This window comes from Pseudomonas sp. 5Vm1k (genome assembly GCF_056161485.1).
The window spans coordinates 1-46662 of record NZ_JBSPCZ010000032.1 but is presented as its reverse complement, the minus strand read 5'-3'; the positions used below and the strand labels follow the sequence as shown (position 1 = coordinate 46662).

The 46662-nt window shown below is 61.7% G+C and carries 35 protein-coding genes and 3 pseudogenes; 17 read left to right on the top strand and 21 right to left on the bottom strand.

The window, feature by feature from the left end; translation table 11 throughout:
• Positions 1–100: 100 nt before the first annotated feature.
• The 3 genes from hemB to ACWIKB_RS32620 all read right to left on the bottom strand — a co-directional run bounded on the left by hemB (position 101) and on the right by ACWIKB_RS32620 (position 2996).
• A complete protein-coding gene (gene hemB, locus ACWIKB_RS32630) occupies positions 101–1075 on the bottom strand; it encodes a porphobilinogen synthase (protein WP_475271533.1) in 975 nt (324 codons plus the stop codon).
• Between the two features lie 355 nt (positions 1076–1430).
• A complete protein-coding gene (locus ACWIKB_RS32625; protein ID WP_475271532.1) occupies positions 1431–2273 on the bottom strand; it encodes a PhzF family phenazine biosynthesis protein in 843 nt (280 codons plus the stop codon).
• A gap of 24 nt (positions 2274–2297) precedes the next feature.
• On the bottom strand, positions 2298–2996 hold the full coding sequence (locus ACWIKB_RS32620) for a glutathione binding-like protein (RefSeq protein WP_475271531.1): 699 nt from the start codon (positions 2994–2996) through the stop codon (positions 2298–2300).
• A gap of 393 nt (positions 2997–3389) precedes the next feature.
• On the opposite strand from ACWIKB_RS32620, the gene ACWIKB_RS32615 reads away from it, so the two are divergent.
• Both ACWIKB_RS32615 and ACWIKB_RS32610 read left to right on the top strand, forming a co-directional pair.
• The gene (locus tag ACWIKB_RS32615) at positions 3390–4064 is read left to right on the top strand and encodes a histidine phosphatase family protein (protein ID WP_475271530.1); all 675 of its coding nucleotides are present in this window, start codon (positions 3390–3392) and stop codon (positions 4062–4064) included.
• Positions 4065–4156: 92 nt separating this feature from the next.
• Positions 4157–5212: a permease gene (locus ACWIKB_RS32610; protein ID WP_475271529.1), complete on the top strand. Its 1056-nt coding sequence runs from the start codon at positions 4157–4159 to the stop codon at positions 5210–5212.
• 137 nt (positions 5213–5349) lie between these two features.
• On the opposite strand, the gene mnmH is transcribed toward ACWIKB_RS32610, so the two are convergent.
• The 3 genes from mnmH to ACWIKB_RS32595 form a co-directional block, all read right to left on the bottom strand.
• Entirely contained in the window at positions 5350–6453 is a 1104-nt protein-coding gene (gene mnmH, locus ACWIKB_RS32605) for a tRNA 2-selenouridine(34) synthase MnmH (protein WP_475271528.1), read from the bottom strand.
• Positions 6453–7487 carry a selenide, water dikinase SelD gene (gene selD, locus ACWIKB_RS32600; RefSeq protein ID WP_475271527.1) on the bottom strand — a complete coding sequence of 345 codons (1035 nt, stop codon included), beginning with the start codon at positions 7485–7487 and terminating at the stop codon, positions 6453–6455. Before selD ends, mnmH begins: the two co-directional genes overlap by 1 nt.
• Positions 7488–7730: 243 nt before the next feature.
• Complete coding sequence (locus tag ACWIKB_RS32595) at positions 7731–18284, bottom strand: autotransporter-associated beta strand repeat-containing protein (protein ID WP_475271526.1); 10554 nt, start codon at positions 18282–18284, stop codon at positions 7731–7733.
• A gap of 472 nt (positions 18285–18756) precedes the next feature.
• On the opposite strand from ACWIKB_RS32595, the gene ACWIKB_RS32590 reads away from it, so the two are divergent.
• Complete coding sequence (locus ACWIKB_RS32590; protein ID WP_475271525.1) at positions 18757–19713, top strand: nucleoside-specific channel-forming protein Tsx; 957 nt, start codon at positions 18757–18759, stop codon at positions 19711–19713.
• Positions 19714–19722: 9 nt separating this feature from the next.
• Positions 19723–20757 carry a purine-nucleoside phosphorylase gene (locus tag ACWIKB_RS32585; protein WP_475271524.1) on the top strand — a complete coding sequence of 345 codons (1035 nt, stop codon included), beginning with the start codon at positions 19723–19725 and terminating at the stop codon, positions 20755–20757.
• A gap of 141 nt (positions 20758–20898) precedes the next feature.
• Here the strand turns inward: ACWIKB_RS32585 and ACWIKB_RS32580 are convergent, their stop codons facing one another.
• The 3 genes from ACWIKB_RS32580 to ACWIKB_RS32570 form a co-directional block, all read right to left on the bottom strand.
• On the bottom strand, positions 20899–21855 hold the full coding sequence (locus ACWIKB_RS32580; protein WP_475271523.1) for a quinone oxidoreductase family protein: 957 nt from the start codon (positions 21853–21855) through the stop codon (positions 20899–20901).
• A gap of 32 nt (positions 21856–21887) precedes the next feature.
• Positions 21888–22061, bottom strand: a complete 174-nt coding sequence (locus tag ACWIKB_RS32575; protein WP_082356724.1) for a DUF1427 family protein — start codon at positions 22059–22061, stop codon at positions 21888–21890.
• A gap of 218 nt (positions 22062–22279) precedes the next feature.
• On the bottom strand, positions 22280–23050 hold the full coding sequence (locus ACWIKB_RS32570) for an AraC family transcriptional regulator (protein ID WP_475271522.1): 771 nt from the start codon (positions 23048–23050) through the stop codon (positions 22280–22282).
• A gap of 147 nt (positions 23051–23197) precedes the next feature.
• Between ACWIKB_RS32570 and ACWIKB_RS32565 the strand changes: the two genes are divergently transcribed.
• Positions 23198–23425, top strand: a complete 228-nt coding sequence (locus tag ACWIKB_RS32565; protein ID WP_054051602.1) for a DUF6555 family protein — start codon at positions 23198–23200, stop codon at positions 23423–23425.
• Between the two features lie 74 nt (positions 23426–23499).
• Here the strand turns inward: ACWIKB_RS32565 and ACWIKB_RS32560 are convergent, their stop codons facing one another.
• From ACWIKB_RS32560 to ACWIKB_RS32550, 3 genes are all read right to left on the bottom strand, one after another.
• On the bottom strand, positions 23500–23664 hold the full coding sequence (locus ACWIKB_RS32560; RefSeq protein WP_475271521.1) for a metallothionein: 165 nt from the start codon (positions 23662–23664) through the stop codon (positions 23500–23502).
• Between the two features lie 185 nt (positions 23665–23849).
• A complete protein-coding gene (locus ACWIKB_RS32555) occupies positions 23850–24302 on the bottom strand; it encodes a DMT family transporter (RefSeq protein ID WP_475271520.1) in 453 nt (150 codons plus the stop codon).
• Between the two features lie 2 nt (positions 24303–24304).
• Entirely contained in the window at positions 24305–24799 is a 495-nt protein-coding gene (locus tag ACWIKB_RS32550) for a DMT family transporter (RefSeq protein WP_475271519.1), read from the bottom strand.
• Positions 24800–25044: 245 nt separating this feature from the next.
• Here ACWIKB_RS32550 and ACWIKB_RS32545 point away from each other — a divergent pair, with 245 nt between their 5' ends.
• Complete coding sequence (locus ACWIKB_RS32545) at positions 25045–25980, top strand: LysR family transcriptional regulator (RefSeq protein ID WP_475271518.1); 936 nt, start codon at positions 25045–25047, stop codon at positions 25978–25980.
• 177 nt (positions 25981–26157) lie between these two features.
• On the opposite strand, the pseudogene ACWIKB_RS32540 reads toward ACWIKB_RS32545, so the two are convergent.
• The 3 genes and pseudogenes from ACWIKB_RS32540 to ACWIKB_RS32530 all read right to left on the bottom strand — a co-directional run.
• Positions 26158–26655 (bottom strand): annotated as a pseudogene (locus tag ACWIKB_RS32540) (methyl-accepting chemotaxis protein); the annotation flags it as partial.
• Positions 26656–27063: 408 nt separating this feature from the next.
• Positions 27064–27834: pseudogene (locus tag ACWIKB_RS32535) on the bottom strand (cache domain-containing protein); the annotation flags it as partial.
• A 202-nt stretch (positions 27835–28036) separates the two neighbouring features.
• The gene (locus ACWIKB_RS32530; protein ID WP_475271536.1) at positions 28037–29356 is read right to left on the bottom strand and encodes a Na+/H+ antiporter family protein; all 1320 of its coding nucleotides are present in this window, start codon (positions 29354–29356) and stop codon (positions 28037–28039) included.
• Between the two features lie 404 nt (positions 29357–29760).
• On the opposite strand from ACWIKB_RS32530, the pseudogene ACWIKB_RS32525 reads away from it, so the two are divergent.
• The 3 genes and pseudogenes from ACWIKB_RS32525 to ACWIKB_RS32515 all read left to right on the top strand — a co-directional run.
• Positions 29761–31050, top strand: a pseudogene (locus ACWIKB_RS32525) (PDC sensor domain-containing protein); the annotation flags it as partial.
• Positions 31051–31152: 102 nt separating this feature from the next.
• Positions 31153–31908 carry a methyl-accepting chemotaxis protein gene (locus ACWIKB_RS32520; protein ID WP_475271535.1) on the top strand — a complete coding sequence of 252 codons (756 nt, stop codon included), beginning with the start codon at positions 31153–31155 and terminating at the stop codon, positions 31906–31908.
• A gap of 393 nt (positions 31909–32301) precedes the next feature.
• Positions 32302–33984, top strand: a complete 1683-nt coding sequence (locus ACWIKB_RS32515) for an MFS transporter (protein ID WP_475271517.1) — start codon at positions 32302–32304, stop codon at positions 33982–33984.
• A 140-nt stretch (positions 33985–34124) separates the two neighbouring features.
• On the opposite strand, the gene ACWIKB_RS32510 is transcribed toward ACWIKB_RS32515, so the two are convergent.
• Genes ACWIKB_RS32510 through ACWIKB_RS32495 form a run of 4 tightly spaced genes read right to left on the bottom strand, consistent with a single transcriptional unit; the run spans position 34125 to position 36720 of the window.
• Positions 34125–35438 carry a sensor histidine kinase gene (locus tag ACWIKB_RS32510; RefSeq protein WP_475271516.1) on the bottom strand — a complete coding sequence of 438 codons (1314 nt, stop codon included), beginning with the start codon at positions 35436–35438 and terminating at the stop codon, positions 34125–34127.
• Positions 35435–36103 carry a response regulator transcription factor gene (locus ACWIKB_RS32505; protein WP_123409931.1) on the bottom strand — a complete coding sequence of 223 codons (669 nt, stop codon included), beginning with the start codon at positions 36101–36103 and terminating at the stop codon, positions 35435–35437. Before ACWIKB_RS32505 ends, ACWIKB_RS32510 begins: the two co-directional genes overlap by 4 nt.
• Before the next feature lie 3 nt (positions 36104–36106).
• Positions 36107–36412 (bottom strand): PepSY domain-containing protein, encoded by a 306-nt coding sequence (locus tag ACWIKB_RS32500; protein WP_475271515.1) that lies wholly within the window; start codon positions 36410–36412, stop codon positions 36107–36109.
• Positions 36412–36720: a PepSY domain-containing protein gene (locus ACWIKB_RS32495; protein WP_475271514.1), complete on the bottom strand. Its 309-nt coding sequence runs from the start codon at positions 36718–36720 to the stop codon at positions 36412–36414. The genes ACWIKB_RS32500 and ACWIKB_RS32495 overlap by 1 nt, the downstream gene beginning before the upstream one ends.
• 264 nt (positions 36721–36984) lie before the next feature.
• Here ACWIKB_RS32495 and ACWIKB_RS32490 point away from each other — a divergent pair, with 264 nt between their 5' ends.
• From ACWIKB_RS32490 to codA, 6 genes are all read left to right on the top strand, one after another.
• Positions 36985–38064: a patatin-like phospholipase family protein gene (locus tag ACWIKB_RS32490; protein WP_475271534.1), complete on the top strand. Its 1080-nt coding sequence runs from the start codon at positions 36985–36987 to the stop codon at positions 38062–38064.
• Positions 38065–38149: 85 nt separating this feature from the next.
• Positions 38150–38506, top strand: coding sequence for a 6-carboxytetrahydropterin synthase QueD (gene queD / locus ACWIKB_RS32485; RefSeq protein WP_201190933.1), 357 nt, complete (start codon positions 38150–38152; stop codon positions 38504–38506).
• A gap of 110 nt (positions 38507–38616) precedes the next feature.
• Positions 38617–39069, top strand: coding sequence for a GNAT family N-acetyltransferase (locus tag ACWIKB_RS32480; RefSeq protein WP_475271513.1), 453 nt, complete (start codon positions 38617–38619; stop codon positions 39067–39069).
• A 193-nt stretch (positions 39070–39262) separates the two neighbouring features.
• A complete protein-coding gene (locus tag ACWIKB_RS32475; protein ID WP_475271512.1) occupies positions 39263–40087 on the top strand; it encodes an alpha/beta fold hydrolase in 825 nt (274 codons plus the stop codon).
• A gap of 365 nt (positions 40088–40452) precedes the next feature.
• Entirely contained in the window at positions 40453–41724 is a 1272-nt protein-coding gene (codB, locus tag ACWIKB_RS32470) for a cytosine permease (protein ID WP_475271511.1), read from the top strand.
• Between the two features lie 13 nt (positions 41725–41737).
• On the top strand, positions 41738–42982 hold the full coding sequence (gene codA, locus ACWIKB_RS32465; protein WP_475271510.1) for a cytosine deaminase: 1245 nt from the start codon (positions 41738–41740) through the stop codon (positions 42980–42982).
• Positions 42983–43112: 130 nt separating this feature from the next.
• Here codA and ACWIKB_RS32460 read toward each other — a convergent pair whose 3' ends face one another.
• Together ACWIKB_RS32460 and ACWIKB_RS32455 are read right to left on the bottom strand one after the other, a co-directional pair.
• On the bottom strand, positions 43113–44105 hold the full coding sequence (locus ACWIKB_RS32460; protein WP_475271509.1) for a diaminopimelate epimerase: 993 nt from the start codon (positions 44103–44105) through the stop codon (positions 43113–43115).
• 44 nt (positions 44106–44149) lie between these two features.
• Positions 44150–44929: an AraC family transcriptional regulator gene (locus ACWIKB_RS32455; RefSeq protein ID WP_475271508.1), complete on the bottom strand. Its 780-nt coding sequence runs from the start codon at positions 44927–44929 to the stop codon at positions 44150–44152.
• A 92-nt stretch (positions 44930–45021) separates the two neighbouring features.
• On the opposite strand from ACWIKB_RS32455, the gene ACWIKB_RS32450 reads away from it, so the two are divergent.
• Together ACWIKB_RS32450 and ACWIKB_RS32445 are read left to right on the top strand one after the other, a co-directional pair.
• Positions 45022–45273, top strand: coding sequence for a hypothetical protein (locus ACWIKB_RS32450; RefSeq protein ID WP_475271507.1), 252 nt, complete (start codon positions 45022–45024; stop codon positions 45271–45273).
• A 137-nt stretch (positions 45274–45410) separates the two neighbouring features.
• Positions 45411–46562, top strand: a complete 1152-nt coding sequence (locus ACWIKB_RS32445) for an MFS transporter (protein WP_475271506.1) — start codon at positions 45411–45413, stop codon at positions 46560–46562.
• The last annotated feature ends 100 nt before the right edge of the window (positions 46563–46662 follow it).

Genomic DNA, 46662 nt, shown 5'->3' with positions numbered 1-46662 from the left:
GGGCTTGCTCGCGAATTCGGTGGGACAGTCGCCATTTGTATTGGCTGACACACCGCTTTCGCGAGCAAGCCCGCTCCCACAGGGGGATTTGTGGTGTTGGTTAGATCCCGGCCAGGGCCAAGTCCATCGCGAAGTAAGTGAAGATCAAATCCGCCCCTGCCCGTTTGATCGCTCCCAGGCTTTCACGCACCACACGATCCTCATCAATCGCCCCGGCCTGGGCGGCGAATTTGATCATCGCGTACTCGCCACTGACCTGATAAGCCGACAGCGGCAGCCGCGAAACTTCGCGGATATCGCGGATGATGTCCAGGTACGCGCCGGCCGGTTTGACCATCAACGCATCGGCGCCTTCCTGTTCGTCCAGCAGCGATTCGCGCACGGCTTCGCGGCGGTTCATCGGGTTCATCTGGTAGCTTTTGCGGTCGCCTTTCAAGGCGCTGCCGCCGGCTTCGCGGAACGGGCCATACAGTGCCGAGGCGAACTTGGTCGAATAGGCCATGATCGCGGTCTGGGTGAAACCGGCTTCGTCCAGCGCTCGACGAATCGCCTGGACCTGACCGTCCATCGCCGCTGACGGGGCAATCACGTCAGCGCCGGCACGGGCGGCGGCCACGGCTTGTTTGCCGAGGTTGATCAGGGTTTTGTCGTTGTCGACTTCGTGGTTGTGCAGCACGCCGCAGTGGCCATGGTCGGTGTATTCGCAGAAGCAGGTGTCGGACATCACGATCATCTCCGGCACCGCGTCCTTGGCGATGCGCGACATCCGCGACACCAGGCCATTGTCATTCCAGGTGTCGCTGCCGCTGCTGTCCAGGTGATGGGACACGCCGAAAGTCATCACCGACTTGATCCCGGCCCGGGCATAACGCTCGATTTCACCGGCCAGTTTTGACTCAGGAATGCGTACCACGCCGGGCATGCTCTTGATTGGCACAAAGTCGTCGATTTCTTCCTCGACGAAAATCGGCAGCACCAGGTCGTTCAGGCTGAACTCGGTTTCCTGGAACAGACTGCGCAGGCTTGCATTGCGGCGCAGACGGCGTGGACGTGCTTCGGGGAACTGACTGGACATGGGTTTTCCTGAGACAAAAGTCGTAGGGGGCGAAGCTTATGCCCTGTGCGGCGCAGGACACAAACATCAGATCAGGAACAAACCTTTACCGGGCTGGCAATAATCTCCCTTGTGGGAGCGGGCTTGCTCGCGAATTCGCCAGCACATTCAACATTGATGTGGCTGACCCGCCGCTTTCGCGAGCAGGCTCGCTCCCACAGGGGGTTTTGTGTCGAGCTCACATCATATGAACGACGCTGGCCCCATGTGGGAGCGGGCTTGCTCGCGAAGGCATTGTGTCAGTCGTCACATGTATTGATTGATGCACCGCATTCGCGAGCAAGCCCGCTCCCACAGGGGATTTGTATTTGGACAGCTACAGATTCAGGGTCCCATCGATGCAGGTCACCACCGCACCGCCGATCCAGATTTCATCTCCGACCTGATCCACCTGAACCCGCCCGGCACGGCCCATGGTCAAACCCTGGCTGACCACGTAAGACGCCGGCGCCAGTCCTTCACTCAACAGCCATTGGGCAATCCCGGCATTCAAACTGCCGGTAGCCGGGTCTTCCGGCATGCCGTCGCCAGAGATGAATGCCCGAACTTCGAACTGCGCCCCATCGCCATCACGTTCGGGATGCCACGGCGCAATAACGCCGACCGCCAAACCAAGCATTTGCGAATGATCCGGTTGCAAATCGAGCACCTGCTGCCGATCTTCGACCATCACCGCCAGCCAGCCTGCGCCGTTATCGACCCATTGCGCCCGTACGATCGCCCCCTCCTCCAGCCCGAGCCCACGTCGCACCCGCTCCACCAGATCAGCATCCAACGGGCCGGTCCTGAGCAGCGGCGGCGCCAGAAACGCCAGCTCCGCACCTTGGCGGCGAACCCGCACCAACCCGACACCGCATTCCTGAATAATCTCGTCACCCTTGGCCACACCACCTGCCTCAAGCCATGCGTGACAGGTGCCCAGGGTCGGGTGACCGGCGAACGGCAGCTCTGACAGGGTGGTGAAAATCCGCACCCGGTAGTCGGCTCGCGGGTCCCGAGGCTCAAGGATGAACGTGGTTTCGCTGAGGTTGGTCCAGGCCGCAAAGGCGGCCATGCGCTCATCGCTGAGCTCATCAGCGCCGAACACCACCGCCAACGGGTTGCCTTTGAGCGGCGTTCGGCTGAAGACATCGACTTGCTTGAACTTAAATGAATGCATGGCCTGCCTTGGTCTTGAACAGCGTTATTTGGGAATTTCCAGCCCGCGCATCACCGCCGGCCGCGCGAGGAAGCGCTCCAACACCCGTGTGATATTGGGGAAATTCTGGATGCCCACCAGATCACCGGCCTCATAGAAACCGATCAGGTTGCGCACCCACGGAAACGTCGCGATGTCGGCGATGGTGTAGCGCTCGCCCATGATCCAGTCGCGCCCTTCCAGACGTTTATCGAGCACATTGAGCAGGCGTTTGCTTTCTTCGACGTAGCGATCACGGGGCCGTTTGTCCTCGTAGTCCTTGCCGCCGAATTTGTTGAAGAAACCCACTTGGCCGAACATCGGCCCGATACCGCCCATCTGAAACATCAACCACTGAATCGTCTCGTAACGCGCCGCCGATTCCTGCGCCAACAGTTGGCCACTCTTGTCGGCGAGGTAGATCAGAATCGCCCCGGACTCGAACAGTGGCAGTGGCTGGTCGCCTGGCCCGTGGGGGTCAATGATCGCCGGGATCTTGTTGTTGGGGTTCAACGACATGAACTCCGGCGACAACTGATCGTTGGTCTCGAAGCTCACACGGTGCGGCTCATATGGCAGGCCGATCTCTTCGAGCATGATCGAGACCTTGACGCCATTGGGGGTCGGCAAGGAGTAGAGCTGAATCCACTCGGGGTACTGGGCCGGCCATTTTTGGTTGATCGGGAACGCAGAAAGATCAGTCATGGGAGCATCCACGCAGACATTGGAGCGACGATCATAATGTAGGCGCTGCCGAAGGCTGCGATCTTTTGATCTTGATTTTCGACGACCATGACGTCGCCCAGGATCAAAAGATCGCAGACTGCGGCAGCGCCTACAGGGACGTGCGTCGCGCAAATGTACCCACGTCCACAAAACCGAAACATCCTGTCGATAACCTTCGGCCATTCCGTCGAAGGTTGCGGCTAAAGTGCTGCGAACCCGCCGGTATCGAACCAAATGGGCTTCAGAGGACTCTGAGCAATGCCCTTCAAGGAAACGGACTGGCTCAACGACATGGAAAACACCCGCTGCTGGGAGCGCGCGGTGTAAAGGTTTGTCAGCCTTAATCGAACGCGCTGAAGAATCCATTATTCAATGATGAACCTTTTGAAATTCGCCCAACGCTTCAAGCATCGCGCGTACATTTTCCTGCCCTCGTTGTTGGCGGCCAGCGCGTTGTTCCTGTCGCTTGAGTCCAGCGAAAGCCGCGCCCAGCCGGCCGATGGCACCCAGACGCTGGTATTCCTGCGCCACGCGGAAAAACCCGACGGCGGCCTCGGCCAGCTCAACTGCCAGGGGTTGAACCGTGCGATCAACCTGTCCACCCTGCTCCCGGAAAAATTCGGCAAGGCCAACTACGTGTTTGCCGCCAACCCGACGCGCAATGTCGAGGAAGGTGAACTGGACAATTCCTACAGTTATATCCGGCCACTGATGACCATCAGCCCCAGCGCGATCAAGCTCGGGTTGCCGGTGAACATCGAGTTCTCGGCCAATGACACCAGCGATCTGGCGGATGAACTGCTTCACGACAAGTACCACAACTCGATCATCTACACCGCCTGGTCCCACGGCTACCTACCCGAGCTGATCAACAAGGTCGCCGGCGAAGCGCTTGGCAAGAAGCAGAACATCACCGAGGACTGGGCATCCAGCGACTACGATTCCCTGTACGTGTTGACCCTGACCTGGCACAACGGCAAGGCCAGCCTGGTCAGCCATACGTACAAACAAGGGCTGGATAACGGCTCGCAGAACTGTCCTACATAAGCGGTTGGCCGGGTCCCACACACTGTCGGGACCACGGGGAAGAAGGGGCTGGGCTATCATCAATTCATCTCCCCATTGCCCGGAACCTTGCCATGTCACTCTCATCCGCAGCAGTTCCCGCCCGGGGCTGGTCATTCTGGTGGAAGCCCGCGCTGTTCCTGCTGGTCGCCTGCGTCGGCCTCTACTACGTCAAGTGGTCGCCCTACTACCTCAAGGCCTTCGTCGCCGCTGACAATCACAGCATCGGCGCCTCGATCATCAATGACCAACAGTCCGACCCGCTGGCCGCTGCTCTGGCGTATGCCAAGGTGTATTTCCTGGCGATCTGGAAAGCCGCCGTCCTGGCGGTGATCCTCGGCTCCTTGCTGCAAGTATTGATTCCCCGGGACTGGCTGCTGCGCCTGTTCGGCCGCGCCGGTTTCGCCTCGACCCTGCGCGGCGGCCTGTTTGCCCTGCCCGGCATGATGTGCTCGTGCTGCGCTGCACCGGTGGCGGCGGGCATGCGCCGGCAAAACGTATCGGTCGGTGCGGCGCTGGCATTCTGGATCGGCAACCCGGTGCTCAACCCCGCCACCCTGGTGTTCATGGGTTTCGTGCTCGGCTGGGGCTTTACCGCGTTGCGCCTGGTGGCGGGCATCGTGCTGGTGTTTGGCGTGTCGATGGTGGCCCAGCGTATCGCCGGGCCGGAGCACGTGCCTGAAGCGGCTGTCGAAGCGGTAGTCGAAGCCCGCGAGATCAACGCGCAACCGTTCCTGACCCGCTGGGGCCGGACGATCTGGCAGTTGTTCTGGAGCACCATTCCCATCTACATCCTGGCGGTGCTGGTGCTGGGTGCGGTGCGAGTCTGGGTGTTTCCGCACATCGATGGCGCCATGGCCAACAGCCTGGTGTGGCTGGTGCCGCTGGCGATCATCGGCACGTTGTTCGTGATTCCGACCGCCGCAGAAATCCCTATCGTACAAACCATGATGACCCTGGGCATGGGCACCGCCCCGGCGGTCGCGCTGCTGATGACCCTGCCGAGCATCAGCCTTCCATCGCTGCTCATGCTGCGTAAGGATTTCAACGCCCGGGTGCTGGTCAGCGTGGCGCTGATGACCATGGGGATCGGGGTGATCAGCGGGTTGATCGGGGCTGCTTTGCTTTAAGGGATTTGGTGCCTGTGAGGGCGCCTTCGCGAGCAAGCCCGCTCCCACATGGGATCTGTGTCAGACACACAATATATGTTCGCCAAAGATCTACTGTGGGAGCGGGCTTGCTCGCGAAGGGGCCAGCAAAACCACCATCAACCAAGCCGATGAACCCGCTCTCGCAAATATTCCAAAACCGCCCCGCGCTCCCCGGAAAACTCGATCCGCGCGCCTTTCTTCTCCCGCTGAAACGCATACATCGGGTCGTAATACTCGCTCAGCAACCCTTCGATCCAGCTCCGATGCAAGTCCACCGCGCCACTGCGCGCCTGCTCCGCCAAGGCCTCTTCCATCAGAATCAGCATCCGACGATGACGTTCCCCGCCCAGTCGCTTCTGCACATTGTTCAGGCTTTCCAGCAACCGCTCGGAAAACAGCGCAAAGCCGTCCTCACCGTGCACGCCGATAAACTCGGCACACAGGTCCACCACATAATCGCGCAAGATCCGCTCGACTCGCCCCTCAAGGCTGTCTTCCAGCCAGACCATCGGAAACTGTTGCATGCCCTGATACAGCGGCAACGGCAAGGCACAACTGCCAACCGCACGGCTCTCGTCTTCTAGCACGAATTGCTCGATGCCCTGGGCGCGTTTCTTCAACAGATCCACGGCCAACCGGTTTTCAAAGTCGATGTTGGAAGGCTGGCCAGTGGCGCGCTTGCCGAAACTTGAGCCCCGGTGATTGGCGTAGCCTTCCAGGTCCAGCCCATTGCTCAACTGCGTCAGCACTTCGGTTTTACCAGTGCCGGTCATGCCGCCGAGCAGGACGAAATCGCACTGGGCCACCGCCTGATCCGTCGTCTCCAGTAAAAACGAACGCATGGCCTTATAGCCGCCACCGACTCGCGGATAGTCGATGCCCGCCTCATCCTTGAGCCACTGCTGGACAATCTGCGAGCGCAAACCGCCGCGAAAACAATACAAAAACCCTTCAGGATGAGCCCGGGCAAAATCAGCCCAGGCCTGCATGCGCTGGGCCTTGATCTCGCCGGACACCAGCTGATGTCCCAAGGTAATCGCCGCTTGCTGACCGTGCTGTTTGTAGCAGGTGCCGATCCGTTGCCGCTCGTGGTCATTCATCAGCGGCAGATTGACCACGCCGGGGAACGAGCCTTTGAGGAATTCGACTGGCGCGCGGGCATCCATCATGGGCCGGTCGTTGAGAAAGATGTCGCGGTAATCGGTGCAGTCGATTGACATCAAAACACCTCGACCGCGTTGCTCTGTCGCTCAACCAATTCGCCGATTGGCTCAAGGGCCAGGCCCAGTTCGGCAGCGACCGCGAGGAACTGATCGTTGCCCTCGGGCTTAACCGCTATCAGCAGGCCACCGCTGGTTTGTGGGTCGCACAGCACGCGTTTATGCAGTTCCTGCAGGCGCCCGAGTTTGCTGGCGTAGCTGTCGAAGTTGCGCAAGGTGCCGCCCGGTACACAGCCTTGTTCGAGGTAGTACTCGACGCCCGCCAGACGTGGCACGCGGTCGTATTCGATGCGGGCGGTGAGTTGGCTGCCATCGGCCATTTCCACCAGGTGCCCGAGCAAACCGAAACCGGTGACATCGGTCATCGCCGTCACGCCGTCGAGTTTGCCGAAACGGCTGCCGGGTTTATTCAGGGTGCACATCCAGTCGCGGGCCAGGCCGATGTCGGCGTTACGCAACTTGCCCTTCTTCTCGGCGGTGGTGAGGATGCCGATGCCCAGGGGTTTGGTGAGGTACAGCAAGCAACCGGCGGTGGCGGTGTCGTTGCGTTTCATGTGGCGTTTTTGCACAAGGCCGGTGACGGCCAGGCCGAAGATCGGCTCCGGGGCGTCGATGGAATGCCCGCCGGCCAGGGGAATGCCCGCCTCGTCGCAAATCGAGCGCCCGCCGCGAATCACTTCGCGGGCGATTTCCGGGGCCAGCACATTGACCGGCCAGCCGAGGATCGCAATCGCCATCAACGGATCGCCGCCCATGGCGTAGATGTCGCTGATGGCATTGGTGGCGGCGATGCGGCCGAAGTCGAACGGGTCGTCGACGATCGGCATGAAAAAGTCGGTGGTCGAGACCACGCCGCGCTCATCGTCGATGGCATACACCGCCGCGTCATCGCGCGAGGCGTTGCCAACCCAGAGCTTGGGATCGAGGTTCTGCGCGCCGCTGCCGGCCAGAATCACTTCCAGGACCTGAGGGGAGATTTTGCAACCGCATCCTGCGCCGTGGCTGTATTGGGTCAGACGAATCGGCTCGTTCATGGGGTGCACCTCGTAGAGTCAGTGGGGCCGATTCTAGCAGACGGGATCGATGGCGCCTGTGAGGGCCCATTCGCGAGCAAGCCCGCTCCCACAGTGGATCTATGGCGAACACAGAATTTGTGTCCACCGAAGATCACCTGTGGGAGCGGGCTTGCTCGCGAAGGCGGCGCCACAAGCACCACATCCCTGACTGACAGGCAAAAAAAACCGCCCTTGCGGGCGGCTAAAGTGCTTCGACCGCGATCAGAACCCGAGGCTGAAGCTGACCGTCATCGCGTGATCTTCATTTTTGCCCGACACCTGCCCCGAGTAGCCGAGGCCGAGTTTGCCGGTCGGGCTGATCTGGAAGTCCACGCCGGCTTCAAGCAGCGCGCTGTCCTTGGCAATCGGTACGCCCTGGGTGCTGAACGAGGCGCCGCCGTCGATGAAGCTCAAGTCAGCGTCCGGTTTGGTGTCGCCGTAGGCATGGCGCCAGCCGATGGCCGCACGCGGGGTAAATTGCCCGCCGTTGGCCAGGGTGATGACTTTGCCGGCGCGCAGGCCCAGGGTAGAGAAGGTGATGTCCTGGCTGGAATCAGCTTTCAGACGCCCTACCCCACCTTTTTCATGAACGGTATCGCTGTCGTAATTGACGTAGGCCAGACCGGCGAACGGTTCCAGCGCAATACCTGCCGCTTCGACCGTGTAACCCACTTCACCGAACACCTGGGCACTGCGAGCGTCGTAGTCACCCTTCAACCGATCGTTGTAGCTGCCGACGCTGACGTCGCGTTTGGTTTCAATATCGTGCCAGCTGTAAGCGGCGCCCAGGCGTACGGCCAAGGCGTCGAACTGCGAGTTGAGGTACGCCGCCAAATGGTAGCTGTCGACCGTGGCGTTGGAACGACGGTCATGGGCATCCAGGTCGCTGCGGGTGTAACTGGCGGCCATCCCGGCACGCCATTGATCGTCGATCTGCTTGTCGGTGCCGAGCATGAAGCCGCTGAGGTTGCGATCAAGCTTGGCACTGTTACTGTCGCCATCCATTTCGCCCCAGGCGCCGAGTGCGCGCATCCAGCCGACCATTTCGCCGTGGCAGCCGCCGCTGGTCAGGCGATTTTCGCTCGGTGCCAAGGCCCGGCGAGGATCGTCAGGCCCACTGCAGGACGGTTGGCGCATGCGGTCGTTGACGGCGTCACGGATGTAACGCGAATCTTCGAGAATGGCGCTGGCGGTGCTGGCGTGAATCTCCCCGGACAAACTGTCGAAAGCCGCACGGGCACCGGCCGTCGAGAGGTTGACGATCTGGTTCTGCAACGCCGCACCGGCCGGGCCATTACGGCTCAGCGCGGAAGCCGTGCCGCGCTGGTTCCCGGTGGCGGCGACATCGACGAAGGATGCGTCGTTACGACTAACCGCCAGGCCGACTTCGTTGGCGCTGTACACCAGTGATGTATTGAGGAACGCGGTGTCCGGCAGGTCAGCAGCGCTGAACGTACCGGTGACGCCACCGCCCGCGGTGATCAGTGAGTAGGTGGTGTTGCCGGTGAATGGCACGAGGTTGTTCACTTGCACGCCACCGGCCAGGGTTGCGGTGCCGCCCACGACCAATGGAGTAATGGTCGGTGAGGTCAGGGTCAGCGCCAACAGGCCATCGGAAGCGTTGGTCAGGTTACCCACCACTCTCAGGATTTCTCCGTTCGCGCCAGTCGAGAACACCCCATGGTTGACCACCGAACCAACACTGCCGTTACCCGTCAGGGCGGCGCCATTGAACACCGTGACCTGCCCGGCCAACGTCGCCGGTGCATCACCGACTATCAACAGGCCCTGCTCGACTTCAACGGTGCCACTGAACGGATGATCGCCCTCTAACAGCAGCGACCCGGCACCTTGTTTGACCAGATCACCGGTACCGCTGAGGTTGCCGTTGAAGACCCCATTGCCGGTCTGCGCGAACAGCACCCGCGCACTGTTAAGGATGCGACCCCGCAGGCTGGTGGTGTTACCGACCAACGTACCGCCGCTGACCGTGGTGCCGCCGCTGTAGGTGTTGGCGCCACTGAGGACCAGAACGCCGGAATCGCGTTTTTCGATCCCGCCAGTGCCGACCAGGGGTGCCGAGATTTCCGTGGTGACGCCCCCGTTGATCCGCACCACGGCCAGGCTGCCATCAGCCGCGTTGACCGGGCTCAGACTGCCGTCGGTGCCTTGGACCAGACGATAACCGTTGTCGAGGACCTGCAACCCGGTGAAGCCCTGGTTACCGAGCACGGTCACGGTGCCGCCGCCCTGCCCGCCGAACACCGCGAACCGGCGATTCGAACCCAGGCTCGCCGTACCACTGGCGTCAGTCCAGTTGGTGCTCGGGCCCCAAACACCGCTACCACCGGCAATAGTGCCGTCAGCATTGGTTTTGCCACCGTTCCAGAATTGCGCTTCACCCGGCGCACTTTCCACCAGCAGGTTGAACTGATTGGCCAGCGCGGTTTGCAGGGTCAGGTTCGATGGCAACACCCCGCCCGGCAATGTGCCGAAGGTCAGGCCGTTGTCGGTCAGGCTGCCGCCGTAGCGGAACAACTGATAGACCCCCGTCCCGAAACCGCCGGCATTACTGATATTCAGCGTACCGTCGAGGGTCAGGTTGCCAGCAACATTAACCACGGTGGTCGAACTGCTGGCCGAGCCGAGGCTGAAGTCCAGGTTAGTCCCGGATGACAACGCCAGGGAACCGACCGACAGCGGCGTTGCGTTGCCGCCGCCAATCAGCGTCGTGCCGCTGCCCATTTGCACCGCACCAGCGAGTTGACCGCTGCCACCGATTTTTGCCCCGCTCGCCACATTCACGTTGGCGCTGTCGAGCGTGCCGTTGACCAGCAATGAGCCGGCCTGGACGTTGGTGTTGCCGGTGAAGCCGTTGGTGCCAGTGAGCAGCAAATCGCCGGTGCCGTTTTTAGTCAGCGTACCGTTGCCGGTGAGGTTACCGGTGTAGCTGCCGTTGCTGGTCTGTTCGAAGGTCAGAGCAGCGTTGTTGAGGATCGCGCCTTGCAGGCTAGTGGTGTTGCCGCTGGTAGTACCCGCGTTCAGGGTGGTACCGCCGCTGTAGGTATTGGCGCCGCTAAGTAACAGCGTGCCGTTACCGTTTTTCACCAGACTGCCGGTGCCGGCGATCACGCCACTGAGGGTGGTGTCCTGGGTGCCAGCCAAGGTCAACTGCCCGGCGAGGTTGATGGCGTTAGCCAGTTGCAGGGCTGCGGCGCTGTCCAGTTGGGCGCTGCCACCGACACCGAGTGCGCCGGTACCGATGGCGCTGTTGTTGCCGAGGATCAACGAACCGGCATTCAATTGCGTACCACCGGCGTAAGTGTTGCTGCCGTTGAGTGTCAGGCTTGAAGCACCGTTCTTGATCAGGCTGCCGGTGCCACTCACCACGCCACCGAGGGTCAGTGCGTTGGAGCCGGCAACGCTCATCCCGCCGTTCAGCACCACCGCGTTCGCGAGGCTGACCGCCGTGTTGCTGTCCAGCGCAGTGCCGTTGGCGGCCGTCAATACACCGCTGCCCAAGGCGCCGTTATTGCCCACGACCAGTTTGCCGCCGTTCAGCGCGGTGCCGCCGGTGTAGCCGTTGGCTGCGTTCAGCACCAGGGTGCCAGTGTCGTATTTACCCAGGGTGCCGGTGCCATTAACAGCGACGCCGATTGTGGCCGTGGCGTTCGGATCGACCCGAACGGTCGCGTTGCCCAAGGCACCATTGACCAGTGTCAGTGCGCCCGCCGTACCGTTCGCCAGGGTGTAGCCGTCGGTGACGAACTGCATGCCGGTGATGCCTTGCGCGCCGTTGACGGTGACCGTACCCGCCGGGCCCTGTAATACCGCGAAGCTGTTGCCCCAGGCCTGATTGACGGTGCCATCGACATTGGTCCAGTTTGTGGTGCCACTGCCCCAGGTGCCGCTGCCGCCATTGATCGCGCCGTTGCCGACCAGTTGCGCGCCGTCCCAGAATTGCACGGTAGTGTTCGGTGCGGTCACCAGCAGGTTGACCTGGTTGCCGACGGCGGTCTGCACTTGCAGATCACCCGGCGTTACGCTGCCCGGAACGCTGCCGATCAGCAGACCGTTGTCGGTCAAGGCACCGGTGTAGTTGATGATCCGATACACACCGCTGCCGAAGCCGCCGATGTCGCTGACGTTAAGGTTGCCGTCGAGGGTCAGGTTGCCACCGACATTGATCAGCGCATTACCGCCGCCGGACACCGGCACACCGAGCCCGACATCGAGGTTGGAGTTGCCACTCAAGGCCAGCGAACCCACCGACAAGGTGCTGCCGGTGGCCAGTGCAACGTGACCGCCATCGGCGACATTGACGGCGCCGATGAGGCTGCCGCTGCCGGCGAGGGTCCCGCCGTTGTTGACCGCGACGTTGGCGCTGTCCAGGGAACCGCTGACATTCAGGGTGCCGCCGTTGATGTTGGTGTCGCCGGTCAGGCTGTTGATGCCGGTGAGGTTGAAGGTGCCGCTGCCGAGTTTGTCGAGCAAGCCGCTGCCGCTGAGCACACCGTCAAAGGTGCTGCTCGCATTGTTGCCGCCGATGCTCAGCGTATTGCCGGCACCGACCAGCGCCGTACCGCTGCCCGTCAGGCTGGCGAGAGTGCCGGATGCACCGAGGTTGAGGCTGGTCCCCGCCCCCAGATTGACCCCGGCATTGTTGCCCAGGGCCGTGGCGGAGGTGGTGCTCAAGCTGCCACCCAGCACGTTGAAAGTGCCGCTGAAGGTGTTGTTGCCACTGAGGCTCAGGTCTGCCGCGCCGTTTTTGCTCAGGGTTCCGGCGCCAGCGAGGACACCGGCCAAGGTCAGGTTATTGGTGCCGGCCACGTTCAGGGCCGCGTTGACATTGACGTTGTTGGCCAGGCTGAGCGCCGAGCTGTTATCCAGCGTGGAAGCGCCAGCGACAGCCAAGGCGCCCGTGCCCAGCGCCGCGGCATTGCCGAGGGTCAGGGTGCCGGCGTTCAGGGTTGTGTCGCCTTGCAGGGTGTTGACGCCATTGAGGGTCAGGTTGGCCGCGCCATTCTTGATCAGGCCACCGGCGCCACTGATCACACCGCCGAGGGTCAGGTCATTGCTACCGCCCACCGCCACCGTGGCGTTCAACCCGACGTTATTGGCCAGGCTCAGCACGGTGTTGTTATCCAGTGTCGAGGCACCACTTACGGTCAAGTTGCCCAGGCCCAGGCCTGAGGCATTGCCGACTGTCAGGGTCCCGGCGTTCAGGTCGACACCGCCGAGGAAGCCGTTGAAGCCATTCAGGATCAGATTGGCCGCGCCAGTTTTGCTCAGGCTACCGGCGCCGTTGACCGCGCCGTTGAGGGTCAGGTCGGCGGTGCCGACGATGCCGAGGTTGCCGGCCAGGTTGATCACGTTGCTGACGGTCACTGCCGTCGCGGCATCCAGGGTGGTGGCGTTGGCAGCATTCAGTGCGCCGGCACCCAGCGCCGTGTCGGAGGCCAGAACCAGGCCACCGGCACTCAGCGTAACCGGGCCGAGGAAGCTGTTGTTGCCACCAAGGGTCAGGTTGGCCCCACCGGCCTTGACCAAACCGCCCACGCCGCCGATCGCGCCGTTAAGGGTCAATGCATTGGAGCCACCGATGTTCAGGTTACCGGCCAGATCGACGGCATTGCCGAGGGTGACGGCGGCGTTGCTGTCCAGGGTGACGCCCGAGGCGGTGGTCAGCAGACCGCTGCCCAGTGCGGTGTTGCTGCCAACGACCAGCGTGCCGCCATTGAGCAGGGTTCCGCCGGTGTAGCTGTTGGCGCCGTTGAGCACCAGGGTGCCGCTGTCGAGTTTGGCCAGCGTAGCGGTGCCGTTGATGCCGACGCCTATGGTTGCCGTCGAGCCCGGATCAACCCGGATCGCCGCGTTGCCGCCGGTGCCGTTGACTGCCGTCAGGTGCCCTGCGGCGCCGGTCAGCAGGTTGTAGCCGTCAGTGACGAACTGCATACCGGTAAAAGTCTGCGTACCGAGCACCGTCACGTTGCCTGCTGTGCCCTGGAAGATTGCGAAATCGCTGGCCCAGGTTTGATTGGTCAAGCCATCGACCGAGGTCCAGTTGGTGCTGCCGGCATTCCAGGTCCCGCTGCCGCCGTCCACCGAGCCATTTGGCAAGGTCTGGCTGCCGTCCCAGAAACGCAGGTTCGCGTTAGGTGCTGTCACCAGCAAGTTGATCTGGTTGCCGACGGACGTTTGCAGCGCCAGGTCCGCCAGGCTGTAGCCGATCGGGATCGCGCCGACATTCATGCCCAGGTTCAGCAGGCTGCCGGTGTAGTTGATCAGACGATAAACGCCGACACCGAAACCACCGGCGTCGCTGACGTTGAGCAGGCCGTCCAGGGTCAGGTTGCCGCCGATGTTCAGCAGCGAGCTGGTGGACGGTGCGCCGAGGGCGACGTCCATATTGGAGGTGCTGTTGAGGGCCAGCGCACCGACCGACAAGGTGTTGCCGCTGCTCAGGCCCAGATGACCGCCGTTGTTCACGTTCAACGTGCCCAGCACCGAGCCGGTGCCGGTCAAGGTGGCGCCAGTGTTGACGTTCACGTTGACACTGCCCAGGGACCCGCTGAGGTCCAGGGTGCCGCCGTTGACCGCGGTGTCGCCAGTGAGGCCGTTGATACCGGTGAGGTTAAGCGTGCCGGTGCCGACTTTGGTCAAGCCGCCAGGTCCGGCGAGGCCACCGTCGAAGGTGCTGGTCGTATTGACCCCGCCCACCGACAAGGTGTTGCCCGAGCCGATCAGCACATCACCGGTGCCGTTGAGGCCGGCCAGACTGGCGTCAGTGCCCAGGTTGAGGCTCGCGCCAGCACTGATGTTCGCGCCGGAGGTGTTGCCCAACGCGCCCGTGCTGGCCGCGGTGACGCTGCCGGACAGAATGTTCAAGGCGCCGGTAAAGGTGTTGTTGCCGCTGAGTGTCAGGTCGGACAGGCCGTTTTTATTCAGCGCACCCGCGCCGTCGATGACGCCACCGAGGTTCAGATTATTGTTACCCGCCACGTTCAGATCAGCATTCAGGGTCATGGCGTTGGCCACGGTGAAGGCTGCGCTGTTGTCCAGCGTCGAAGTGCCGCCGACGATCAACGCCCCAGTACCCAGCGCCGCGCCGTTGCCCAAGGTCAGGGTGCCGGCGTTCAGGGTGGTATCGCCCTGATAGGTGTTGACGCCATTGAGGGTCAGGTTGGCCGCACCGTTCTTGATCAGTTGATTGGTGCCGCTGATCACGCCGCCCAGGGTCAGGTCTTGGGTGCCGCCGACGGTCAGGTCGGCATTCAGTGCAACGGTGTTGCCGAGGCTGACCGCAGTGTTGCTGTCCAGGGTCGCTGCGCCGCCGACGGTCAAACCGCCAAGGCCAAGGGCCGAGCCGTTGCCGACGGTCAAGGTACCGGCGTTTAACGTGGTGCCACCGAGGAAGCCGTTGGCACCGTTGAGGACCAGATTCGCCGTGCCGTTTTTCACCAGGTTGCCCGCACCGTTGACCAGCCCGGTCAGAGTCAGGTCCGCCGAGCCGTCAACGTTCAAGGCACCGGCCAGGTTCACCTGGTTGCTGAGGCTGACGGCGGTGTTGCTGTCCAGCGTGGTGTTGGCCGCCGCGTTCAACGCACCGGCGCCCAAGGCACCGCTGGCGCCGACGATCAGTTTTCCGCTGTTCAGCGCGGTGGCGCCGAGGTAGTTATTACTGCCGTTGAGGGTCAGGTCGGCCGCGCCGTTTTTGATCAGTCCGCCAATACCGCTGACGACACCATTGAGGGTCAGTGCATTGTTGCCGGCGACAGTCAGGTTGCCGCCCAGGTTGAGCGCGTTGGCCAGGGTGGTTGCGGCGCTGGCATCGAGGGTAGTGCCACCGGCAGCATTCAACGCGCCAGTACCCAACGCGGTATTGGAACCGACGATCAGCGTGCCGGCATTCAGTGCGGTGATGCCTTGATAAGTGTTGGCACCGGTGAGGGTCAGACTGGAAGCACCGGTTTTGATCAGCCCGCCTGCGCCGCCAATGATGCCGTCAAGGGTCAGCGCATTGGCGCCGCCGGTGGTCAGGTTGGCGTTGAGGTTGATCGCGTTGGTCAGGCTCAGGGCCGAACTGCCAGTGAGCGTGCTGGCGCCGGCCACAGTCAGGGCGCCGGTGCCCAGTGCGGCGGTGTTGCCGACGGTGATGCTGCCGGCATTCAGGGTGGTGCCGCCCTGGAAGGTGTTGACGCCGTTGAGGCTCAGATCGGCCGCGCCGTTCTTGATCAATTGGTTGGTGCCGCTGAGCACGCCGTCAAGGGTCAGTTGGTTGGTGCCACCGATGCTCAGGTCGGCGTTCACCGCAATGTCGTTGGCGATCGCGACACCGGTGCTGCTGTCCAGCGTCGAGGCACCGGCCACGGTCAACACGCCACTGCTCAAGGCATTCGCGTTACCCACGGTCAGGGTGCCCGCGTTCAGCGTGGTGCCGCCGAGGAAAGTATTGGCGCCATTGAGCGTCAGGTTGGCGGTGCCGTTTTTGGTCAGGCTGCCGCTGCCGCCGACCGCGCCGCCGAGAGTCAGGTTGGCGGTGCCGCCGATATTCAGGTTGCCGGTGGCATTCACTGCATTGATCAGGGTCACCCCGGTGCTGGCATCCAGCGTGGTGCCGCCAGTCGTGTTCAAGGTGCCGCCAACGCCAAGCGCCGTGTTGGAGCCGACAATCAGCGAGCCCGCATTAAGCGAGGTGTTGCCGGTATAGCCATTGTTGCCGCTGAGGGTCAGCGCCGCCGTACCGTTCTTGATGATCCCGGCCGCGCCGTTGATCGCGCCCGTCAGGCCAAGCGCCTGGGTGCCGCCAATGGTCAAATCGGCAGCCATGAACACCGAGTTGTTCAGGGTCACGGCCGTGGTGGCGTCCAGGGTGGTGCTGGCTGCGGTATTCAGCGCGCCAGTTCCCAGCGCATTGTTGTTGCCCACCAGCAGCGTGCCAGAATTGAGCGTGGTCGGCCCGCTCTGGCTGTTGTTACCGGTCACCGTCAGGGTCGACGCGCCATTCTTTGTGATCCCGCCCACACCCGATATCGCCCCGGCAAGGGTCAAGGCATTAGTGCCGACGCTGAACAGGTTGGCGTTGAGGATTACGGCATTGTTCAGGGTGACATTGGTGCTGCTATCGAGGTTTGCGCCGCCGTTGACGTTAATGAGGCCCGTGCCCAGCGCATTGTTGTTGCCCAGCACCAGGGTGCCGGTGTTCAGGTTGATGGGGCCACTGAGGCCTGTGTTGTTGCCGTTGATAGTCAGAGTGCCGCTGCCGCTCTTGCTGAGCCCGCCCGCACCGTTGATCACGCCGCCTAGGGTCAGGGAGCCGGAGCCGGTGGCGGTCATGGCGCCGTTAATGGTGATGAGGTTGTTCAGGTTGATCGTGCCTGGCGCAGACAACGACGCCGAACCGGCGAACGTCACGCTGCCGCTGCTGAAGGCCTGGTTATTGAGTACCTGAACAGAGCCGCCATTGATTGTGGTATTGCCGTTGTAGGTGTTGGCGCCACTGAGACTCAACTGTCCGGTGCCGGCCTTGGTCAAACCGCCCGCGCCGGAAATCACCCCGCTCAGGGTCGTGCCGTTGCTGCCCTGAACGGTGAGGCCACCGCTACCCAGGGTGACCAGGTTATTGAGAGTCAAACCGGCGTTGCTGGCCTGGATCGTCCCGCCATTGGAGGTCAGCACCCCGGTGCCGAACGATTGGGCGTTGTTGAACGACGCAACGCCACCGTTGAGGGTGGCGCCGCCGCTGACGAGCGGGCCTTGCAGGACCCAGGTGCCGCTGTTGACCGTCAGGTTATTGAAGTTGATGTAGTTGGCGCTGGACGCTGTGCCAGCGCCGCTGGTGCCACCGCCGACACCGATGGTGTTTTGCAGGATCAACGAGTTGCTGCCCCCGGCCCCGCCGTCAATTTGCCCGGTGGGTGCGAAGGTCAGGTTGACGCCGACCAACCCGCCGAGGCTGATACCCGCACCACCGCCGTTGGTGATGGTTGAACCGGTGACCGCGGTAAAGGTGTTGTTGCTGGCGACGCCCATCGACACGCCGCCGCTGATGGTCCCGGTGTTGATGAAGGTATTGCCGGTGGACGACGTTTCAAACGCCACCCGACCGGTCAACGTACCGTTGTTGACCATGTTGATCTGCGATCCGCCCTGCACGGCCACGATCGGAGTGTCGGAGGCGAACAGCGTCAGGTTCAGCAGCGCGGTGGAGCCGAGGGTGCCGTTGTTGGTGATGTTGGTGACGCCGCCGGCGCCGTTGACCACGTCCATCGCCATGCCGGCGAGGGTCGTCAGGCTCAGGCCCAGCACGTCGCCGGTGCCGCGCATGATCCCGGTCAGCGTGTTGTTGATATTCACTGTCGAGGCGCCGCCATTGCCTGCTATCAAGGCGGTACCGAGACTGGTCACCGCCCCCAGCAAAGCCGGATCGACCGTCCCGGAGTTGTTGAAAGTGAGGTTGTTACCGATGAGATTGAGCGCCTGTCCGCCCAGCGTCGCGTTCAACTGCGCGCCCGAGTTGACGTTGACCGTCAGGTCGTTCACCGCACTGGCAAATGTGTTGAGGAACAGCGGCAACGATGGCACACCGGTACAGGTCACCGTGGCGCCCGCTGTCGGGCTGGCGGGCGAACAGGCCGCCAGCGCTTGTGGGCTGACGAGGCCGACAACCGCACCGACGATACCGAGACGAACAGCGAGAAAAAGAGGGGAAACGCGAAAAATCGGAGCGATGACGGATCTCAAGTCCACGGGTAATTCCTTTACGTGGTTAACCATTCTTCCTTGAAGGGCGTGCTACCTCGGCCACCCTGGCCGCGAATCCCACAACACGCGTATCAAGACTACGACGGTGTACGAAACCGTTACATTCTGGACACACGTTAGTTGACGCACAGCGCTGGGGCAGAATACGAGCGGGTTAATTAGCATTAATACTTTGGTGCCCCCCCTTTCCCTGTGGGAGCGAGCTTGCTCGCGAAGAGGCCAGCAAGTTCAATATCAATGTGCGCTGACACTTCGCATTCGCGAGCAGGCTCGCTCCCACAAGGAGAATTTGTTTTGGCCTGCACCATTTCATTACCTGATCGAAGCGACAGTAAAACCACCGATTTCTTCGGTTTTTCATGGATTTGTAACAATTGGTATGGGATGTGCAAACGTTTGCGAGTCGCCGATAACGGCGTTTTCGCTACATAACCGCGCAAGCCCGAAAAACCGGGCCTTCGATCCGCACGAAAAGGGACTTTTAATGCACCGCACGTCCAGCCGCGTGACTTGCTCGCGCTCCTTTGCTGTTTCTTTGCTACTGGCCAGCGTTACAGGACTACTCAGCAGCACCGTTTTGGCGCAACCCGCCCCCGCCGATGAGTCTGCCCAGGGCGAAACCCTCAGCCCCGAAGCCAGCCCACCGAAAAAAGGCGCGTACCTGTCCGACTGGTTCAACCAGGACCTGACGGTCATCGGCAGCAAGGACATCAGCTTCGGCCCGCAACCGTCCGACGATGTGTACCTGGAATACGAGTACTTCGGCCGCAAGGGGCCGTTCGAGTTGTATGGCTACGTCGACATCCCGAAAATATTCGACATCGGCAACAGCCATGACAAAGGCGCGTGGGACCATGGCTCGCCGCTGTTCATGGAACACGAACCGCGCATCTCCATCGACTACCTGGCCGGCCGCAGCCTGGCCGTCGGGCCGTTCAAGGAATGGTATGTGGCGTTCGACTGGATCTACGACCACGGCAGCAACACCCGCAACCGCGCCAACACGCTGTACAGCGGTTTGGGCACCGACATCGATACCCACTCGCGGGTCAACCTGTCGGCCAACTTCTACGGTCGCTACCAGTGGGAAAACTACGGCGCCAGCAACGAGTATTCCTGGGACGGCTACCGCGCCCAGCTGAAATACATCGTGCCCATCAGCAGCTTCAGCAATGGCGCGTCGCTGACCTACATCGGCTTCACCAACTTCGACTTCGGCTCGGACCTGCACAAGGACAACCCGGCCCGCACCGCCAACGCCACCGTGGCCACCAACGTGTTGCTCTACTCGTTTACCCATTTGCGTTTCACCCTGGTCGGCCGTTACTTCCACAACGGCGGCAACTGGGAGGATGGCAGCGAGTTGAATTTCGGCGACGGCGACTTCCGCGCCCGTTCCAATGGCTGGGGTTACTACGCCGGCATCGGTTATCAATTCTAAGGAGGTTTTATGAAGGCAATGACGCGTCTGTCCCGGTCCGTTGGCCTGGCCTGCGGCACCCTGCTCGCTTCTAGCGCATGGGCAACCGAAGCACCGATCCAGCCGAAAGTGATGCTGATCACCATGTTCGCTCCCGAGGCACAGAACTGGATTGATCGCCTGGAACTCAAGCAAGAGGTGCACGTACCGGGCCTGTCCGCCGAGTACCCGAGCATTCGTTGCAACACGCAGCAAGTGTGCTTGATGGTCACAGGCATGGGCCAGACCAACGCTGCGGCATCGACCCTGGCCTTGGCCCTGTCGCCAAAATTCGACCTGCGTAAAAGTTATTTCCTGATTGCCGGGATTGCTGGCATCAGCCCGAAACACGGGACGATCGGCACTGCTGCATGGGCGCATTATCTGGTGGAATTCGGCACCCAGTGGGAGATCGATTCCCGGGACGCACCGAAAGACTGGCCGACCGGTTACATCGGCATCAACACCAAAGGCCCGAACGAAAAACCGCCGCTGGATTACAAGACCGAAGTCTTCGAGCTCAACCCAAAGTTGCAGGCCAAGGCATTCGCGCTGTCGCACAAAGTCGAGCTGAGCGAGAGCAAGGAATCAGCAGCATGGCGCGTGAAGTATCCATCGGCCCCGGCCAATCAGCCGCCGGTGGTGACGAAGTGCGACACGCTTGCGGGCAACACCTGGTTTTCCGGGACGCGTTTGAGTGAGCGCGCGGAAGTCTGGACCAAGCTGTTGACGGACAACAAAGGCGAGTACTGCACGACCCAGCAGGAAGATAACTCCACCTACGAAGCGTTGCTGCGTGCCAGCCGTGAAGGGTTGGTGGATGTGCAGCGTCTGGCGGTGGTACGCGCCGGTTCCGACTTTGACCGCCCGGCACCAAGGCAGAGTGAGGTAGATAATTTGCTCAAGTACGCAGACCAGGGCGGGTTTGTGCCGGCACTGGAGAACCTGTACCGCACGGGGAATCCGTTGGTGCAGGACATCTTGAAGCATTGGTCGGCTTGGGAGAAAGGTGTTCCTGAGGCCTGAGTTCGGCGTGAGGACGCCTTCGCGGGCAAGCCTCGCTCCTACAGGGTTATGCGGCGATCACACCTATTGTGATCAACACACATCCCCTGTAGGAGCGAGGCTTGCCCGCGAAGGGGCCAGCCCATCCAATACATCTATCGGTTAAGGCAACAAAATCACTTTGTCACCACTGCCCTGATTCACCTCGGCATAGCGCGCCACCCCGTCGGCCAACGGCGATTCCACCAAGCCCTCCGGCAACGGCAACAAGTCTTGATCGAAGAATTTGCCGAACTGGTCCAGCATCGCCGCACACGCCTGCACGCCATACAACAGCGAGTTGATCCCCACCACCGAACCACCCTTGCGATACAACGCCAGCGCCGGCAATTGCACGAGGCCGTCCACCGGCGCGGCAATGATCGCGATGCGACCGAACGCCGCCAGCGCCGGGACCGAGGCCGGTAGCCAGAAACCGGTGGTGTCGAAGATCACATCAGCACCGCCAGCGTATACAGCATTCACCTGGGCGCCGAGGTCTTCGGGCTTGTCCAGTTGCAGTGTCTGATAACCCTGGGCCTGCAACTCCTTGACCTGCTCGACCCGCCGCGCCGCCGCCAGCACCTGGGCGCCACGCACCTTGGCCAGCGCCAGCGCTGCACTGCCCACCGCCCCGCCGCCGATCACCAGCAAACGCGTGCCGGACGTCACCAGGCTCCGTTCCAGCGCATCCCACGCCGTGGTGTACGGCACACCGAGGCTGGCGGCCTGAGCGAAACTCAGGTGAGTTGGTTTCAGCGCCACGCCGTTGGCCGGCAACTTGACGAATTGCGCGTGGGAACCGTCGGCGAAAAAGCCCAGCTCTCGGCCGGTGCCCCAGACTTCCTGACCGATCAACGCCTGCGGACCTTCCACCACCACCCCGGCGAAATCCCGACCGGGAACCCGTGGCAGCGTGGTGTAGGGAAAACGCCCCAGCACGTTCTTCACATCACTGGGGTTAAGGCCCGCAGCCTTGATCTGCACCAGCACTTCATCAGTGCCTGGCACCGGGGTCGGAACCTCAACGTAGCGCAGGGAAGAGAGGTCGCCGGTCTTGTCGAATTGCAGAGCTTTCATGGGGAGCTTCCGTTAAGGGGATGAAGGGGTTTTCAAGAGAGCCAGCCAGCGATCAACTGCCGGCCCATGGGCCACAATTGTTCACCGGCGAGCATGCCCAGCAGCCCCACCAGCGCGATGGCCGGCGGTGCCGGGGAGCGAAAATCCAGCGCACCGTAGAGCAGACCGACGCCCAGGCCGATGCCCAGCGAGATGAGGTAGTTCATGACAGACTCCGTGGCACAGGGGGTATGCGAGAAGTCTAGAGAATGGCAACGAAACCCGTCGGCCAAGGGCTTCTGAATATCGGACAAAGGACAGTTCGACAACGCGGTCCCTTGTGGGAGCGGGCTTGCTCGCGAAGGCGGTGTGTCAATTAATACATGTGGTGACAGACGCACCGCATTCGCGAGCAAGCCCGCTCCCACAGGGGGAGAGTGTGCGGCTAACGACCGGTCGTGTACTGCGAAGGCGCCACACCCAGCTCCCGGCGAAACATGTCGCTGAAGCTGCTCGGCGAATAACCCAGCTCTCGGGCAATGGCACTGACCGGCACACCCTGGATCAACTCCGCCACCGCCGTCGCCAGTTGCACTTGTCGCCGCCATTCGGCGAAGCCCATGCCCAGGCCATCCTTGAACAGCCGCGCCAGGGTGCGCACGCTGGCCCCGGCGTTTTCGGCGTGCTGCTCGAAAGGGATGTCCAGGGACGGCGCGGCCATGACGGCCTGACACAGGTTCAGCAGACGTCGATCGGAATCGTCCGGCAGCGCGATTGTCAGCATCGAGCGCTTGGCCCGCTTGAGTTCCAGTAACGCCAGGCCGACCAGCGCCTCGTAATACTCCGGCGCCCCGTCGTCGCCCTGCTCCACCAACCCGACAATCAACTCACGCAGCAGTCCACCGACCTCGATCACCTGCACGCGGTCATCCAGCGTCGCCGCCAACGCCGGGCGCAGGTAGATATTGCGCATCTGCAAGTCTGAGACCACGCGAATCCCGTGAGGTACGCCCGGTGGCAACCACACCGCCCGTTGCGGCGGCACCACCAGCGCCTCGTGCGGCGTCTCGACCCACATCACCCCGCTCATCGCATACAACAATTGGCCCCAGACGTGCTCGTGGGGCTCGATGAACAAGCCACGCGGATAGGTGCGCGCCAACGGTTGCACGGGCACATCGGTATCAGTCAGATCGGGCGGTGCGGCAAGGGCCATGGGCAGTGATCATTGGGGGTTTTGGGGAACCATCATGGTAACGAGGCGCCCGGCGTGTCGCCAGTGACAGCCACCGTCTGACAATTCGACTGAATTTTTGCCAACGCCCGCGATCCTTGTATTACCACAGGGAGGAATACGGGCTTTATGAACAACGCAAAACTTTTCGTCATTGAATACACCCTTCATGGCGCCCCCAAGTCTTTCATTATCCGCCTGGACAAAATGGACAACGCGGAGGCCTGGCATTGGGCGAGTTGCGATGCTGGCGTGGGTCGCATCCCGCGCTTTGGCCGTGAGAAGGTGCAAAAGACCAGCAAACCGCTGGCAGAGAAATTCGGCGTCGAGAACGTTACCTGGCGACCGGCGAGCTAAACGGTATATGGAGGACAAGGAACGTCAGAAACAAAAAGTGGAGCCAACGCGGCTCCACTTTTTTTGCTGAGTAATCAGCCATGGGCACATTTGCAGCCCTTGCTGGCGCACTCTTCACCGTGTTCGTGATGCTTGGCGCAGGCTTCGCAGCAATAGTGCTTGCCGTGACGAGCAATCGGATGCTGGCCCAGTTTGCAGGAGCATTTTGGGCAGTCGCAGGTACTTTCACTGTCGATCATGAGGCGGACTCCATTTTTGTGGTCGTCCGGTGCAACGAATGCGCACCGTATTACCAGTGTAGAAGCCAACATTGGAAAGCGTCCCCTTGTAGGAGCTGTCGAGTGAAACGAGGCTGCGATCGTTTGACGTAGGTTTTTCAAGATCAAAAGATCGCAGCCTTCGGCAACTCCTACATGGGACCGCGTTATGCCAGCCGGGTAGTGCTGCGATACATAAACACCAACGCCAGCGCCAAACACACCATCGCCACGATCCGGCTGCCGGACAACTCAATCGCCGGGTTGCCGAGCCAGCCGAAGTTGTCGATCAGCATGCCCATGCCCAGTTGCCCGACGATCACCGCCACGGTCGCCACCGCCGTGCCGACCCGGGGCACCGCGCCGACCATGACCATCATGTACACCACGCCAAACAGCGCCCCGCTGAGCTGCCATTTCGGCACGTCCAACAGGCTCACGGCGTGGGCTGGTTCAAAGAACAGAATCAGCAACCCGGAGACCACCGCACCCACCACAAAGGTCAGCAAACTGCTGCGCAACACGCCGATCGTTTCCCCCAGGCGCCCGTTGATCGCGGCCTGGACACTCAACACCGCACCGGCCGCCACGACCACTGCCAACAAAATAATCAGACTCATCTTCAACCCCTCGCGATCAGAACAAGTGCCACGACAATCAGCAGCAAGGCCAGCCAACGCTCACCGTTGACCTTTTTACGAGTCGCGCCGAACCAGCCGAAGTGGTCGATCAGCACGCTTTTACCGACCTGCCCGGAGAGGATCGCGATCATGGTCATGGCCACACCGATGTGCGGTGTGGCCAGGGTCAGCACCACCACGTAGATCGGCCCCAGAAACCCGCCGATCAACTGCCAGCGCGGTAATTCACTCAGGGCCGGACCTTGCTGCGGACCGCTGAACAGCAGCAACAGAAACAGAATCGCCGAACCGACGCCGAAGATGCTCAAGGTCGCCCACAGATGCCCGACCTGAACGCCGAGCGGCCCGAGCAAACCGGCCTCCACGGACAGGCCCATGCCAGCGAGGATGACCAGAGGCAGCAGCAATAGCCGTAGACCGGGTTTGGTGGTGGGCGTTGTGATAACGCCGGCGGTATCGATTGAAGGAGATTGCATAAGGAAAACCTGCGATTTGTCAGTTAAGACCCAGATCCTGTGGGAGCGGGCTTGCTCGCGAAGGCGGTGTATCAGTCGCCATTGATAGCGACTGACACGACCCCTTCGCGAGCAAGCCCGCTCCCACAATGGATTGTGGTGTTCTTGCTGTGTGGGTAAGGCGCGCATTATCGGCTGGCGATCCTTTGCGATAAATGGGAGCATCCGGACAACACTTTTGCGTATCTCGCACAGCAGGAATGAACATGCACGGCCTCAACGAGCTGGGATTCAAGGCACTTCGGCTGTTTGTCGCGGTGCTCGACCACGGCAGTTTTTCCGAAGTCGCCCGCCGCGAAGGCCTGGCACCCTCTTCGATTTCCCGGCAAATCCAGTTGATGGAGCAGGCCCTCAATCAGCAATTGCTCTACCGCCACACCCGCGCCGTCACGCCAACGGAAGCCGGACGCATGCTCGGGCACCACGCGCGGTTGGTGCTGGTGCAACTGGAGGAAGCCGAACAGGCGTTGCAGGAACAGCAAAGCGAGCCCAGCGGACTGGTGCGCATCAATGCACCGGTGGTGTTTGGCCAGCGGCATCTGACGCCGTGGCTGGGGCAGTTGTGCGAGCGGTATCCGAAGCTGCAACTGGATATCCAGCAACCCGACAGCTACGTCGACCCGTTGCAGGAAGGCGCCGACCTGCTGTTCCGCATCGGCCCGCTGCACGATTCGAGCATGCAGGCGCGAATCCTCGCACCCCATCGCTTTCAAGTCGCCGCGAGCCCTGCCTATCTAAAACGCCACGGCGTCCCGCAACATCCTGAAGACCTCGCCGCTCACCACTGCCTGGCCTACAAAGGCGTGACCGGTCAGCAGCGTTGGTTCTTTCGTCAGGGTCAGCAGGACTGGACGCCGTACTCGGTGAAGGGACCGATCACCGGCAACCACGCCGACACCCTGACGCAAGCCGCCGAACAGGGGCTGGGGCTGGTGATGTTTCCGTCATGGCTGATTGGCGAAGCGGTGCGCGAAGGCACGCTGGTGCCGGTGCTCGGGGATTATCAAGTGTCCAACAGCCTGGAGCCGCAGCAGATTGCCGTGCTGTGGCCGGGTAGCCGGCGGTTGTCGGTGAAGGTGCGGACGGTGATTGATTTTTATGTGGCGTGTTTTGGGGTTGTGCCGTACTGGGACAGGCCATAACAACGATGCGAATTGCTTTTGTAGGAGCCAGGCTTGCCGGCGAAGGCGCCCTCAAGTACTGACAACACACAACCCCTGTGGGAGCGGGCTTGCTCGCGAAAGCGGTCTATCTGTCACATCAATATTGAATGTGCCGCCGTCTTCGCGAGCAAGCCCGCTCCCACAGGTACATCGATGTCAGATCCGGAATTGGCCGACCAGTTTACCCAGGCGTTGACCCAGATCCGCCAGGCTACGCGATGTCTGCGCGCCCAACTGCGTTTCATCCGCCACGCTGTCCACCGCCACCGCAATCTGGTGCACGCTGCGGTTGATCTCTTCCGCCACTGCCGTTTGCTCTTCCGCAGCGCTGGCGATCTGCGCGTTCATTGAATTGATGGTGCCGATCAACTGGGCCATGGTGTCCAGCGAAGCCCCCGCTTCGTTGGCCTGGGCCGAGGTGCCGTCGCCGGCCTCGCTGGAGCGGCGCATGGCTTCGACCGCCGACTGAGTGCCCGCCTGCAAGCGGTCGATCATGCCCTGGATTTCCTGGGTGCTGATTTGCGTGCGACTGGCCAGCGCCCGCACTTCGTCCGCCACCACCGCAAAGCCACGACCGGCCTCACCGGCGCGGGCGGCTTCGATGGCGGCGTTGAGCGCCAGCAGGTTGGTCTGCTCGGCAATCGAACGGATAACCCCGAGCACGCTGACAATCGACGACACGTCTTTTTGCAGGCTGTCGAGCGACACACCGCTGGTGCGGATGTCGTCCACCAACGCATGAATCTTCACGATGCTGCCGGCCACCACACGCTTGGCGGCCTGGCCTTCGGCGTCGGTTTGCTGAGCAGCGACGGCGGCGTTTTGTGCGCTCTTGGCGACTTCTTGCGCGGCGGCGGACATCTCGTTGATCGCCGTCGCGACCTGATCCGTCTCGTGACGCTGACGCTCCATGGCCTGATCCGAGCGCTGGGCCTGATCGGACACCTGGTTCACCAGCCCGGTCAGTTGCGAGGTCATTTCGGTAATTTGACGAACGAGGCCGTGGATCTTGTCGACGAAGCGGTTGAACGAACCGGCCAATTGACCGAGTTCATCCTCGCTGGTGATGGTCAGGCGCCGGGTCAGGTCGCCCTCGCCCGCCGCGATGTCATCGAGGTTGGCTTTCATCAGGTTCAGCGGTCGCAGAATCGCGTTGGCCAGCAACATCCCCGCCGCCGCGATCACCAGCAGCACGACCACGGCAATCCCGACGATGCTCAGCACCACGCCTTCCATCCGTTCGGTGACCTTGGCCTGGACCAGTGCAACCTGGGCTTCGATGCCATCGAGGTTGACCGAGGTGCCGACCGCCATGTCCCACTTGGGCAAGTATTCGGTGTAGCCGAGCTTGGGCACCAGCACTTGGCTGTTGCCGGGCAATGGCGAGCTGTATTGCAGGTAGTGAGTGCCGTCCTTGGCGACTTTCACCAGGTCGCGGTTGACGTAGACGCCGTTCGGGTCACGGTTGTCCTTGAAGCTCTGGCCCACGCCTTCGGGGCTGTTGGACTTGAACAGGCGCACGGTGTTGGAGTCGTAGCCGAAGAAGTAGCCGTCCTTGCCGTAGCTGATGCTCGACAGCAACTTGACCACTTGGGCTCGCGCCGCGTCATCGCCGGGGGCGGCGGCGTCGTAAAGCGGTTTGATCGCAGTCATGGCCACGGCGACGTAACTTTGCAGGGTGGCCTTGGCGTCCTTGAGCAGGCTCTGGCGAGTTTCCTCGACCTCCTTGCGGGCCTGTTCCTGAAGAATGAACAGCGTGGTCAAGCTGATGATTAGCGCGAAGAGCAACACCGGGAGTACGGCAAGGGACAGGACTTTAGCCTTCAGGCTCATGCGCATGACGGTTCACTCTTTTGATTTTATTGGCGTGGTTAAAGGCGTTAACGGCAGGCCAGATCAAAAGTTGAATCGTCGGGTATCACAATCCCACTGTGGGAGCGGGCTTGCTCGCGAAGGCGTCGTGTCAGTCAATGATGATGTCGACTGACACTCCCTCTTCGCGAGCAAGCCCGCTCCCACACTTAATCTCTGTTGCCTAGAGAACCATCGCCGCCACCCAACCAAACGCCAGCAGCGGCAGGTTGTAGTGCAGGAAGGTCGGGACCACGGTGTCCCAGATGTGGTGATGCTGGCCGTCGATGTTCAAACCGGAGGTCGGGCCCAGGGTCGAGTCCGAGGCGGGCGAGCCGGTGTCGCCCAGGGCGCCGGCGGTGCCGACGATGCACACGATCGCCATCGGGCTGAACCCCAGTTGCACGCACAGCGGCACGAAGATCGCCGCGAGGATCGGTACGGTGGAGAACGACGAACCGATGCCGATGGTGACCATCAAGCCCACCAACAACATCAGCAAGGCACCAATGGCCTTGCTGTGATCGATCCAGGCCGCCGCGCTTTCGACCAGCGTGCGCACTTGCCCGGTGGCCTTGAGCACTTCGGCAAACCCCGAGGCGGCGATCATGATGAAACCGATCATCGCCATCATCTTCATGCCTTCGGTGAACAGGTCGTCGGTTTCACGCCACTTTACGATCCCCGACGCCGAGAAGATCAGGAACCCCGCCAGGGCGCCGATGATCATTGAGTCCAGCAGCAGTTGAATGATGAACGCCGCCGCGATGGCCAATCCGGCCACGCACAGGGTCAACGGGTTGTAGGCAACGCTGACCTGCTCCACCTGCTCGATTTTCGCCAGGTCGTAGACGCGTTTTTTCCGGTAGCTGAAAAACACTGCCACCAACAGACCGAACACCATCCCCATCGCCGGGATCGCCATGGCGTGCATGACGTTGATCTGGCTGATATCGACGCCGCTCTTGGCGACGTTGGCCAGCAGAATCTGGTTCAGGAAGATATTGCCGAAGCCCACCGGGAACACCATGTACGGCGTGATCAGGCCGAAGGTCATGACGCAGGCGATCAAGCGGCGATCCAGTTGCAACTTGGTCAGCACATATAGAAGCGGCGGCACCAGCAACGGAATAAAGGCGATATGTATCGGCAGAATGTTCTGCGAAGCGATCGCCACCACCCACAGCAGGCCGATCAACAGCCACTTGACCGAGCCGCCACCGTTGGCGTGCTGGCGGTCAACCATCGCCAGGGCCTTGTCCGCCAAGGCGTGGGCCAAACCGGACTTGGCAATCGCCACGGCGAAAGCGCCGAGCAAGGCGTAGGACAAGGCCACCGTCGCGCCGTTGCCGAGGCCACTGTTGAAGGCCTTGAGCGTCGCGTCGATGCCAAGGCCACCGGTCAGGCCACCGACCAAGGCGCCGATAATCAGCGCGATCACTACGTGCACGCGGGACAGGCTGAGCACCAGCATGACGCCAACCGCGGCAATTACAGCATTAATCATCGTTACCTCAAGGCAAGCGAAATGAGCCCGGCCGGCAGTCTGCGAAGAGCCGCCAGCGGAGTAAGGGATGGGTTTTATTAGAGGGCGCGCACTGTGCCGCAGAGAGGGCCTCGTGTCAAAGCGCTTGGGCTATGCCGATATTACGGATTGTGATGAACCCTGTGGCGAGGGGGCTTGCCCCCGTTCGGCTGCGCAGCAGTCGCAAAACCTTCCAATGCGGTGTGGCTGAAGGGATGCAGGGGGCCGCTTCGCGACCCAACGGGGGCAAGCCCCCTCGCCACAGGGAAGAGTTATCACCACAAAAGCAGTAGCGCAGCGAATTCAGATGACGCCATAAAGAAAGCAGTTTCGCGGCCGTTACAGTGCAAAGTCTCAGATAAATATCGAATAAGGACGTCTCCATGTCGCTCAGACAACTCTCCATCCAATGGAAAATCACCCTGCTGGCCGGGCTCTGCCTGGCGGGTATCGTGACCCTGTTGGTGGGTCTTTCGCTGTATCGCATGGAGCACAGTTCTGCGCTGGTCAAAGCGTCGAGCATGGAGATGCTCACCGAAGCCGCCCAGGCGCGGATCGAATCCCAGGGTGAAAACCAGGCGCTGAACATTCGTCAGCAATTCATGGACGCCTACCAATATGGCCACGGTTTCTCGCGTCAGGTGCTGTTCCTGCGCGATCAGGCCGAGAAGCGTTTTCTTGATGCCTTCGACCTGCGCGAAGACCTGACCCGCCAGGTCAAGTCGGCCCTGCAGGCCAACCCGGAACTGCTCGGCTTGTCCCTGGTGTTCGAAGCCAATGCGCTGGACGGCAAGGACGAACTGTTCGCCGGCCAGGCTGAGCTCGGCAGCAACGACAAGGGCCGTTTCGCCCTGTACTGGTCGCAACCGACGCCGGGCAAAGTGACGTCAATGGCACTGCCCGAAAGCGACATGGCCGACACCAGCACTGGCCCCAGCGGCGAGCCGGCCAACGCCTGGTTCACCTGCCCGCGCACCACCCTCAAACCGTGCGTGATTGAACCTTACTTCTATGTGATCGACGGCCAGAACGTGCTGATGACCAGCATCGTCTTCCCGCTGATGGTCAACGGCAAAGTCATCGCCTCGCTGTCGGTGGACATCAACCTCAACAGCCTGCAAGCAGTCAGTCAGGGCGCGAGCAAAAAGCTCTATGACGGCCAGACCAGCGTCAGCATCCTCAGCCCGGTCGGCTTGCTCGCCGGTTACAGCCCGGACGCCAGCAAACTCAGCCAGCGCCTGGATGTTGTGGACAAGACCAATGGCGCCGAACTGGTTCGTCTGCTCGGCACCAGCAGCAAAACCACCAGCCTGCACAGTAATGAGCAACTGAAAGTGCTGTCGCCGTTCCAGCCGATTCCCGGCGGCAAGTCCTGGGGCGTGTTGCTCGACGTGCCGGAGAAGGTCCTGGTAGGCCCGGCCGAAGCACTGAAACAACAACTCGATGAAAGCAACCGCGCCGGCACGCTGGTCGAACTCAGCCTGGGCGTGCTGGCCGCATTGATCGGCCTGTTGCTGGTGTGGCTGATGGCCCGCAGCGTGACCAAACCAATCCTCGGTGTGGCCCACATGCTCGAAGACATTGCCAGTGGCGAAGGTGATTTGACCCGACGCCTGGCCTACGACAAGAAGGATGAACTGGGCCAGTTGGCCGGCTGGTTCAACCGTTTCCTCGACAAGCTGCAACCGATCATCGCCGAAGTGAAACGCTCGGTGCAGGACGCGCGCAGCACCGCGGACCAATCCTCCGCCATCGCCACCCAGACCAGCGCCGGCATGGAACAGCAATACCGTCAGGTCGATCAGGTCGCCACTGCATCCCACGAAATGAGCGCCACCGCCCAGGACGTCGCCCGCAGTGCCGCCCAGGCGGCCCATGCCGCGCGCGATGCCGATCAGGCGACCCGTCAGGGTTTGACTGTGATCGACCGCACCACCACCAGCATCGATAACCTCGCCGCCGACATGAGCGCGGCGATGGTGCAAGTCGCAGGGCTGGCGGCGAACAGCGAGAAGATCGGTTCGGTGCTGGAAGTGATTCGTGCGATCGCCGAGCAGACCAACCTGTTGGCCCTGAACGCGGCGATCGAGGCGGCCCGTGCCGGTGAAGCCGGACGCGGTTTTGCCGTGGTGGCCGATGAAGTGCGCAACCTGGCGCGGCGTACTCAGGAGTCGGTCGAGGAAACCCGCCAAGTGATCGAGCAGTTACAGAGCGGCACCCAGGAAGTGGTCAGCTCGATGAACAACAGTCATCGTCAAGCTCAGGGCAGCGTCGAGCAAGTCGGCCAGGCGGTCACCGCGCTGCGCCAGATTGGCGATGCGGTAACGGTGATCAGCGACATGAACCTGCAAATCGCCAGCGCCGCGGAAGAACAGAGCGCGGTGGCCGAGGAGATCAACAACAACGTAGCGACCATCCGCGATGTCACCGAGTCACTGTCGGGGCAGGCCAATGAATCGGCGCGGGTAAGTCAGTCGCTTAACAGCCTGGCGAATCAGCAACAGAGCTTGATGGATCAGTTCCGCGTCTAACGCCGCAATCCCCTGTGGGAGCGGGCTTGCTCGCGAAAGCGGTGTGTCAGCCAAAATTGATGGTGACTGACACGCCCTCTTCGCGAGCAAGCCCGCTCCCACAGGTTCTCTAACAGGTTCTAGGGTTTGCGGGCTGGTGAGTGGATATTTGCGCGAAGCTGATTATGCTTTAAGAAGCCTCGCCGCAAAGCAAGGCTGTGTAGGAGCGAGCGGTTAGGCGATCCGACTTGCCCGCGAAGAACGATAACGCGGTGTGTCAGAGCTGACGCCATCGCGAGCAAGTTTCAGCTCCATGCTTCGCGCAACCCCATGACATCAGCCCAAGGGCCTGGGTGCGACAATAAGAGTAATGAGGTGCTCCGGCCTACAACAAGCGCACGACGGAGAACACCCATGGCCACAATCGACACCACCACCACGGGCACGGGCAGCGCGCCCCACCACGGCATCACCAAGGAGGAGCGTAAGGTCATTTTCGCCTCGTCCCTGGGCACCGTGTTCGAATGGTACGACTTCTACCTCTACGGCTCCCTCGCCGCGATCATCGCCAAGCACTTCTTTGCCGGCGTCAACGAGACAACCTCCTTCATCTTCGCCCTGCTCGCCTTCGCCGCGGGTTTCGCCGTGCGACCGTTCGGAGCGATTGTGTTCGGCCGGTTGGGCGACATGATCGGGCGCAAGCACACTTTCCTGATCACCATTGTCATCATGGGGATCTCCACGGCCGTGGTGGGTTTCCTGCCAGGCTACGAGACCATCGGCGTGGCGGCGCCGGTGATCCTGATCACCCTGCGCCTGCTGCAAGGCCTGGCACTGGGCGGTGAGTACGGCGGCGCGGCGACCTACGTCGCGGAGCATGCGCCCAAAGGCAAACGCGGTTACTTCACCTCATGGATTCAAACCACCGCGACCCTCGGCCTGTTCCTGTCGCTGCTGGTGATTCTCGCTTGCCGCACAGCACTTGGCACCGAAGCGTTCGAAGCCTGGGGCTGGCGGATTCCGTTCCTGCTGTCGATCCTGCTGCTGATTGTCTCGGTGTACATCCGCCTGCAACTCAGCGAGTCGCCGGTGTTCATGAAAATGAAGGCTGAGGGCAAGTCGTCAAAGGCGCCGCTGACTGAATCCTTCGCTCGTTGGGACAACCTGAAAATCGTGATCATGGCGCTGCTCGGCGGCACCGCTGGGCAAGCTGTCGTCTGGTACACCGGGCAGTTCTATGCGCTGTTCTTCCTGCTGCAAACCCTGAAGATCGACCCGCAAACCGCCAACTTGCTGATCGCCGGCTCGTTGCTGATCGGCACGCCGTTCTTCGTGATCTTCGGCAGCCTGTCCGACCGCATCGGCCGCAAAGGCATCATCATGGCCGGTTGCATTCTCGCGGCGGCGACCTACTTCCCGATCTTCCATGCGCTGACCCAGTACGGTAACCCCGACGTGTTCATCGCCCAGGAAAGAAACCCGGTGACGGTGATCGCCAATCAGGACCAGTGCTCGTTCCAGTTCGACCCGGTGGGCAAGGCCAAATTCACCAGTTCCTGCGACCTCGCCAAGACGCTGCTGGCGAAACGGGCCATCCCCTACAAGAACGAAAACGCCGAACCGGGCACCGTCGCCCAGGTGCGCATCGGCGATAAAGTAATCCAGAGCTTCGAAGGCAGCGGCATGCCCGCCGCCGACTTCAAGGCCAAAAACGATGCCTTCACCGCCACCCTCGGCACCGCCCTCAAGGAGGCCGGCTATCCCGAGAAGGCCGACCCGGCCAAGACCAATTACCCGATGGTGCTGCTGATGCTGACCATCCTGGTGATCTACGTGACCATGGTCTACGGCCCAATCGCCGCATGGCTGGTGGAATTGTTCCCGGCGCGCATCCGCTACACCTCGATGTCGCTGCCCTATCACATTGGTAATGGCTGGTTTGGCGGGTTCCTGCCGACGGTGGCGTTTGCCATGGTCGCGGCCACCGGGGATATCTATTACGGGTTGTGGTACCCGATTGTGATTGCGGTGATGACGGCGGTGCTGGGGATTTTCTTTATGCCGGAAACCAAGGATCGGGAGATTCATCACACATAGGGGTGGGGGTTAACTGAACACTGTGGCGAGGGAGCTTGCTCCCGCTGGACTGCGCAGCAGGCCCATTTTTGGGGGCCGCTTCGCGCCCCAGCGGGAGCAAGCTTCCTCGCCACAGGTTGCTCATTGTTTGGACTTCAGTGTCAGCGCTTGGGCAACTCGATCACGACCTTCAGCCCGCCCCACTCGCTTTCCTGCAACAGCAGCGTCCCGCCCCAGGTGTCGACGATGTCGCGCACGATGCCCAATCCCAGGCCATGCCCGTCAGTTTGTTCATCCAGCCGTGTACCGCGACTGAACACTTGGGCGCGCTGCTCTTCGGGAATGCCCGGGCCGTCGTCCTCCACACTCAGTTCAAATTTGTCGGCCATTTCGACCACACTCAAGCGAACCTCGGCGTCCGCCCATTTGCAGGCGTTATCCAGCAGGTTGCCGAGCAGTTCCAGCAAGTCCTCGCGGTCCCAGGGCAGCAGCAAACCGGCGGGTGCTCGGTAGCTCAACTCAAGATGTTCACCGTGAATCATGTTCAGCGTGGCCAGTAACCCCGGCAACTCGGCATCGCAATCAAACAACACGCCGGGCAAGGCGTCGCCGGACAGCCGGGCGCGGTTGAGTTCGCGATTAAGCCGCTGCTGAACCTGTTCCAGCTGTTGCTGGATGACCTTGCGCAGCTCCGGGTGGGCGTCGAGTTTTTCGCTGGAAGCCAGACTGAGCAACACCGCCAACGGGGTTTTCAAAGCATGCCCGAGGTTGCCCAGAGCATTGCGCGAACGCTTGAGGCTGTCTTCGGTGTGGGCCAGCAAATGGTTGATCTGCGCCACCAGCGGCTCCAGTTCCACCGGCACCTGATTATCCAGTTGCGAGCGCTGGCCCTGCTGCAATTGGGCGATTTGCTCGCGGGCCTTTTCCAGTGGACGCAAGGCGCGGCGCACGGTGATCCGTTGCAGCAGCAGAATCAGCAACAAACCCGCCAACCCGAGCCCGAGCCCGACCTGTTGCATGCGCAAAAAGCTCTCACGCACCGGCGTGTAATCCTGCGCCACGCTGATGGAAATCGACTGGCCCAGACGCCGATAGTCCGAGCGCAAGATCAGCAGTTGCTGGCCTTCCGGGCCCAGTTGCAGATTGCTGTGCAACCCGGCGTGATCAAGTTGCGGCAGCTCCTGATCCCACAACGAACGGGAGCGCCAGTGGCTGTCGGCAAAATCGATGCGAAAGTAATGCCCGGAAAACGGCCGTTGATAGGCCGGTGCCAGGTGTCGTTCATCCAGTTGCAAACCCTGGGGCCCGCGCACCAATGCAGCCAACAGGTTTTCACTGTCGTTGCGCAGCCCCGCTTCGAGGTAGCGCTGCAAACCCATCTCGAACAGCCACAAACTGGTTTGCGCCAGCACCAGGCCGACGATCACCATCACGCTGATCAAACCCAGACTCAAGCGGCGCTGGATCGACCTCACTGGGCTTGCCCGCCGAACAGGTAACCCTGGCCGCGACGGGTTTCGATCACGCTGCGCCCCAGCTTGCGCCGCAGGTGGTTGACGTGGACTTCCAGCACATTGGAATCGCGCTCGGTTTCACCGTCGTAGAGGTGTTCGGCGAGGTGGCTTTTGGAGAGGATCTGTTCAGGGTGCAGCATGAAATAACGCAGCAGGCGGAATTCTGCGGCGGTGAGTTGAATATCAGCGCCGTCGCGGGTCACGCACTGGCGACCTTCATCAAGGTGCAAGCCGTTGGCCTTGAGCGTCGGCTGGTTAGCCTGGCCGTGGGAACGACGTAACAACGCCTGGACCCGCAAGTGCAGCTCTTCGGGGTGAAAGGGTTTGCTCAGGTAATCGTCGGCGCCAGCCTTGAGGCCTTCGATGCGCTCGGCCCAGGAATCCCGCGCGGTGAGGATCAGCACCGGAGTGGACAAACCGCCGGCGCGCCATTGGGTCAGCACTTCGAGTCCCGGCAAACCCGGCAAGCCCAGGTCGAGGATGATCAGGTCATAGGGCTCGCTGCTGCCCTGGTACACCGCGTCGCGCCCGTCGGCCAGCCAGTCCACGGCGTAACCCTGGCGGTTGAGGCCGGCCATCAATTCGTCGGCCAGGGGCACGTGGTCTTCCACCAGCAGCAATCGCATCGGTCAATCTTCCTTGTCTTTCAATAAACGGCCCGTGGCGGCCTCGATATCGAGTTCGCGGACCACACCTTCGGTAGTCAGCAGTTCGACTTCATAAATGTAGACGTCGTGTTTTTCTTCGAGCTCGGCTTCCAGCAACTTGGACCCGGGATAGCGATCCAGCGCCTGTTGCAGCAATTTCTCGAGCGGCAGGATCACGCCCTGCTGACGCAGGCGCAGGGCCTCGTCCTGATCCAGGTCGCGGGCCACGACCACTGAGCAAAACGCCAGCAGCACCAATGCCATGCGTGAATATGAAAGCACCTTCATTACGTATCCTGATGATCCTTGAGAACCTGCCCGCTGACAGCGTCCAATTCCAGGTCCCACTCAATGCCCTGCGGGTCACGCAGCTCTACCTGGTAGATGTACTTGCCGTACTCTTCTTCCAGTTCGGTTTCGGTGACCTTGGCACCCGGGTGTTTGGCCAGGGCGATGGCGTTGAGCTTCTCGAAAGACACAATGGTACCAGCGTCACGCAACCTAAGGGCTTCGTCGGGGCCCAGGTCACGGGCGTGGGCGAGGCTGGTGGTCATGGCGATGATGGACGCGGTGAACAGGGGAGTCAGGGTTTTCAATTGGGGTGTCTCCGTATTTTTTATGTGTTGCGTACGGGGTGCACCTTAACGGGGCGAACTTAACTGAAACTGAATTGCCATCATTGGTCATGACAACACAGCACACACAATATGCATAAAACCTGTGGGAGCGGGCTTGCTCGCGAAAGCGGTGTGTCAGGCAACATGTGTATAGACTGACACACCGCCTTCGCGAGCAAGCCCGCTCCCACAGGGGGATTTTGGATGTCTATAATCCCCCGCTTGCCCGACATCGAGACCGGTATGACCGCTATCCACATCAAGTTCCCGTCCCTGACCCTCAAGGCCGGCCCCCGGGCCTTCGCGCGCATTCGTGAAAACGGCCTGAGCGCCGCCGATGTCGGCACGCTGCCGGGAGCTGCCGGTGGACCCAAGGCGTTAGGGATTCAAGGTCTGGACCTGGCGCTGTTCGGCGAATGGCTGCCGGCGGCACCGCGAGAGCGTTCGTTGATTGGTGCGTCGGTCGGTTCCTGGCGGTTTGCCAGCGCTTGCTTGCCGGACGCCGCCGAAGGCATTCGCCGGCTCGGTCATCTGTACACCGAGCAGAATTTCGATAAGGGCGTGACCATGGCGCAGATCAGCCAGAGCTCCCGGCGTATGCTCGATGAGCTGCTGGACGGGCGCGACGCCACGATCCTCGACAACGCCCATTACCGATTGAACATCATGGTGGTCAAGAGCCACGGCCTGCTCGCCCATGACCATCGCGGTCGCCTGGGGCTGGGCCTGTCGTCGGTGATCGCCGACAACCTGCGAGGTCGCGCACGGCTGTCGCGACATTTCGAGCGCCTGATCATCCATGACCCGCGCCTGGCGCCGCCGGTCAACGCGCTGAATGACTTCCCGTCGCGCTTCGTCGCCCTCAATGCCGGCAATCTGCGCCAGGCGTTGCTGGCGTCGGGCTCGATCCCGATGGTCATGGAAGGCGTGCGTGACTTGCCCGGTGCCGGCGCCGGGACCTTCCGCGACGGCGGTTTGCTGGACTATCACCTGGACTTGCCCTACAGCGGCAACGACATCGTGCTCTATCCGCACTTCACCGACCGGATCATTCCCGGCTGGTTCGACAAGACCCTGCCGTGGCGCCGCGCCTGTCCGGCGCGCTTGCAGGATGTCCTGCTGCTGTCGCCGTCGAAGGAATACTTGGCGCGCCTGCCCTACGGCAAGTTGCCGGACCGGAACGACTTCAAACGCTTTATGGGCGATGCCCCGAGCCGGCAGAAATACTGGCGCGCAGCGATGGAGGAAAGCCGCCGCATGGGCGACGAGTTCCTCGAACTGGCCGCCAGTGGTCGCCTCGGCGAGCGCTTGCTGACCCTTTAGTCAGTGTTTTGCCCGGCGCTCTGGTAAACTCGCCGCCTGCCCACATCGCCGCGGCGATCGCCACCTGACAGAGCTGAAAATCACTGTGGAAATTTTCAAAGAGTTTACGTTCGAATCCGCCCACCGCCTGCCCCACGTACCGGACGGCCACAAGTGCGGTCGCCTGCACGGTCACTCGTTCAAAGTGGCGATCCACTTGAGCGGCGACCTTGATCCGCATACCGGCTGGATCCGCGACTTCTCGGAAATCAAGGCGATCTTCAAGCCGTTGTATGAGCGTCTGGACCATAACTATTTGAACGACATTCCTGGTCTGGAAAACCCGACCAGTGAAGTGCTGGCCAAGTGGATCTGGACCGAGTTGAAGCCACTGCTGCCGGAACTCAGCGCGATTCGTATCCATGAGACGTGCACCAGCGGTTGCATTTATCACGGCGAATAAAACAGCTGATTCAGAAGAACCACCGGCGACGGTGGTTTTTTTATGCCTGTCGTTTCGCCCTCGCGCCGAGTACAGTCAGGCCCCATCCTTGGCCCAAAGGAACCCGTCTCATGTCGCCGCTTATTCGTCCCGCTACGCTTGAGGATATCGCGCAGATCGAAGCCATCGTCGAGGCGGCTTACTCGCCTTACATCGAGCGTATCGGCCGTAAACCCGCGCCGATGCTGGATGACTACGCCAGTCAGGTGCTGGCCCGGCGCGTACATGTGCTCGCAGATGAACAGGCGCTTAGCGGCTTTGTGGTGCTGATCGACACCGAAGAGTACTTGCTGCTGGACAACATCGCGGTCAACCCTACGGTCACGGGCCAAGGCCTTGGCCGGCAGTTGCTGGAGTTCGCCGAACGCCACGCACGGGAAGCGGGTTACCCGACAATCCGGCTCTACACCAACGAAGCCATGAGCGAAAACATCACGTTGTACACCCGCCGCGGGTATGTCGAAACCCACCGGGTCGAGGAGAACGGCTTGCGTCGGGTGCACATGAGCAAAGTGCTGGACTGAAACCCACTCAACACCTGTGGGAGCGGGCTTGCTCGCGAAGGCGGTACATCAGTCACCATTGATGTTGGCTGACACGGCCTCTTCGCGAGCAAGCCCGCTCCCACAAGGAAGAATGCGTTTCGTCAGTTGCTGCATTAGCCACCCCCATAGATGCCTATGCTTTTTGGCTCCCCCACGCCAAGAGGACACCCCCATGACTGACTGGCCTCTGCCTCAAACCTATCGCTTCAACGGGCACTCGGTTCGCTATGCCGTACGCGGCGACGGCCCGCCGTTGGTGTTCGTGCATGGCACGCCCTTCTCTTCCTACGTTTGGCATCGCATTGCGCCGCATTTCATCGCCACGCACCGGGTGCATTACTTTGATCTGCTGGGGTATGGGCAATCCGAAAAAGTTGAGGCCGATGTGTCCCTCGGTGTGCAGAACGAGCTGCTGGCCCAGCTGTTGGACCATTGGGGGCTGGAGCGGCCAGACGTGGTGGCCCACGATTTCGGCGGCGCCACCGCCCTGCGCGCGCACCTGCTGAACGGCAAAAACTACCGCAGCCTGACCTTGATCGACCCAGTGGCGCTGACGCCCTGGGGCTCGCCGTTCGTGCAGCATGTGCGCCAGCATGAAGCGGCGTTCAGCGGACTGCCTGATTACATCCAGCGGGCCATCGTGCCGACCTACATTCGCGGCGCGATTAAACGCGAGATTCCCGATCATGAACTGGCGCCCTATGTGCAGCCGTGGCTGGGGGAACCTGGGCAAGCGGCGTTCTATCGGCAGATCGCGCAGATGGATGAGCGCTATACCCGCGAGGCCGAAGGGCTGTACCCGACGATTCGTTGCCCGGTGCAGATTCTCTGGGGTGAGGATGATCAGTGGATTCCCATCGAACGTGGGCAGGCGCTGCACCGGATGATCCCGGGGTCGCAGTTTCAGGCGATTCCGAATGCCGGGCATCTGGTGCAGGAAGACGCGCCGGAAGCGATCGTCGCGGCGCTGCTGCGGTTTCTGCCCTTGGCCGAATGATGATCGTTCCCACGCTCCGCGCGGGAATGCAGCCCGGGACGCTCAGCGTCCCATCAAGTGCCGAACGCGGAGCGTCCGTTGAGGCATTCCCCCGCAGAGCGTGGGAACGATCAACATCCCCCTGACGAAACCATATCCCCCTGTGGGAGCGGGCTTGCTCGCGAAAGCGTTGGCACATCCAACATTGATGTGACTGACACACCGCTTTCGCGAGCAAGCCCGCTCCCACATGGGTCTTGTGTTCCGCCATCTGCACCGCTTTCGCGCCCTGATACCCCGCCTCGTCTATAAATAACCCCACCACCCCACGCTTGGCACGACCACTGCAACCCCCTTCGCGTCTCTCATCCAGCAAGGAACGCCCCATGACGCAGAACGATCCGGGTAACGATTACCCCCTCAGCGAAGTCCCGATGCACGCCCGCAAGGGCCTCGCCTCCACGGCCATGGTGCTGCTGGGTTTCACCTTCTTCACCGCAACCATGTTTGCCGGCGGCAAGCTCGGGGTCGCGTTCAGTTTTGCCGAGATGTTGGCGGTGATTGTCGTCGGCAATTTGCTGTTGGGCATCTACGCCGCAGGCCTTGGCTACATCGCCTTCAAGAGCGGTCTCAACTCGGTGTTGATGGGCCGCTTCTGCTTCGGTGAAGTCGGCAGCAAGCTCAGTGACTTGATCCTCGGCTTCACCCAGATCGGCTGGTACGCCTGGGGCACGGCCACGGCCGCCGTGGTGCTGGGCAAGTATTTCGAGCTGGACGAGGGCACGGTGCTCGGGCTGATGGTGTTGTTCGGGATGGTGTTTTGCGCGACCGCGTATGTCGGTTATCGCGGGCTGGAGATTCTGTCGTACATCGCGGTGCCGGCGATGATGTTGTTGCTGATGCTGTCGATGTGGGTCGCAACGGTCAAAGTCGGCGGGCTCGATGGGTTGCTAGCCGTGGCACCGACCGGATCGCTGGACTGGTCAACGGCGATTACCCTCGTGTTCGGCACCTTCGTCAGCGGCGCCACCCAGGCGACCAACTGGACACGCTTCTCCCGTTCCGCGCGAGTCGCGGTGCTGGCAAGCCTGATCGGCTTTTTCATCGGCAATGGCCTGATGGTGCTGATCGGCGCCTACGGGGCCATCGTCTATCAGCAGCCGGACGTGGTCGAAGTGCTGCTGTTACAAGGTTTCGCCATGGCGGCGATGGCGATGCTGCTGCTCAATATCTGGAGCACCCAGGACAACACCATCTACAACTTCGCCGTCGCCGGTTGCAACCTGTTGCGCACCGGGCGGCGCAAAACCGTGACCCTGGCCGGCGCGGTGATCGGCACCTTGCTGGCGCTGCTCGGCATGTACGACATGCTGGTGCCTTACCTGATTTTGCTCGGCACGGTGATTCCGCCGATTGGCGGCGTGATCATGGCGGATTTTTTCTTCCGTTATCGCGGTCAATATCCACGTCTGGCGGATGCCCGGCTGCCGGCGTTCAACTGGCCCGGCCTGAGTGCTTATGCGGTCGGCACAATCGCCGCGTTCGGCTCGCCGTGGGTCGCGCCGCTGGTAGGCATTGCCGCTGCCGCGCTAACGTATGTGATATTGACCGGAGTGCTGGGTGTCCGCACTGCCGATGCACCATTACAAGATCTCTAAAAGGATTCGCCTGATGCACATCATCAACGCCCGCCTGCGCAACCAAGAAGGCCTGCATGAGTTGCACCTGGAAAACGGCCTGATCAGCAACATCGCCCGTCAGACCGAAGCCCCGACCCTGGGCCCCGACGACCTGGACGCCGGTGGCAACCTGGTGGTGCCGCCCTTCGTCGAGCCGCACATTCACCTCGACGCTACGCTGACGGCTGGCGAGCCGCGCTGGAACATGAGCGGCACGCTGTTCGAAGGCATCGAATGCTGGGGCGAGCGCAAGGCGACTATCACCCTGGAAGACACCAAGACCCGCGCCAAAAAAACCATCCAGACCTTGGCCGCCCATGGCATCCAGCATGTGCGCACCCACGTCGATGTCACTGACCCGACCCTGACCGCGCTCAAGGCGATGCTCGAAGTGCGCGAAGAAAGCCGTCACCTGATCGACCTGCAGATCGTCGCGTTCCCCCAGGAAGGCATCGAGTCCTACCGCAACGGTCGGGAGCTGATGGAAGAAGCCATTCGCATGGGCGCCGATGTAGTCGGCGGCATCCCGCATTTCGAGTACACCCGGGATCAGGGCGTGAGTTCGGTGAAATTCCTGATGGACCTGGCCGAGCGCACCGGTTGCCTGGTGGACGTGCACTGCGATGAAACCGACGACCCGCATTCACGCTTCCTCGAAGTGCTGGCCGAAGAAGCCCGCAGCCGCGACATGGGCTCGCGAGTCACCGCCAGCCACACCACGGCAATGGGTTCCTACGACAACGCGTACTGCGCCAAGCTGTTCCGGTTGCTTGGGCACTCGGGGATCAGTTTTGTCTCCTGCCCCACCGAAAGCATTCACCTGCAAGGACGCTTCGACAACTTCCCGAAACGCCGTGGCGTGACTCGGGTCAACGAGTTGCTGGAAGCGGGCATGAACGTCTGTTTCGGCCAGGATTCGATCGTCGATCCGTGGTACCCACTGGGCAACGGCAACATTCTGCGAGTGCTCGAAGCGGGCCTGCACATTTGCCACATGCTCGGTTACCGCAACCTGCAAAGTGCGCTGGATCTGGTGACGGATAACAGCGCCAAGGCGATGGCCCTGGGGGATCGTTATGGCCTGGAGCGCGGGCGACCGGCGAATCTGCTGATTCTGTCGGCGGACAGTGATTACGAGGTGATTCGCAGCCAGGGCTTGCCGCTGTATTCGATTCGCGGCGGGGAAGTGTTGATGAAGCGGCAGATGCCGGTGGTGGAATGGGCGAATCAACCCTAAATCTCTATTGAATGAGCGGGCCTCTTCGCGAGCAAGCCCGCTCCCACATTAGGTCTGTGTCGAACACAAAGTGTGTGTCCACTGAAGATCCCATGTGGGAGCGGGCTTGCTCGCGAAGGCAATCTTGAATTCACCCCATCAACCGCGCCGTGCCGAACAACCTCACCCGACTCAATTCACCGCCCTGCTCTTCCAAAAGAATCGGCGCCGTCCCACCAGACATGACCACGTTCACTTCCCCCGCCGTCACCCATCCCACCCGCCAGGCCGCACAAGCCACCGCACTGGCGCTGGTGCCCGACGATGCCGTCGGCCCTTCCCCACGCTCAAACACCCGCGCCACCACACGACCTTCAGACTCAAGCAGCGCCCATTGCAGATTCACCCCCGCCGCACATGGTTGCCCTGCCCCGGTCGGCATGGCGTAGGCGATACGCGTCAGCCCTTCAGACAAACCCGGTGCACGCATTTGCTGATTGCTCGGCAATGCTTCGACACCGGAGACCAACGTCACGCAATGAGGATTGCCGACCCGCACAAACTGGCTACGGCACCATGCCGGATCGAGCGCCGACAACGGCTGCACATGGCTGACCTCGCGGCCATTCAACGTCTCGTTTTCAACACCGTCCGCGCCCACCGCTTGCGGCCCGAACGAAGGTTTGCCCAAGTCCAGCCAGAAGCCGTGCACGCCATCGACCTCGGCTGGTTTCACGGAAGTCTCAACCGGTGAAACCGCATCGCTTTTGTCGTGATGAACCCGGAGCACACACGGTCCCTCCTTCGGCAGCAAACCTTGCTCACTGAGCGCCTGGGAGAAAATCGTCAAGCCATTGCCACTGCGCTCGGCCAGGGTGCCGTCGGTATTGACGATCAGCAGATCAAAGGGCGGCGAGGATTGAAACGGGCCGACCAGCAAGCCGTCGCAGCGATGAACTTTGCTGCCGGGTGGCTGGGTTCCGGGCGCCCAGCCGCAGAATGCCTCGATGGCCGACAATGCCCAGGCTTCACGGGTGTGTGCCGCGTCGCGGGCCTGCTCTGGCACATTGATGCCGCTACGTCGCACAGCGTCAGGCGCCACAACTGCATAAATATTGCCCCGAGCATCGTAGAACGGCGTCATGGATCGGTCCTGCAGTCAGTGTGAAAAGTGCCTGTACTGTAGCGTCAAATCCCGGCGGTGAAATACCGCCCCGGCGTCACCCCGAACGTGCGGCGGAACATCGCAATAAACGCACTGACATTGTCGTACCCCAGTTCCAGCGCAATGGTCGTCACCGGCACCTCCGCCGCCAGCAATTCCAGCGCTCGCAACAATCGCGCGCGCTGGCGCCATTGGCTGAAGGTGAAGCCGGTTTCGCTGACGAAACGCCGGGCCAGGGTGCGTGCCGACACCCCGCCCCACTGCGCCCAGTTTTCCAGCGAGCGGTTGTCGGCCAGGTCATCGGCCAGCGCTTGAGTGATCCGGCGCAATCGCAGATCGCGGGGCAGCGGCAGGCCGAAAGGCTCGCTGGGCAGTGCAGCAATTTCATCGAGAATCAGTTGGGCGACCCGCTCCTGTCGCTGATCCCGTTCTCTGTCGCCCCAGGTCGCGGCGCGGTCCACAGCTTCCCGGAGCAGGCCCGAGGTGGCGATGATGCAAGGTTGCCCAGGCAAACCGATACAAGCAGACGCCGCTACGTAGACGCTCCAGCCATGGAACGGGCCATGGGAGCGCAAACCGTGCAGGCAGTCCGGTGGAACCCACACCGCGTGGGTGGCCGGCACCACCCAGTGATGATCTGCCGCGTCCACCGACAACAACCCGCGCCGCGCCCCCAGCAATTGCCCACGAGCATGCTGGTGCAAGGTACTCTGGCGCTCGACGGGACTGTCCAGCGTGACCGCGATTACCTGCGCCGCTGTGGAAGATTGCGCCAGCTCTGTGGATATCAGCGGTTTCACCATTGGCAGTTTTACGTTATCGAATGACCCGAATGACGCAGTTTAGCCATGAATAACGTTTTAGGCTGAACCCTCATTCAACAGGAGTCATCGTTATGCGCGCCGAAGACCTGCTTCCCGACCATCTCGACCAAGGCCAATTCAACGGCACCACTGTGCGCAAAGGCACGGTCGGGGCTTTTCTGATCAATGCGCGGATGCTGGCCGATCCGGGGGCCAGCGATGAACATCGGCGCCAGGCCGAGCAGGACATTGTCGAGGCCTTGCCGGCGCTGAAAGCGCTGGGTTTGTTCGAGATTTTGCAAGTGCGTGACGAACGCCTGCGCCAATTGTGCGAACGCGGCTGACACCCGCGCTCGCGATTGAGGGTAAGGCTGTGCAAGGATGTCAGCCTGCCTGACCGCGAACCGCTGCGGACACTGATCGAACCTGACCGGTAAGTCACTGTCCCTTGGGTACGCGACGTTTTTTGCCAAGGATCGATATGACCAACCTCAACACCCCCACCTCTTTTGTTCCCGGACGCCTGGAACAGATGTCCACGCGCATCGCTTTTTTCATCGCCGGTTTCGGCATCGCCGCGTGGGCGCCGTTGGTGCCATATGCCAAAGCGCGAGCCGGACTGGATGAAGGGACGCTCGGTTTGCTGCTGTTGTGCCTGGGGGTGGGGTCGATTATTGCGATGCCGGTGGCGGGAATTCTGGCAACGCGGTTTGGCTGTCGTCGCGTAGTGAGCGCCGGGGTTTTGCTGATTTGCGCGGCGCTGCCGCTGTTGGCGACGGTGTCGTCGATACCGGCGTTGATTGCGGCGCTGTTCATGTTTGGCGCGGGGCTGGGTACGGTGGATTCGACGGTTAACTTGCAAGCGGTGATCGTCGAGCGCGCCAGCGGCAAGACCATGATGTCGGGTTTCCATGGCTTGTTCAGCCTGGGCGGGATCGTCGGTGCAGCAGGTGTCAGCGCCCTGCTCGGCCTCGGTGTTTCGCCCCTCGGCGCGACGCTGGTGGTGGTTGTGATGTTGATCGCCGCATTGCTGAAAGCGGTGCCGCATCTGTTGCCTTATGGCAGTGAAAGCTCAGGCCCGGCGTTCGCCGTACCCCATGGCATCGTGCTGTTTATCGGCATGATGTGTTTCATCGTGTTCCTCACCGAAGGCGCGGTGCTCGACTGGAGCGCGGTGTTCCTGGCCTCCGAGCGCGGGATCGACACGGCATACGCCGGACTGGGTTATGCCGCGTTTGCACTGACCATGACCGCCGGGCGTTTGACCGGGGATGCGATTGTGCGCCGCCTGGGCGCGACAAAGGTGATGGTGTTTGGTGGGCTGATCGCCGCAGTGGGCCTGGCGCTGGCGACATTCGCACCGACCTGGGAGGCGGCGCTGGTGGGTTATGCACTGGTCGGCGCAGGGTGTTCGAACATCGTGCCGGTGCTGTACACCGCGGTGGGCAAACAGACTGTGATGCCAGAAAGCATCGCTGTGCCGGCCATCACTACCCTCGGTTATGCAGGGATCCTCGCCGGACCTGCGCTGATCGGGTTTATCGCCCATGGCAGCAGTTTGAGTTTTGCCTTTGGGCTGATGGCGGTGTTACTGGTGGCGGTGGCCATTGGCGGGAAAGTACTGAAGGTCTGAACAGCTTCGCGAGCAGGCTCGCTCCCACAAGGGATCTCTGGTGAACACAGGATTTGTGTACGACGCAGATCCAATGTGGGAGCGGGCTTGCTCGCGAAAG

Coding starts and splice junctions, on each gene's coding strand:
- hemB (WP_475271533.1), bottom strand. CDS start 1,075: ATGTCCAGTCAGTTCCCCGAAGCACGTCCACGCCGTCTGCGCCGCAAT.
- ACWIKB_RS32625 (WP_475271532.1), bottom strand. CDS start 2,273: ATGCATTCATTTAAGTTCAAGCAAGTCGATGTCTTCAGCCGAACGCCG.
- ACWIKB_RS32620 (WP_475271531.1), bottom strand. CDS start 2,996: ATGACTGATCTTTCTGCGTTCCCGATCAACCAAAAATGGCCGGCCCAG.
- ACWIKB_RS32615 (WP_475271530.1), top strand. CDS start 3,390: ATGATGAACCTTTTGAAATTCGCCCAACGCTTCAAGCATCGCGCGTAC.
- ACWIKB_RS32610 (WP_475271529.1), top strand. CDS start 4,157: ATGTCACTCTCATCCGCAGCAGTTCCCGCCCGGGGCTGGTCATTCTGG.
- mnmH (WP_475271528.1), bottom strand. CDS start 6,453: ATGTCAATCGACTGCACCGATTACCGCGACATCTTTCTCAACGACCGG.
- selD (WP_475271527.1), bottom strand. CDS start 7,487: ATGAACGAGCCGATTCGTCTGACCCAATACAGCCACGGCGCAGGATGC.
- ACWIKB_RS32595 (WP_475271526.1), bottom strand. CDS start 18,284: ATGGTTAACCACGTAAAGGAATTACCCGTGGACTTGAGATCCGTCATC.
- ACWIKB_RS32590 (WP_475271525.1), top strand. CDS start 18,757: ATGCACCGCACGTCCAGCCGCGTGACTTGCTCGCGCTCCTTTGCTGTT.
- ACWIKB_RS32585 (WP_475271524.1), top strand. CDS start 19,723: ATGAAGGCAATGACGCGTCTGTCCCGGTCCGTTGGCCTGGCCTGCGGC.
- ACWIKB_RS32580 (WP_475271523.1), bottom strand. CDS start 21,855: ATGAAAGCTCTGCAATTCGACAAGACCGGCGACCTCTCTTCCCTGCGC.
- ACWIKB_RS32575 (WP_082356724.1), bottom strand. CDS start 22,061: ATGAACTACCTCATCTCGCTGGGCATCGGCCTGGGCGTCGGTCTGCTC.
- ACWIKB_RS32570 (WP_475271522.1), bottom strand. CDS start 23,050: ATGGCCCTTGCCGCACCGCCCGATCTGACTGATACCGATGTGCCCGTG.
- ACWIKB_RS32565 (WP_054051602.1), top strand. CDS start 23,198: ATGAACAACGCAAAACTTTTCGTCATTGAATACACCCTTCATGGCGCC.
- ACWIKB_RS32560 (WP_475271521.1), bottom strand. CDS start 23,664: ATGATCGACAGTGAAAGTACCTGCGACTGCCCAAAATGCTCCTGCAAA.
- ACWIKB_RS32555 (WP_475271520.1), bottom strand. CDS start 24,302: ATGAGTCTGATTATTTTGTTGGCAGTGGTCGTGGCGGCCGGTGCGGTG.
- ACWIKB_RS32550 (WP_475271519.1), bottom strand. CDS start 24,799: ATGCAATCTCCTTCAATCGATACCGCCGGCGTTATCACAACGCCCACC.
- ACWIKB_RS32545 (WP_475271518.1), top strand. CDS start 25,045: ATGCACGGCCTCAACGAGCTGGGATTCAAGGCACTTCGGCTGTTTGTC.
- ACWIKB_RS32520 (WP_475271535.1), top strand. CDS start 31,153: ATGGAACAGCAATACCGTCAGGTCGATCAGGTCGCCACTGCATCCCAC.
- ACWIKB_RS32515 (WP_475271517.1), top strand. CDS start 32,302: ATGGCCACAATCGACACCACCACCACGGGCACGGGCAGCGCGCCCCAC.
- ACWIKB_RS32505 (WP_123409931.1), bottom strand. CDS start 36,103: ATGCGATTGCTGCTGGTGGAAGACCACGTGCCCCTGGCCGACGAATTG.
- ACWIKB_RS32500 (WP_475271515.1), bottom strand. CDS start 36,412: ATGAAGGTGCTTTCATATTCACGCATGGCATTGGTGCTGCTGGCGTTT.
- ACWIKB_RS32490 (WP_475271534.1), top strand. CDS start 36,985: ATGACCGCTATCCACATCAAGTTCCCGTCCCTGACCCTCAAGGCCGGC.
- ACWIKB_RS32480 (WP_475271513.1), top strand. CDS start 38,617: ATGTCGCCGCTTATTCGTCCCGCTACGCTTGAGGATATCGCGCAGATC.
- ACWIKB_RS32475 (WP_475271512.1), top strand. CDS start 39,263: ATGACTGACTGGCCTCTGCCTCAAACCTATCGCTTCAACGGGCACTCG.
- codB (WP_475271511.1), top strand. CDS start 40,453: ATGACGCAGAACGATCCGGGTAACGATTACCCCCTCAGCGAAGTCCCG.
- codA (WP_475271510.1), top strand. CDS start 41,738: ATGCACATCATCAACGCCCGCCTGCGCAACCAAGAAGGCCTGCATGAG.
- ACWIKB_RS32460 (WP_475271509.1), bottom strand. CDS start 44,105: ATGACGCCGTTCTACGATGCTCGGGGCAATATTTATGCAGTTGTGGCG.
- ACWIKB_RS32455 (WP_475271508.1), bottom strand. CDS start 44,929: ATGGTGAAACCGCTGATATCCACAGAGCTGGCGCAATCTTCCACAGCG.
- ACWIKB_RS32450 (WP_475271507.1), top strand. CDS start 45,022: ATGCGCGCCGAAGACCTGCTTCCCGACCATCTCGACCAAGGCCAATTC.
- ACWIKB_RS32445 (WP_475271506.1), top strand. CDS start 45,411: ATGACCAACCTCAACACCCCCACCTCTTTTGTTCCCGGACGCCTGGAA.